The sequence below is a fragment of the Pseudomonas sp. WS 5051 genome (assembly GCF_012985715.1).
Lineage (GTDB): Bacteria > Pseudomonadota > Gammaproteobacteria > Pseudomonadales > Pseudomonadaceae > Aquipseudomonas > Aquipseudomonas bubulae.
In genome coordinates this window covers 1-56,238 of the sequence record NZ_JAAQWV010000005.1, presented here as the reverse complement: position 1 = coordinate 56,238, position 56,238 = coordinate 1, and the positions used below count along the sequence as shown (strand labels likewise).

General features: G+C 60.2%; 53 protein-coding genes and 1 pseudogene (1 of these 54 only partly in view). 14 read left to right on the top strand and 40 right to left on the bottom strand.

Translation table 11 applies throughout. The features are described 5' to 3' along the window. From fnr to ccoN (HBN79_RS09605), 17 genes are all read right to left on the bottom strand, one after another. Positions 1 to 639, bottom strand: partial view of a fumarate/nitrate reduction transcriptional regulator Fnr gene (gene fnr / locus HBN79_RS09685; protein ID WP_029611340.1) — the 5' portion only. 96 nt of this gene lie to the left of the window's left edge; the window shows 639 of its 735 coding nt (coding positions 1–639); it begins with the start codon at positions 637 to 639; its stop codon lies beyond the left edge, outside the window. Between the two features lie 120 nt (positions 640 to 759). After that, complete coding sequence (gene hemN / locus HBN79_RS09680; RefSeq protein WP_095002763.1) at positions 760 to 2,142, bottom strand: oxygen-independent coproporphyrinogen III oxidase; 1,383 nt, start codon at positions 2,140 to 2,142, stop codon at positions 760 to 762. 196 nt (positions 2,143 to 2,338) lie between these two features. Further along, entirely contained in the window at positions 2,339 to 3,022 is a 684-nt protein-coding gene (locus HBN79_RS09675) for a sulfite exporter TauE/SafE family protein (RefSeq protein ID WP_095002762.1), read from the bottom strand. Continuing rightward, positions 3,015 to 3,245, bottom strand: coding sequence for a cbb3-type cytochrome oxidase assembly protein CcoS (gene ccoS / locus HBN79_RS09670; protein ID WP_095002761.1), 231 nt, complete (start codon positions 3,243 to 3,245; stop codon positions 3,015 to 3,017). Before ccoS ends, HBN79_RS09675 begins: the two co-directional genes overlap by 8 nt. Before the next feature lie 20 nt (positions 3,246 to 3,265). Next, the gene (locus HBN79_RS09665; protein WP_169916654.1) at positions 3,266 to 5,716 is read right to left on the bottom strand and encodes a heavy metal translocating P-type ATPase; all 2,451 of its coding nucleotides are present in this window, start codon (positions 5,714 to 5,716) and stop codon (positions 3,266 to 3,268) included. A gap of 106 nt (positions 5,717 to 5,822) precedes the next feature. Then, positions 5,823 to 6,365, bottom strand: a complete 543-nt coding sequence (locus HBN79_RS09660) for a FixH family protein (RefSeq protein WP_169916653.1) — start codon at positions 6,363 to 6,365, stop codon at positions 5,823 to 5,825. Positions 6,366 to 6,376: 11 nt separating this feature from the next. Further along, complete coding sequence (ccoG, locus tag HBN79_RS09655; RefSeq protein ID WP_095002758.1) at positions 6,377 to 7,792, bottom strand: cytochrome c oxidase accessory protein CcoG; 1,416 nt, start codon at positions 7,790 to 7,792, stop codon at positions 6,377 to 6,379. A gap of 215 nt (positions 7,793 to 8,007) precedes the next feature. Beyond that, a complete protein-coding gene (locus tag HBN79_RS09650; RefSeq protein ID WP_095024090.1) occupies positions 8,008 to 8,418 on the bottom strand; it encodes a type II toxin-antitoxin system VapC family toxin in 411 nt (136 codons plus the stop codon). Beyond that, entirely contained in the window at positions 8,418 to 8,669 is a 252-nt protein-coding gene (locus HBN79_RS09645; protein WP_095002756.1) for a type II toxin-antitoxin system Phd/YefM family antitoxin, read from the bottom strand. The genes HBN79_RS09650 and HBN79_RS09645 overlap by 1 nt, the downstream gene beginning before the upstream one ends. A gap of 143 nt (positions 8,670 to 8,812) precedes the next feature. Next, positions 8,813 to 9,790 (bottom strand): cytochrome-c oxidase, cbb3-type subunit III, encoded by a 978-nt coding sequence (gene ccoP, locus HBN79_RS09640; RefSeq protein WP_095002755.1) that lies wholly within the window; start codon positions 9,788 to 9,790, stop codon positions 8,813 to 8,815. Beyond that, positions 9,787 to 9,978: a CcoQ/FixQ family Cbb3-type cytochrome c oxidase assembly chaperone gene (locus tag HBN79_RS09635; protein WP_003447209.1), complete on the bottom strand. Its 192-nt coding sequence runs from the start codon at positions 9,976 to 9,978 to the stop codon at positions 9,787 to 9,789. The genes ccoP (HBN79_RS09640) and HBN79_RS09635 overlap by 4 nt, the downstream gene beginning before the upstream one ends. Positions 9,979 to 9,983: 5 nt before the next feature. Continuing rightward, positions 9,984 to 10,595 carry a cytochrome-c oxidase, cbb3-type subunit II gene (gene ccoO, locus HBN79_RS09630; RefSeq protein WP_016780305.1) on the bottom strand — a complete coding sequence of 204 codons (612 nt, stop codon included), beginning with the start codon at positions 10,593 to 10,595 and terminating at the stop codon, positions 9,984 to 9,986. Continuing rightward, positions 10,595 to 12,037, bottom strand: coding sequence for a cytochrome-c oxidase, cbb3-type subunit I (ccoN, locus tag HBN79_RS09625; protein WP_095002754.1), 1,443 nt, complete (start codon positions 12,035 to 12,037; stop codon positions 10,595 to 10,597). Before ccoN (HBN79_RS09625) ends, ccoO (HBN79_RS09630) begins: the two co-directional genes overlap by 1 nt. A gap of 468 nt (positions 12,038 to 12,505) precedes the next feature. Beyond that, on the bottom strand, positions 12,506 to 13,444 hold the full coding sequence (gene ccoP / locus HBN79_RS09620; RefSeq protein ID WP_095018988.1) for a cytochrome-c oxidase, cbb3-type subunit III: 939 nt from the start codon (positions 13,442 to 13,444) through the stop codon (positions 12,506 to 12,508). Next, positions 13,441 to 13,632, bottom strand: coding sequence for a cbb3-type cytochrome c oxidase subunit 3 (locus tag HBN79_RS09615; protein WP_095002822.1), 192 nt, complete (start codon positions 13,630 to 13,632; stop codon positions 13,441 to 13,443). The genes ccoP (HBN79_RS09620) and HBN79_RS09615 overlap by 4 nt, the downstream gene beginning before the upstream one ends. A gap of 15 nt (positions 13,633 to 13,647) precedes the next feature. Continuing rightward, complete coding sequence (ccoO, locus tag HBN79_RS09610; protein WP_095002752.1) at positions 13,648 to 14,256, bottom strand: cytochrome-c oxidase, cbb3-type subunit II; 609 nt, start codon at positions 14,254 to 14,256, stop codon at positions 13,648 to 13,650. A gap of 10 nt (positions 14,257 to 14,266) precedes the next feature. Continuing rightward, positions 14,267 to 15,691: a cytochrome-c oxidase, cbb3-type subunit I gene (gene ccoN / locus HBN79_RS09605; RefSeq protein WP_019826669.1), complete on the bottom strand. Its 1,425-nt coding sequence runs from the start codon at positions 15,689 to 15,691 to the stop codon at positions 14,267 to 14,269. A 72-nt stretch (positions 15,692 to 15,763) separates the two neighbouring features. Between ccoN (HBN79_RS09605) and HBN79_RS09600 the strand changes: the two genes are divergently transcribed. Beyond that, positions 15,764 to 16,447, top strand: coding sequence for an alpha/beta fold hydrolase (locus HBN79_RS09600; RefSeq protein ID WP_095024089.1), 684 nt, complete (start codon positions 15,764 to 15,766; stop codon positions 16,445 to 16,447). 49 nt (positions 16,448 to 16,496) lie between these two features. On the opposite strand, the gene HBN79_RS09595 is transcribed toward HBN79_RS09600, so the two are convergent. From HBN79_RS09595 to acnA, 3 genes are all read right to left on the bottom strand, one after another. After that, positions 16,497 to 18,062 (bottom strand): PAS domain-containing methyl-accepting chemotaxis protein, encoded by a 1,566-nt coding sequence (locus tag HBN79_RS09595; RefSeq protein WP_095002750.1) that lies wholly within the window; start codon positions 18,060 to 18,062, stop codon positions 16,497 to 16,499. An 80-nt stretch (positions 18,063 to 18,142) separates the two neighbouring features. Next, positions 18,143 to 18,934 (bottom strand): CPBP family intramembrane glutamic endopeptidase, encoded by a 792-nt coding sequence (locus HBN79_RS09590; RefSeq protein ID WP_095018986.1) that lies wholly within the window; start codon positions 18,932 to 18,934, stop codon positions 18,143 to 18,145. Between the two features lie 173 nt (positions 18,935 to 19,107). Further along, positions 19,108 to 21,852: an aconitate hydratase AcnA gene (gene acnA, locus HBN79_RS09585; RefSeq protein WP_095020214.1), complete on the bottom strand. Its 2,745-nt coding sequence runs from the start codon at positions 21,850 to 21,852 to the stop codon at positions 19,108 to 19,110. 204 nt (positions 21,853 to 22,056) lie between these two features. Between acnA and rlmM the strand changes: the two genes are divergently transcribed. Then, the gene (gene rlmM / locus HBN79_RS09580; RefSeq protein ID WP_095018984.1) at positions 22,057 to 23,136 is read left to right on the top strand and encodes a 23S rRNA (cytidine(2498)-2'-O)-methyltransferase RlmM; all 1,080 of its coding nucleotides are present in this window, start codon (positions 22,057 to 22,059) and stop codon (positions 23,134 to 23,136) included. A gap of 14 nt (positions 23,137 to 23,150) precedes the next feature. Further along, positions 23,151 to 23,399: a sulfurtransferase TusA gene (gene tusA, locus HBN79_RS09575; RefSeq protein ID WP_095002746.1), complete on the top strand. Its 249-nt coding sequence runs from the start codon at positions 23,151 to 23,153 to the stop codon at positions 23,397 to 23,399. Between the two features lie 118 nt (positions 23,400 to 23,517). Here tusA and HBN79_RS09570 read toward each other — a convergent pair. After that, positions 23,518 to 24,917: pseudogene (locus HBN79_RS09570) on the bottom strand (MATE family efflux transporter). Between the two features lie 174 nt (positions 24,918 to 25,091). Between HBN79_RS09570 and pdxB the strand changes: the two are divergent. After that, the gene (pdxB, locus tag HBN79_RS09565; protein WP_095002744.1) at positions 25,092 to 26,234 is read left to right on the top strand and encodes a 4-phosphoerythronate dehydrogenase PdxB; all 1,143 of its coding nucleotides are present in this window, start codon (positions 25,092 to 25,094) and stop codon (positions 26,232 to 26,234) included. A 92-nt stretch (positions 26,235 to 26,326) separates the two neighbouring features. Here pdxB and HBN79_RS09560 read toward each other — a convergent pair whose 3' ends face one another. Continuing rightward, entirely contained in the window at positions 26,327 to 26,503 is a 177-nt protein-coding gene (locus HBN79_RS09560) for a PA1571 family protein (protein ID WP_165446486.1), read from the bottom strand. 252 nt (positions 26,504 to 26,755) lie between these two features. Here HBN79_RS09560 and HBN79_RS09555 point away from each other — a divergent pair, with 252 nt between their 5' ends. Then, positions 26,756 to 28,513, top strand: coding sequence for an ABC transporter transmembrane domain-containing protein (locus tag HBN79_RS09555; protein WP_169916652.1), 1,758 nt, complete (start codon positions 26,756 to 26,758; stop codon positions 28,511 to 28,513). 123 nt (positions 28,514 to 28,636) lie between these two features. On the opposite strand, the gene HBN79_RS09550 is transcribed toward HBN79_RS09555, so the two are convergent. Continuing rightward, on the bottom strand, positions 28,637 to 28,918 hold the full coding sequence (locus tag HBN79_RS09550; RefSeq protein WP_016780320.1) for a pyrimidine/purine nucleoside phosphorylase: 282 nt from the start codon (positions 28,916 to 28,918) through the stop codon (positions 28,637 to 28,639). Positions 28,919 to 28,997: 79 nt separating this feature from the next. After that, positions 28,998 to 29,540, bottom strand: a complete 543-nt coding sequence (locus HBN79_RS09545) for an exonuclease domain-containing protein (protein WP_169916651.1) — start codon at positions 29,538 to 29,540, stop codon at positions 28,998 to 29,000. A 189-nt stretch (positions 29,541 to 29,729) separates the two neighbouring features. Here HBN79_RS09545 and HBN79_RS09540 point away from each other — a divergent pair, with 189 nt between their 5' ends. Continuing rightward, positions 29,730 to 30,521, top strand: coding sequence for an ABC transporter substrate-binding protein (locus HBN79_RS09540; protein ID WP_095018980.1), 792 nt, complete (start codon positions 29,730 to 29,732; stop codon positions 30,519 to 30,521). Positions 30,522 to 30,542: 21 nt separating this feature from the next. Here HBN79_RS09540 and HBN79_RS09535 read toward each other — a convergent pair whose 3' ends face one another. The 5 genes from HBN79_RS09535 to HBN79_RS09515 form a co-directional block, all read right to left on the bottom strand. Next, positions 30,543 to 31,091, bottom strand: a complete 549-nt coding sequence (locus tag HBN79_RS09535) for an RNA polymerase factor sigma-70 (RefSeq protein ID WP_095002740.1) — start codon at positions 31,089 to 31,091, stop codon at positions 30,543 to 30,545. A 204-nt stretch (positions 31,092 to 31,295) separates the two neighbouring features. Beyond that, the gene (dsbG, locus tag HBN79_RS09530) at positions 31,296 to 32,069 is read right to left on the bottom strand and encodes a thiol:disulfide interchange protein DsbG (protein ID WP_095002739.1); all 774 of its coding nucleotides are present in this window, start codon (positions 32,067 to 32,069) and stop codon (positions 31,296 to 31,298) included. Then, the gene (locus HBN79_RS09525; protein WP_169916650.1) at positions 32,048 to 32,920 is read right to left on the bottom strand and encodes a TlpA disulfide reductase family protein; all 873 of its coding nucleotides are present in this window, start codon (positions 32,918 to 32,920) and stop codon (positions 32,048 to 32,050) included. Before HBN79_RS09525 ends, dsbG begins: the two co-directional genes overlap by 22 nt. After that, positions 32,921 to 34,663, bottom strand: coding sequence for a protein-disulfide reductase DsbD (dsbD, locus tag HBN79_RS09520; RefSeq protein WP_095039345.1), 1,743 nt, complete (start codon positions 34,661 to 34,663; stop codon positions 32,921 to 32,923). It abuts the gene before it with no gap. A 93-nt stretch (positions 34,664 to 34,756) separates the two neighbouring features. Further along, positions 34,757 to 35,800, bottom strand: coding sequence for a hypothetical protein (locus tag HBN79_RS09515; RefSeq protein WP_169916649.1), 1,044 nt, complete (start codon positions 35,798 to 35,800; stop codon positions 34,757 to 34,759). A 182-nt stretch (positions 35,801 to 35,982) separates the two neighbouring features. Here HBN79_RS09515 and HBN79_RS09510 point away from each other — a divergent pair, with 182 nt between their 5' ends. The 7 genes from HBN79_RS09510 (at position 35,983) to lipA (ending at position 44,513) form a co-directional block, all read left to right on the top strand. Continuing rightward, the gene (locus tag HBN79_RS09510) at positions 35,983 to 36,666 is read left to right on the top strand and encodes a response regulator (protein ID WP_095002735.1); all 684 of its coding nucleotides are present in this window, start codon (positions 35,983 to 35,985) and stop codon (positions 36,664 to 36,666) included. Further along, a complete protein-coding gene (locus HBN79_RS09505) occupies positions 36,663 to 37,988 on the top strand; it encodes an ATP-binding protein (protein WP_095002734.1) in 1,326 nt (441 codons plus the stop codon). Before HBN79_RS09510 ends, HBN79_RS09505 begins: the two co-directional genes overlap by 4 nt. Positions 37,989 to 38,380: 392 nt before the next feature. Continuing rightward, positions 38,381 to 39,790 carry a D-serine/D-alanine/glycine transporter gene (cycA, locus tag HBN79_RS09500; RefSeq protein WP_095002733.1) on the top strand — a complete coding sequence of 470 codons (1,410 nt, stop codon included), beginning with the start codon at positions 38,381 to 38,383 and terminating at the stop codon, positions 39,788 to 39,790. 85 nt (positions 39,791 to 39,875) lie between these two features. Further along, on the top strand, positions 39,876 to 41,405 hold the full coding sequence (locus tag HBN79_RS09495; RefSeq protein WP_169916648.1) for a sigma-54-dependent transcriptional regulator: 1,530 nt from the start codon (positions 39,876 to 39,878) through the stop codon (positions 41,403 to 41,405). A 424-nt stretch (positions 41,406 to 41,829) separates the two neighbouring features. Beyond that, positions 41,830 to 42,207 (top strand): glycine cleavage system protein GcvH, encoded by a 378-nt coding sequence (gene gcvH / locus HBN79_RS09490; protein ID WP_095002731.1) that lies wholly within the window; start codon positions 41,830 to 41,832, stop codon positions 42,205 to 42,207. Between the two features lie 49 nt (positions 42,208 to 42,256). Then, entirely contained in the window at positions 42,257 to 43,510 is a 1,254-nt protein-coding gene (glyA, locus tag HBN79_RS09485; RefSeq protein ID WP_153326524.1) for a serine hydroxymethyltransferase, read from the top strand. Positions 43,511 to 43,535: 25 nt separating this feature from the next. Beyond that, positions 43,536 to 44,513: a lipoyl synthase gene (lipA, locus tag HBN79_RS09480; RefSeq protein ID WP_169916647.1), complete on the top strand. Its 978-nt coding sequence runs from the start codon at positions 43,536 to 43,538 to the stop codon at positions 44,511 to 44,513. A gap of 36 nt (positions 44,514 to 44,549) precedes the next feature. On the opposite strand, the gene HBN79_RS09475 is transcribed toward lipA, so the two are convergent. The 11 genes from HBN79_RS09475 to HBN79_RS09425 all read right to left on the bottom strand — a co-directional run bounded on the left by HBN79_RS09475 (position 44,550) and on the right by HBN79_RS09425 (position 54,287). Then, a complete protein-coding gene (locus tag HBN79_RS09475) occupies positions 44,550 to 45,437 on the bottom strand; it encodes a zinc ABC transporter substrate-binding protein (protein ID WP_169916646.1) in 888 nt (295 codons plus the stop codon). Then, on the bottom strand, positions 45,438 to 46,337 hold the full coding sequence (locus tag HBN79_RS09470; protein ID WP_095018972.1) for a metal ABC transporter permease: 900 nt from the start codon (positions 46,335 to 46,337) through the stop codon (positions 45,438 to 45,440). Next, positions 46,334 to 47,089: a metal ABC transporter ATP-binding protein gene (locus tag HBN79_RS09465; RefSeq protein WP_169916645.1), complete on the bottom strand. Its 756-nt coding sequence runs from the start codon at positions 47,087 to 47,089 to the stop codon at positions 46,334 to 46,336. The genes HBN79_RS09470 and HBN79_RS09465 overlap by 4 nt, the downstream gene beginning before the upstream one ends. Further along, positions 47,086 to 48,027, bottom strand: coding sequence for a metal ABC transporter substrate-binding protein (locus HBN79_RS09460; RefSeq protein ID WP_095025035.1), 942 nt, complete (start codon positions 48,025 to 48,027; stop codon positions 47,086 to 47,088). The genes HBN79_RS09465 and HBN79_RS09460 overlap by 4 nt, the downstream gene beginning before the upstream one ends. A gap of 34 nt (positions 48,028 to 48,061) precedes the next feature. Beyond that, the gene (locus tag HBN79_RS09455) at positions 48,062 to 48,616 is read right to left on the bottom strand and encodes a DUF6162 family protein (protein ID WP_095002724.1); all 555 of its coding nucleotides are present in this window, start codon (positions 48,614 to 48,616) and stop codon (positions 48,062 to 48,064) included. Further along, the gene (locus tag HBN79_RS09450; RefSeq protein ID WP_095002723.1) at positions 48,613 to 48,948 is read right to left on the bottom strand and encodes a hypothetical protein; all 336 of its coding nucleotides are present in this window, start codon (positions 48,946 to 48,948) and stop codon (positions 48,613 to 48,615) included. Before HBN79_RS09450 ends, HBN79_RS09455 begins: the two co-directional genes overlap by 4 nt. Next, positions 48,948 to 49,487, bottom strand: a complete 540-nt coding sequence (locus tag HBN79_RS09445) for a thiamine pyrophosphate-binding protein (RefSeq protein WP_095002722.1) — start codon at positions 49,485 to 49,487, stop codon at positions 48,948 to 48,950. The genes HBN79_RS09450 and HBN79_RS09445 overlap by 1 nt, the downstream gene beginning before the upstream one ends. Continuing rightward, positions 49,484 to 50,683 (bottom strand): PepSY domain-containing protein, encoded by a 1,200-nt coding sequence (locus HBN79_RS09440; protein ID WP_095002721.1) that lies wholly within the window; start codon positions 50,681 to 50,683, stop codon positions 49,484 to 49,486. Before HBN79_RS09440 ends, HBN79_RS09445 begins: the two co-directional genes overlap by 4 nt. Before the next feature lie 292 nt (positions 50,684 to 50,975). Further along, on the bottom strand, positions 50,976 to 51,926 hold the full coding sequence (locus HBN79_RS09435; RefSeq protein WP_169916644.1) for a siderophore-interacting protein: 951 nt from the start codon (positions 51,924 to 51,926) through the stop codon (positions 50,976 to 50,978). Between the two features lie 70 nt (positions 51,927 to 51,996). After that, a complete protein-coding gene (locus HBN79_RS09430) occupies positions 51,997 to 53,322 on the bottom strand; it encodes an Nramp family divalent metal transporter (protein ID WP_169916643.1) in 1,326 nt (441 codons plus the stop codon). 14 nt (positions 53,323 to 53,336) lie between these two features. After that, complete coding sequence (locus tag HBN79_RS09425; RefSeq protein WP_169916642.1) at positions 53,337 to 54,287, bottom strand: 2-hydroxyacid dehydrogenase; 951 nt, start codon at positions 54,285 to 54,287, stop codon at positions 53,337 to 53,339. 202 nt (positions 54,288 to 54,489) lie between these two features. On the opposite strand from HBN79_RS09425, the gene gltX reads away from it, so the two are divergent. Continuing rightward, complete coding sequence (gene gltX / locus HBN79_RS09420; protein ID WP_130871711.1) at positions 54,490 to 55,971, top strand: glutamate--tRNA ligase; 1,482 nt, start codon at positions 54,490 to 54,492, stop codon at positions 55,969 to 55,971. Positions 55,972 to 56,238 lie beyond the last annotated feature (267 nt).

Genomic DNA, 56,238 nt, shown 5'->3' with positions numbered 1-56,238 from the left:
CAGGCGGGTAAACACGCGGGACACGGTTTCAACGGCCAGGCCCAGGTAATTGCCGATTTCGTTGCGCGACATGCTCAGGCGGAACTGATTGGCCGAGAAGCCGCGAGCACGAAAACGCGCTGACAGGTTGACCAGGAACGTGGCGATACGTTCGTCGGCGGTTTTTTTCGACAGCAGCAACATCATTTGCTGATCGTCGCGGATTTCGCGGCTCATCACACGCATCAGCTGGCGACGCAGTTGCGGCAGTTGCACGGAGAGTTCGTCGAGACGTTCGAAAGGGATTTCGCATACCGGTGTAGTCTCTAGCGCCTGGGCCGATACCGGGTAGGTTTCAGTGTCCATACCCGACAGGCCGACCAGTTCGCTGGGCAGGTGGAAGCCGGTAATTTGCTCTTCACCGTTGTCGCTCAGGCTAAAGGTTTTCAGTGCGCCGGAACGTACCGCGTAAACCGAGCCAAACGTGTCGCCCTGGCGGAACAGGAACTCGCCTTTTTTCAGTGGGCGGCCGCGCTTGACGATTTCTTCCAGCGCATCCATGTCTTCCAGGTTCAACGAAAGTGGCAAACAGAGTGGGGCCAGGCTGCAATCCTTGCACTGTGCCTGAGTGTGAGCGCGCACTTTTACTGGCTCGGACATTTCTTAAATCCTTGTAGGAAAACACACATAAGATGCAAGGGTAACCCAGCGTGGGGGGGCTAGACCAGCCGCACCATGCCAGGGCACTCATCTCATGCTGTAGAGGTCGTGTTTGCGACCTTAGATCACCCGCGAATAGCGCTGACGGGTTTGTTGCTCAAGGTAAGCGTCGAACACCATGCACACCGAGCGCACCAGCAGCCTGCCAGCAGGCAGCACAGTCAGTTGCTGGTCGTCCAGGGCGATCAGGCCGTCGGCGGCCATGGTCTTGAGCGTCGGCCACTGAGGGGCAAAATAGCCGCGAAAGTCGATATTGAACGCCTGCTCCACGGTCGCGAACGGCAGGTGCAAATTGCAGATGATCTGCTGGATGACCTCGCGACGGATACGGTCATCCTGATTGCATACCAGGCCACGGCTGGTGGCGAGCTGGCCGCTGGCCAGGGTGTGCTGGTATTTGGCCAGGTCGCTGTCATTTTGGCAGTACAGGTCGCCGATCTGGCTGATGGCGGAGACACCAAGCCCGATCAGGTCGCAATGGCCGTGGGTGGTATAACCCTGGAAGTTGCGTTGCAGGGTTGATTCTTCCTGGGCGATGGCCAGTTCATCGTCTGGCAGGGCGAAATGATCCATGCCGATATAGCGGTAGCCGGCGCCGGTCAGTTGCTCGATGGTGCGCTCCAGCATCTGTAGCTTGGCGGCAGGCGAGGGCAGGTCGCTGGTGTTGATGCGTCGTTGGGGCATGAAGCGTTCAGGCAAGTGCGCGTAGTTGAACACCGACAGGCGATCGGGCTGCAGGCTGATCACTTCTTCAACGGTGCGGGCAAAGGCTTCCGGGGTCTGCTTGGGCAGGCCGTAGATCAGGTCGATATTGATCGAGCGAAATTGCAGCGTGCGTGCAGCGTCGATCACTGCCCGGGTCTCTTCAAGGCTTTGCAGGCGATTGACCGCCCTTTGCACGTCCGGGTCGAGGTCTTGTAGGCCGATGCTGACACGGTTGAAGCCCAGTTCACGCAACAGGCCCATGGTCGACCAGTCGGCTTCGCGGGGGTCGATTTCGATGCCGTAGTCGCCGGAGTCGTCGTCCAGCAGATTGAATTGCTGACGCAGCTTGGCCATCAGTTGGCGCAATTCGTCGTGGCTAAGAAAAGTCGGGGTGCCGCCGCCAAAGTGCAGTTGCTCGACCTTCTGCCTGGGGTCGAGGTGGCAGGCGATCATCTGGATTTCCTGCTCGAGTTTCTGCAGGTAGGGCTGGGCCCGGCCACGGTCTTTGGTAATGACCTTGTTGCAGGCGCAGTAATAGCAAATATTGGCGCAAAACGGCACGTGCACATACAACGACAGCGGGCGCAGAGCCTTGCGGCTTTCGCGCAGGGCGTGCAGCAGGTCGAACGGGCTGACCTGGCTGTTGAACTGCATGGCTGTCGGGTATGAGGTGTAGCGCGGTCCGGCAAGATCGTAGCGGCGGATCAATTCTGGGTCCCAACGAATGGCGTCGAGCATGCGGGCATTCCCCTGGGATGGCTGGCAATGCTGCGGATTCTAGGGGGTGGGTCGTTGTAGCATCTTGATTTGCATCAACAGCTGTGATTGGCAAGTTCACCTGTGGGAGCGAGCTTGCTCGCGATACCGGCGACGCAATCTGTCAGGCAAATCGCGGTGATGCCATCGCGAGCAAGCTCGCTCCCACGGGTTCTGTCTAGTGCCCCATCAACCAGTGCTGATGCGGGCCGGGCAGGGTCCAGATACCGAACAGGATCACCAGTAATCCTCCAGCCATGCGCACGCTGCGTTTGCGCAGCACTGCGGTAACACGTTCTGCGGCAAGGCCGGTGGCCAGCAGTACGGGCCAGGTGCCCAGCCCGAACCCCAGCATCAGTAATGCACTGTCGACTGCGCTGCCCTGGCTGGCGGACCAGATCAGCGTGCTGTACACCAGCCCGCAGGGCAGCCAGCCCCACAGTGCCCCCAGCAGCAAGGCGCGCGGCAGGCTGGTGACCGGCAACAAGCGGCTGGCCACCGGCTGGATATGCCGCCACAGGCCGCGGCCCAGGCTTTCAATGCGGGTCAGGCCGCTCCACCAGCCGGCGAGGTACAGGCCCATGCAAATCAGCAGCAAACCGGCGAGGATGCGCATAAACATGGCCGCCGGGCTGTTGGCTACTGCCCAGCCTGCCAGCCCCAGCAGTAGTCCTGCTGTGGCATAGCTGAGAATTCGGCCAAGGTTGTAGGCCAGCAGCAGCCTGAAGCGTCGGCTGCGTTGCTCTTTGGGGATGGCCAGCGTCAGCGCGCCCATCAGACCGCCGCACATGCCCAGGCAGTGTCCGCCCCCGAGCAGGCCCAGGATAACGGCCGATACCAGCAGCGGGGCCAGCTCAAGCATGGGGCGGGGCTTTTTTGTCGGTGTCGCTGGCCGACTCCGGGTGCAGGTTTTTGGCTTCTTCGACGGCAGCGGTATGCTGCGGATCCTGGTCATCGAACAGGATGCTGTGGGCTGGGCTGTCCAGGTCATCATACTGGCCGCTGTCGACTGCCCAGAAGAAGATAAAGATGCAGATGGCGACAATCAGCAGGGCCGCCGGAATCATGATGTAAAGCGCTGGCATAAGGGCTCCAGGGGACCGGGTCAAGCCGGTAGCGGGCGAGAGTGTGGCATGGCTGGAGTATGCGCCTGGGCGGGCATGCGCGTCAGGCGCAAGGCGTTGAGCACCACGGTCAGTGAGCTGATCGACATGCCGATGGCGGCCCAGATCGGAGTAATCCAGCCCAGTGCGGCGAATGGCAGCATCAGGCCATTATAGAGTCCGGCCCACAACAAGTTTTCGATGATCACCCGTCGGGTCCTTCGCGCCAGGCTGAACGCTTGCACCAGCGCGTCCAGGCGGTTGGACAGCAGCACCGCATCGGCGCTGGTTTTCGCCAGGTCGGTCGCCGAGCCCATGGCCACGCTGATATCGGCAGCGGCGAGCACAGGTACATCGTTGACACCATCCCCCAGCATCAGCACCTTGCGGCCTTGGGCGTGCAGTTTTTGCAAGACCTGCAATTTGTCATCCGGGCGCAAGCCGCCCTGAGCTTCATCGATCCCCAGTTCGGCGGCCACGCTGGCGACCATCGGCGAACTGTCCCCCGACAGCAGCAGCGTGTGCCAGCCGCGGGCCTTGCACGCTGCCAGCAATGCCGGGGCATCGTCCCGCAGGCGGTCGTCCAGAACAAACCAGGCCAGCACGCCTTGGGTGTCGCCCAGCAGCAGCCATTGGCCGGGTTCATCCGGCATGTCCGGGATCGGGCACTGGCTTAGCCCACAGGCAAATCCTGGCTGGCCTATGCGCAAGCGCTGCTCGCCGACCAGCCCTTCAAGGCCCAGTCCAGGCACGCTGCGTACTTCTTCAGCGGCTTGCGCAGCGCGGCCAAACGCACGGGCAATCGGGTGCTCGGAGCGGTTTTCCAGAGCGGCCGCAAGGGCCAGGCAGTGGTCGCTGTCCAGCTCGCGCAAAGGGCGAATGGCCCGCAGCGCCAGGCGTCCTTCAGTCAGGGTGCCGGTCTTGTCGAAAATCACTGTGTCGATCTGGTTCAGGCCTTCGATCACATGGCCACGGGTCAGTAGCAGGCCCAGCTTGTGCAGGGTGCCGGTAGCGGCGGTGAGTGCGGTCGGCGTCGCCAGCGACAAAGCGCAAGGGCAGGTGGCGACCAGCATCGCCAGGACAATCCAGAAGGCCCGTGATGCATCAAGTTGCCACCACCACAGGCCGATACCCGCAGCAGCGATCAATGAGAACAGCAGGAACCCCTGCGCGGCCTTGTCGGCAATCTCCGCAAGGCGAGGTTTTTCGCTTTGAGCGCGATCAAGCAGGCGCACGATGGCGGACAGGCGCGTGTCCTGGCCCAGCGCCATGACTTCAACGGTCAGCGCGCCTTCCACATTGAGGGTGCCGGCCGTGACGGCGTCGCCAATCTGCCGTGGTTGTGGCAGGTATTCGCCAGTCAGCAGGGATTCGTCGATGCTGGACTGACCATCCAGGATCTTGCCGTCAGCCGGCATGATTGAGCCGGGGTGCACCAGCACCCGGTCGCCGACCTTGAGTTCAGTCAGCAGAATGCGTTCGCTTTGCCCGTCAGCGCTCAGGCGCAGGCATGAGGCTGGCAGCAGGTTGACCAATTGCGCAGTGGCGGCGGCGGTGCGCTCGCGGGCGCGGCGCTCCAGATAGCGGCCGGCCAGCAAAAACAGGGCAAACATGCCCACAGCATCGAAATACAGCTCGCCGACGCCGGTGATGGCCGTCCAGATCCCGGCGATATAAGCACCGCCGATGGCCAGGGAGACTGACACATCCATGGTCAGGTGGCGGGTGCGCAGGTCGCGCATGGCGCCTTTGAAAAAGGGGGCGCAACTGTAGAACACGATAGGTGTTGTCAGAAACAACGCTACCCAGCGCAGGATGGTGTGCATCTCGGGGCTGAGGTCGATATTGAACTCTGGCCAGGTGGCCATGGTAGCCATCATGGCCTGAAACCACAGCAGCCCGGCGACACCGAGCTGGCGCAAGGCCAGGCGGTTTTCGCTGGCCAATTGTTCGGTGGCACGGTCGGCCTGGTACGGGTGCGCGGCATAGCCGATATGGCGCAGTTCGCTGAGGACTTCACTCAATGGCAATTGGCTATCGTCCCAGCGTACCTGCAGGCGATGGTTGGACAAGTTGAGTCGCGCTTCACTGACGGCTGGCAGATGGCGCAGGTGCTTTTCGATCAGCCAGCCACAGGCGGCGCAGCTGATGCCTTCGATCAGCAGGGTGGTTTCGGCTTGCTCGCCCTCATGTCGGACAAAGGGTTTTTGCACGTCGGGGCGGTCATACAGCGCCAACTCTTCAACCAGTTGCACGGGCAGGGCTTGAGGGTTGGCGGATGCTTCACTGCGGTGCTGGTAATAGCTTTCGAGACCGCCAGCGACGATAGCCTCGGCCACTGCCTGGCAGCCGGGGCAGCAGAACTCGCGAACTTCGCCCAGAACAACGGCGGTAAACCGGCTGCCGGGGGGGACGGGCAGGGCGCAGTGATAGCAGGGAGCGGGAGTGGTCATGGTGCTCTATCGCGATATTGTGTCACCAGAAAATACGTCATCGCGGACAAGACCGCTCCCACAGGGTTCGCGCATCCCTGTGGGAGCGGGCTTGCCCGCGATGGGGTTATTTCGACTTGTGGTCTTCAGCGCCTTGAATGGGCTCGTCGCCCAGCAGCAGGTCCTTGTCGTGGCCGACCAGTTCTTCTTCGAACAGGCGCCAGGTCTTGCCATCTTCAACACCCAGCAGCTCAACAAAGCGGCGACCTTCAATCTTGTCATCCAGTTGGCCGATATAGCGACCCGGTTCCGTTGCGCTCTGGCTCAGGCTGACCTTGCGGTCTTTTTCCGGCTGGGTCGGTGAAATCAGGTTCAGTTCCAGCACTTGCGGCTTGCTGTTGCCCTCAAGCACCAGCACGACTTCGCCGGTCATTTCATCCAGGCGCAACTTGGCTTTGAGTTGCAGGGTCTGGCCCAGCAGCTCACGGTCCAGTGCCCGATTGATGCCTTTGCCCGCCTCGTAGTAATTATCGTTGACCAGGTTGTCCGGGTTGTTCACGGCAATGGTGACCATCGACAGGGTCAGGGTTACCGAGCAGGCCAGGATGGCAATGATGATCCATGGCCAGATGTGCTTGTACCAGGGGCTGGAAGCATTTGCTGCGGGCATGTCGAGTTCTCTTATCTGATTTGTGGGCCGATGAATCGGCTCTTGGCTTTAACGTTGACGTCGTTGTTGTCGGCGTCCTTGAGGATAAAGAACACCTCGTTGGTACTCGACGGCAGCTTCTCGGGGGCAATTGACAGCTCGACCGGCAGGCTGACGATATCGCCGGCCGCGACCTTGATTTCGCGTTTGCCCTGCAGCTTGAGATCCGGCAGGCCGGTGGCCTCCAGCACGTAGGTGTGGTCGTGCTGGTCCTTGTTCATGATCTTCAGGCTGTAGACGTTTTCGATCCGCCCTTCGGCGTTCTCGCGATACAGAACGCGGTCTTTGCTCACGTCGAAGCCTACCAGCGTGCGGGTAAAGAACGCAGCGGCCAGCAGACCCATCATGGTCAGCAATACCAGGGCATAGCCGATCAGGCGCGGACGCAGCTTATGGGTTTTCTGGCCTGAGAGGTTGTGCTCGGTGGTGTAGCTGATCAAGCCGCGGGGGTAGTTCATCTTGTCCATGATGCTGTCGCAGGCATCGATACAGGCCGCGCAGCCGATGCACTCGATCTGCAGGCCATCGCGGATATCAATCCCGGTCGGGCATACCTGCACGCACATGGTGCAGTCGATGCAGTCGCCCAGGCCCATGGCCTTGTAGTCGGCGTCCTTTTTGCGCGGGCCACGGACTTCACCACGGCGCGGGTCGTAGGAAACGATCAGGGTGTCTTTATCAAACATCACGCTCTGGAAGCGCGCATACGGGCACATATAGATGCACACCTGCTCGCGCAGCCAGCCGGCGTTGCCATAGGTGGCGAGGGTGAAGAAGCCGACCCAGAAATACGCCCAGCCATCAGCCTGACCAGTGAAGAAGTCGATCACCAGTTCGCGGATGGGTGAGAAGTAGCCGACAAAGGTCATGCCGGTGACAAAGCCGATCAATAGCCAGAGTGTGTGCTTGCTGAACTTGCGCACAAACTTGTTGGCGCTCATCGGTGCCTTGTCGAGCTTGATGCGCTGGTTGCGGTCGCCTTCAGTGACCTTCTCGCACCACATGAACACCCACGTCCAAACGCTTTGCGGGCAGGTGTAGCCGCACCACACGCGCCCGGCGTAAACCGTAATAAAGAACAGGCCAAAGGCCGCGACGATCAGCAGCCCCGAGAGCAGGATGAAATCCTGTGGCCAGAAGGTGGCGCCAAAAATAAAGAATTTGCGTTCGGGCAGGTTCCACCACACCGCCTGGTGACCGCCCCAGTTGAGCCATACCGTACCGAAATACAGCAGGAACAACAGCGCTCCGCCGCCAATGCGCAGATTGCGGAAAAGCCCGGTAAAGGCGCGGGTGTAGATTTTCTCCCTGGCCGCGTACAGGTCAGTGCTTTCAGCGGGTTTTTTGGCAGGTGGAGTGACGTTGTGTACAGGAATCTGATTGCTCATTAGTGCGTCCCACGGCAGTGGAAAATGCCTCGGTCAGTACGTGCCGACCGCGGTCAGAAGGTGTTGCGATAGCGTAATGATACCCCTGTGACTCTAGCTCAAGGGTGCGACCTTTGGTCGCGTTCCGGAAAATGGCAAGTTGGTATAGGAGTTGTAACAACTCATGACATGGATCAATTGACTTACACCTGCAGGTGAGTTGCGTTCTGGCCGAGTCAAAGCTCCCAAGGGTTGAGTACAGGGGCGCCGCTAAAGGCAAAGTCCCGGGTATTGCGGGTAACCACGGTCATGTCATGCACCAGTGCGGTGGCCGCGATCAGGGCGTCGCATTCATTGCTGCGGTCAGGCACATGCAGGCGGGCGCAGCGTCTGGCAACGGCGCCATCGACTGACAGCACGCGCCCGGCAAAAGCAGACATAACATGTACTTCAAGCCAGTTGCGCAAGGGGGCGGCCTGACCCGGGTCGCGGCGCTCCAGGCGCAAGATGCCAGTTTCGATTTCCAGCAGGGTAATGGCCGAGATATACAGTTTGTAAGCCGGGACGCTGCGGGCCCAGGCCACCACTGCAGGGTCGGCCTGGGTTTTGCGCAGTTCAGAAACTACGTTGGTATCGAGCAGGAACATTAGAAATCCACTGGGCGCGGCGTGATGACTGCGCGTTCGGGTTCGAATTCAACCGGCGTTGTTTCGGGCATCACCAGCAGGTCGACAATGCTGGTGTCCAGGCCGGTTAGCCGTTGGTACTCCTCCATGCATAGCAGTACATGGGCGGGGCGGCCACGGTCCGTGATGTAAACAGGCCCTTGTTGCGATGCTTTTTTGGCACCGCTTGTGTCCTGGTTGAATTCGCGGCTTGAAATGGTGGTGATGGTCATGGGCTGATCCTCCCCAAAAATACAATGTAGAAACGTTACTACCTTGTGGGTGCGTACGGCAATAGCTGCTGCAGCCCTGAAACAAAATGGCCCCGCCAACTGTCGTTGGCGGGGCCATTTTTTGCAGCGTTCAAACTAACGCGTTACTCGTCTGTCTTGGCTTCATCACCATGGGACAGGCTGTACACGTAGGCAGCCAGCAAGTGAACCTTGTCGTTCCCCTGCAGGTCAGCCTGGGCAGGCATCTGGCCCTGACGGCCGTAGCGGATGGTCTGCTGCAGTTGAGCAAAGCTCGAACCGTAGATAAACGCCCCCGGGTGAGTCAGGTTGGGTGCGCCCATCAGCGGGTTGCCCTTGCCCTCCGGCCCGTGGCAAACCGCACAGTTGGTCGCGTAGATTTCCTTGCCTTTGGCAGGGTCGGCTTTCGCACCTTCCGGCAGCTTGCGCCCGTCGAGACTGGTCAGCACGTAGGCGGCCACGTCGCTGACGCCTTGCTCACCGATCACTTCGGACCAGCCCGGCATGACCGCGTGACGGCCGGCCATAATGGTGGTCTTGATGTCGGCAGGCGTCCCGCCCCAGCGCCAGTCGGCGTCGGTCAGGTTGGGGAAGCCATAGGCGCCTTTGGCGTCGGAGCCGTGGCACACCGAACAGTTGGAGGCGAACAGGCGGCCACCCATTTTCAGTGCTTGCGGGTCCTTGGCCACTTCTTCAATGGGCATGGCGGCGAATTTGGCGAAGATCGGCCCAAACTTGGCGTCCGATTTGGCCATTTCCTTTTCCCACTCGTGTACACCGGTCCAGCCGGTCTGACCATTGGCAAACGGCGTCTGCTCTTTGGTGTCCAGGTACTGGTAGCCCGGCAGCAGGCCTTTCCAGTTACCCAGGCCCGGGTACAGCACGAGGTAGCCGAGGGCGAAAATGACGGTGCCCACAAACAGCATGAACCACCATTTCGGCATTGGGTTGTCGTACTCTTCGATGCCGTCGAACGCGTGGCCGACTTTCTCGTCGGTCTGCTCGCTGCGCTGGCCCTTGCGGGTGGCCAGCAACAACCAGGTCAGGGCGAAGATGGTACCCAGAGTGAGGACTGTAACGTACAGACTCCAGAACGTAGTCATTCTTTGTTACTCCTAGAAGCTTGCTCTTGCTCGACGTGCTTGATGGCTTCGGGATCATCCTTGAACGGCAACAGGGTCGCGTCGTCAAATTCTGACTTGCGTCGCGGGCTGAAGACCCACAATGCCAAACCGATAAAAGCCACCATCACGACGACAGTGCCCAGGCCACGAATCATCCCGATATCCATTCAGATCACCGTTTGCTTTTGATGATGGTGCCCAAGCCCTGGAGGTAAGCCACCAGTGCGTCCATTTCGGTTTTGCCCTTCACTGCATCCTTGGCCCCGGCGATGTCTTCGTCGGTGTAAGGGACGCCAAGCGTGCGCAAGACTTCCATTTTTTTCGCGGTGTCCTTGCCGTCCAGCTTGCGCTCAACGAGGAACGGGTAAGCCGGCATGATCGATTCGGGCACGACGTTGCGCGGGTTATACAAGTGCGCGCGCTGCCAGTCATCGGAGTAACGCCCGCCCACTCGGGCCAGGTCCGGGCCGGTGCGTTTGGAGCCCCACAGGAACGGGTGGTCCCACACGCTTTCACCGGCAACCGAATAGTGGCCATAGCGTTCGGTTTCGGCACGGAACGGACGGATCATCTGCGAGTGGCAGCCGACACAGCCGTTGGCGATATAAATGTCACGGCCTTCCAGTTCCAGCGCGCTACGCGGCTTCATGCCCTCGACCGGGGTGTTGGTCACGTCCTGGAAGAACAGCGGAACGATTTGGGTAAGGCCGCCGATGCTCACGGCGATAACCATGAAGAAGGCCATCAGGCCGATGTTCTTCTCGATTGTTTCGTGCTTGATCATCAGTGCGCTCCAACTACAGCGATCTTGGTCGCCGCTTCAGCTTCTACCGGGTTCGAGGCACGCACGGTGCGGAACACGTTGTAGGCCATGAACAGCATACCGCTGGCGAAAATGGCACCGCCAAGGGCGCGAACAATAAAGCCCGGGTGGCTGGCTTGCAGTGCTTCGACAAACGAGTAGGTCAGAGTGCCGTCGTCGTTGATCGCACGCCACATCAGGCCCTGGGTGATGCCGTTGACCCACATCGAGGCGATGTAGAGCACGGTACCGATAGTCGCCAGCCAGAAGTGAACGTTGATCAGGCCGGTGCTGTACATCTGCTTCTGGCCATAGACTTTGGGGATCATGTGGTACATGGCACCGATCGAAATCATCGCCACCCAGCCCAGAGCGCCGGCGTGTACGTGGCCGATGGTCCAGTCGGTGTAGTGCGACAGCGCGTTGACGGTCTTGATCGCCATCATCGGGCCTTCGAAGGTCGACATGCCGTAGAAGGCCAGGGATACCACGAGGAAGCGCAGGATCGGGTCGGTGCGCAGCTTATGCCAGGCGCCCGAGAGGGTCATCATGCCGTTGATCATGCCGCCCCAGCTGGGTGCCAGCAGGATGATCGACATCGCCATGCCCAGAGACTGGGCCCAGTCCGGCAGTGCGGTGTAGTGCAAGTGGTGCGGACCGGCCCAGATATACAGGGTGATCAGCGCCCAGAAGTGCACGATGGACAGGCGATAGGAGTAGATCGGACGTTCGGCCTGCTTGGGCACGAAGTAGTACATCATCCCCAAAAAGCCGGTAGTCAGGAAGAAACCTACCGCGTTATGGCCGTACCACCACTGAATCATGGCGTCAGTCGCACCGGCGTAAGCCGAGTAGGACTTGAAGAAGCTCACCGGCAGGGACGCGTGGTTGACGATATGCAGCATTGCCGTCACGACAATGAATGCACCGTAGAACCAGTTACCGACATAGATATGCTTGGTTTTACGCTTGGTGATGGTGCCGAAGAACACAATGCCGTAGGTCACCCAGACAATGGCCAGCAAAATAGCCAAAGGCCATTCCAGCTCGGCGTATTCTTTGGTGGTGGTGTAACCCAGTGGCAGGGTGATGATCGCGCCGACGATAACCGCTTGCCAACCCCAGAAGGTAAACGAGGCCAGCGAATCGGAGATCAGTCGTGTCTGGCAGGTTCGCTGCACGACGTAGTAGGAGGTGCCAAACAATGCACAGCCACCAAAGGCAAAGATCACAAGGTTGGTATGCAGGGGACGCAGACGGCCGAAGGTCGTCCACTCGAGGCCAAGGTTCAATTCAGGCCACACAAGCTGTGACGCGATGAAAACCCCGAGCCCCATGCCAAGGATCCCCCAGACCACCGTCATGATGGCGAACTGGCGGACTACCTTATAGTTATAAGCAGTCGGGCTGATTGCTGTGCTCATTCTAAGGTTCCACGGTTTAGGTATTTTATTAGGATAAAAATCGGTCGCAAGTATGTATAAAGCGTAGGGCTATTGCAACGAACCATGACCCCGGTCAATGCTTTCCAAGGCTTGTTCTGCGGCCTTTCCATGCGCGGAGTAAGGTCAAAGTGACCTCGCCAAAAACGCCGCATGCAGGGCAAAAGTGGAGGGGTCGAGGCGGGCGGGTTGAGGTGGGGGCAAGGCGCGGCAAACATCGTAATGCACGATAGCCGGTGCAAACCCACCATTGTGGCCCGTAACGCTGCCCTTCAACTTACCGGTTAGTTTCACTTGACGTGGCGCTGCACAGATCCGGCTCACACAAGCGTTGAGCTTAGTCCTGAATGGCGGGAGAGCAATGGCGGGGCTGAAAGAGGTGCGACACTTGGTCGCGCTTTGAGGCGGGAACTGCCGCACCAAAATGATGCGGCAGGAAATGTCCGGTAATTATTCGGCTGTTTTTTCCTCTTGATTACCGTGTGACAAGCTGAACACGTAGGCCGCCAGCAGCTGTACCTTGTCGTTGCCCAACAAATCGTTTTGCGCAGGCATGTGGCCCTGACGGCCGTGGCGAATGGTTTGTTGCAATTGCGCCAGGCTGGTGCCGTAGATAAAACCCGCTGGTTGGGTCAGGTCTGGCGCGCCCATCAGCGGCATGCCTTTACCGTTTGCCCCGTGGCAGGCCACGCAAGTGGTTTCGTAGGCTTGCTTGCCAGCCGTCAGATCGACAGTGGCGCCTTCAGGGAGGGGCAGGCCCGCCAGGTCGTGGCGTACATAGGCGGCGACGTTTTTGACTCCGTTTTCACCCAGTACTTCACCCCAGGCCGGCATTGCCGCGATGCGACCGCCCATGATGGTGGCCTTGATCGTGTCGGCGTCGCCGCCCCAGCGCCAGGTGTTGTCGGCCAGGTTAGGGAAGCCGAAAGCGCCCTTGGCATCCGAGCCGTGGCACACCGAGCAGTTGGAAGCAAACAGGCGCCCGCCCATTTTCAGTGCTGCCGGATCCTGAGCGACTTGTTCAACGGGCATGGAGGCATATTTGGCGTAGATGGGCCCAAATTTGGCGTCCGCCTTGTCCATTTCCTTTTCCCACTCATGTACACCGGTCCAGCCATTCTCATAGCCGGGCAGCAGGCCTTTCCAGTTGCCCAGGCCCGGGTACAGGATCAGGTAGCCCACGGCAAATACCAGCGTGCCGACGAACAACATGAACCACCATTGTGGCAGCGGGTTGTCGTACTCCTCGATGCCGTCAAAGCTGTGGCCCATGGTTTCGACCGTATCGCTTTTAGTCTCGCCCTTGCGCGTGCTGACCAGCAGCCAGGTCAGGCCGATCAGCGTGCCGATAGTCAGCACGCATATGTACAGACTCCAGAAGGTGGTCATGCTTTTTTACTCCTAGACGCTTGTTCTTTCTCGACGTGTTGAATCGCCTCTGGATCGTCCTTGAATGGCAGTAAGGTCGCGTCTTCAAACTCCGATTTGCGTCGCGGGCTGAACACCCACAGCGCCAGGCCTATAAACGCCACGGCCACCACCACGGTGCCCAGGCCGCGAATCATTCCACTACTCATCTCCAAGACCATGGCTCACCTCTTGCTCTTGATGGCAGTGCCCAGCACTTGCAGGTAGGCGACCAGAGCGTCCATCTCGGTCTTGCCCTGCACGGACTGCTTGGCGTTGGCGATGTCTTCGTCGGTGTAAGGCACGCCCAGGGTGCGCATCACTTCGAGTTTTTTCTCGGTATGGCTGCTGTCTACCGGCGAGGCCACCAGCCATGGGTAAGCTGGCATTTTTGATTCGGGCACGACGTTGCGCGGGTTGTACAAGTGCGCGCGGTGCCAGTCATCCGAATATCGGCCACCGACGCGGGCCAAGTCCGGCCCGGTGCGCTTGGAACCCCACAGGAAGGGGTGATCCCACACGCTCTCACCGGCTACCGAGTAGTGACCATAACGCTCGGTCTCGGCACGGAACGGACGGATCATCTGCGAGTGGCACTGCACGCAGCCTTCACGGATGTAGATGTCGCGACCTTCCAGTTGCAGTGCGGTGTAAGGCTTCATGCCCTCCACCGGGGTGTTGGTCACGTCTTCAAAGAACAGCGGGACGATTTGCGTCAGGCCGCCCACGCTTACGCACAGGATCATCAGCAACAGCATCAGGCCGATATTTTTTTCAACGACTTCGTGTTTCATTGCCAACTCCTCAGGCCATCTGCGCGGCGGCTACGACTTCAGCGGGCTCGGCGTTACGCACGGTGCGCCAAGTGTTGTAAGCCATCAGCAACATGCCGCTGAAGAAGATTGCACCACCGACCAGTCGCACGACATAACCTGGATGGCTGGCCACCAGAGTTTCGACGAAGGAGTAAGTCAGCGTGCCGTCTTCGTTGACTGCGCGCCACATCAGGCCCTGGGCAATGCCGTTGACCCACATCGAGGCGATGTAGAGCACGGTGCCGATGGTGGCCAGCCAGAAGTGCGCGTTGATCAGGCCCAGGCTGTACATCTGCGGGCGGCCGAAGATTTTCGGGATCATGTGGTACAGCGCGCCGATCGAAATCATCGCCACCCAGCCCAGGGCACCGGCGTGTACGTGGCCGATGGTCCAGTCGGTGTAGTGGGAGAGGGCGTTGACGGTCTTGATTGCCATCATCGGGCCTTCGAAGGTCGACATGCCGTAGAAGGCCAAGGACACCACGAGGAAGCGCAGGATCGGATCGCTGCGCAGCTTATGCCAGGCGCCCGAGAGGGTCATCATGCCGTTGATCATGCCGCCCCAGCTAGGTGCCAGCAGAATCAGCGACATCACCATGCCCAGCGACTGCGCCCAGTCCGGCAGCGCGGTGTAGTGCAGGTGGTGGGGGCCCGCCCAGATGTACAGGGTGATCAATGCCCAGAAGTGCACGATGGACAGGCGATAGGAGTAGATCGGACGTTCGGCCTGTTTAGGCACGAAGTAGTACATCATCCCCAAGAAGCCAGCTGTCAGGAAAAAGCCCACAGCGTTATGCCCGTACCACCACTGCACCATGGCGTCAGTGGCGCCACCGTAGAGCGAGTAGGACTTGGTGAAACTGACCGGAATTTCCAGGTTATTGACGATGTGCAAAATCGCCACGGTCACGATAAACGCGCCGAAGAACCAGTTGCCCACGTAAATATGCTTGGTCTTGCGCTTCATGATCGTGCCGAAGAACACGATGGCGTAGGCCACCCAGACAATGGTGATCAAAATGTCGATCGGCCATTCCAGCTCGGCGTATTCCTTGGAGCTGGTGTAACCCAGCGGCAGGCTGATGGCCGCCAGGACGATGACCAGCTGCCAGCCCCAGAAGGTAAACGCCGCGATTTTCGGCGAAAACAGGGTGGCCTGGCAGGTGCGTTGCACCGAGTAGAATGAGGCCGCGAACAGCGCGCAGCCGCCGAAGGCGAAAATCACCGCGTTGGTGTGCAATGGGCGCAGGCGCCCGAAACTGGTCCAAGGCAAATTGAAGTTAAGTTCTGGCCAAACCAACTGCGCGGCGAGAAAAACGCCGAGCCCCATACCGACGATGCCCCAAACCACCGTCATAATGGCAAATTGGCGGACCACCTTGTAGTTATAGGCGGTACTTGTAGAAGTGTTCATGGTTCCCCATCCACGGTTCAGGCGCGTCAAACGCACGCCTGGAGTTATAGGCAGACTAAAAGCGAGGCAAGCATGGTCGTAGCGGGCAAGGCCGGTATTGACGGGGATCAATGGGCGCAGTGCGTGCAGGACAGGGGCTGGCTGTGGAATGGCGCGTCAGCGGGTTCAACCGCGACCCTTATCCTGGCCCACGGCGCGGGTGCGCCGATGGACAGCAGCTGGATGAACGGCATGGCTGCACGCCTTGCTGCACGCGGGGTGAGCGTGTTGCGCTTCGAGTTCCCGTATATGGCGCAGCGCCGTCTCGATAATGGCAAAAGGCCTCCTAATCAGCAGGCGAAACTGCTCGAAAGCTGGCGTGAAGTTTTTACCGAGGTGCGACGGCATGTCGCTGGGCCATTAGCCATTGGCGGCAAGTCAATGGGTGGGCGTATGGCCAGTCTGCTGGCCGATGAGCTGCAAGTGGACGCGCTGGTGTGCCTGGGTTATCCGTTCTATGCCGCAGGCAAGCCGGAAAAACCCCGGGTGGCGCACCTGGCTGAATTGGCAACGCCGACGTTGATCGTACAAGGCGAGCGCGATGCCTTGGGCAACCGCGAAGCGGTAGAGGCCTACACGCTGGCGCCGGGCATTGAAGTGTCGTGGCTGCTATCGGGGGATCACGACCTTAAGCCGTTGAAGGCCTCCGGGTTTACCCATGAGCAGCATCTGGATGCGGCGGCGGACCGGATTGCGCGGTGGTTGCAGCAACCTTGAACAATTTGTGGGAGCGAGCCTGCTCGCGATTGGATCGCTCCCACAAGGCTTAGCGGTTAAACCGCTCTACCAGTGAATACTGGGTGTTGACGGTCTGGGTCAGTTCTTCGCTGAGCAGCGCCGAATGCTGCGCCTGCTCTGAGGTCTGGTCAGCCAGGTCGGCAATGGTGCTGATATTGCGGCTGATTTCTTCAGCCACGGCGCTTTGCTCTTCGGTCGCTGCCGCGATCTGGGTGGTCATGTCGGTGATATTGGCCACCGCTTCGCTGATGCCCACCAGTGCCTGATCTGCTTCCAGTACCCGCGCTACGCCTTCTTCCGCCTGACGATGGCCAGCGTCCATGGTTTGCACCGCGGTGGCTGCTGTCTGCTGCAGCTTGGCGATCAGGCTGTGAATCTGCCCGGTCGAAGCGCTGGTGCGTTGCGCCAGCTGGCGCACTTCGTCAGCCACCACGGCGAAGCCCCGGCCCATTTCTCCAGCCCGTGCCGCTTCGATGGCGGCGTTCAGGGCCAGCAGGTTGGTCTGGTCGGCAATGCCCTTGATCACATCGACCACGCCGCCGATCTCGTCACTGTCCTTGGCCAGTTGCGTTACCGTGGCCCCGGTTTCACCCACCACAACCGACAGGCGCTGGATCGCTTCGCGGGTTTCGCCGGCAATATCGCGACCGCGGCTGGTCAGACGGTTGGCTTCCTGGGTCGCGTCGGCAGTGCGCTGCACATGGCTGGCCACTTCCTGGGTGGTGGCAGCCATCTGGTTGACGGCGGTGGCCACTTGCTCGGTCTCGACGCGCTGGCGCTCCAGTCCGGTCGAGCTTTTGTGCGCCAGAATGTCGGACTGACGGGCCTGGCCGCTGAGGTGTTCGGCGGTATCCTGCAGGCGTGTCAGGCAGGTCTTCAGGCGCGCTTCCTGGCTCAGGATGGACATTTCCAGACGCGCTTGCGGGCCACGGCTGTCGGTGTACATCTGGGCAATCAACGGGTCGGAGGTGGTCTGCTCGGCCAGACGCAGCAGGCGTTTTACCCCGCGCTGTTGCCAGCTCAGGCCCAGCAGCCCCAACGGTATCGACAGCAGGGCTGCCAGGGCAAAACCCCAGCTCGAATTGAGCATGGCGCCAATCATGAAGCTCAATTGGCTGACCAGGATAAAGGGCAGCCAGTCCTGCAGCACCGGCAGCCACTTGTCGCGCTGAGGCACCGCGGATTTGCCGCGGTTGAGGCGTGTGTACAGGGCTTCGGCGCGGCGGATCTGTTCGGCCGTTGGCTTGACCCGCACCGACTCGTAACCCACGACCTGCTCATTCTCGAAAACCGGCGTTACATAGGCGTTAACCCAGTAATGGTCGCCGTTTTTGCAGCGGTTTTTGACGATGCCCATCCACGGCGAACCCTTTTTCAGGGTGCTCCACATATGCTCGAAGACTGCTGAGGGCACGTCCGGGTGGCGCACCAGATTGTGCGGCGCGCGTATCAGCTCCTCACGCGAAAACCCGCTGATTTCCCTGAACGCATCGTTGCAGTAGGTGATCACGCCTTTGGCATCGGTCGTGGAAATCAACCGTTGTTGCGCGGGGAATGTGCGTTCGCGTTGAGTGATGGGCTGGTTGTTACGCATGTCGTTTCAATCCGCAAGACTTTGACAGGCTGTCGGCATGCTCAAGGAATTGTTTAATTTATATTTCAGGCCCCTGGCCTTCAGGGGGCGAGCATCGGGTAGGTAAAAAACAGGAAATGCAGCACATTGAGGCCAAAGTGGGTGGCGATCGCCGCACCCAGCCCGCCAAAGCGGTAGGCCAGGCCGTAACCGACACCGGCCAGCCCGGCCAGTAGCATCCATTGCCAGCCGGCGGGTGCATGGGCCAGGCCAAACAGTATCGAGGCCAGCACCAGCGCAATGCTCTGCCCATGGGGCAGCAACTTGAACTTGCGGCTCAGTCCGCCCTGGATGTAACCGCGAAACAGCGCTTCTTCAACCAGGGTGACCAGCAGTAGATTATTCAGCAGCCAGAGGGTGCTCTGATGAGGCCATTTCGGTGCCCAGGCAATCATGCCCAACAGCATTGCTCCGCCCAGCGCTGCAATGGCGGCCAGGGCCAGACCCATTGCAGTGGCCCCCAGGGATACCCGCCAGGCAAAGCGCGGTGCTATCCAGGGGCATACCAGCAGCAGCCAGAAGCCAATCAGCGGTTTGTCCAGGTTGAAGTACATCGAGAAGGGCACGGCATCAGGGGTCAGTCGCGTGGGGGTGATGGCGCGACCGTTATGGAAACCTGGCAGCCAGTGCAAGGCCAGCGCCAGCGCCAGCAGCACAAACAAGGCATGCCCGGCATAGCGCAGCAAATGGCTTTTGTTCTGCACAACGGCAAATCCGCTGACAGTCAACAAGGCTAGCGCGATGAGGGTTTGAGCGCCTAATTGCCCGTAGCTGAGGGCAAGGCCGTAGCCCAGGGTCAGTAGTGCCAGATAAGGCCAGGGCAAAGCAATCATGTGAATCCTTGCAATCGTTAAAAAACACCCCGGATCCAGTCCGGGGTGCGCAAGTATAACGATTCGTGGCCCTGTGGGAGCGGGCTCGCTCGCGATGGCATCACCTCGGCCTGGCTGACAGACCGTGTAGTCCGAATCGCGAGCAAGCCCGCTCCCACAAGGTTGAGGTGCGTCTATGAAGCAATCAGCTGACGCAGCACATAGTGCAAAATCCCTCCGGCCTTGAAGTATTCCACCTCGTTAAGGGTATCGATCCTGCAGAGCACTTCGACTTTTTCCTGGCTGCCGTCCTCGCGGGTGATCACCAGGGTCAGGTTCATTCGCGGTTGCAGTTCGGTACCGGTCAACCCGAGGATATCCAGGGTTTCCTTGCCTGTAATGTTCAGGCTTTTGCGGTTCTGATCGAGCTTGAACTGCAAGGGCAGCACGCCCATGCCCACCAGGTTGGAGCGGTGGATGCGCTCGAAACTCTCGGCAATCACCGCCTTGACCCCCAACAGGTTGGTGCCCTTGGCCGCCCAGTCGCGGCTTGAGCCAGTACCGTATTCCTGGCCGGCTATCACCACCAGCGGAGTGCCTGAGGCCTGGTAACGCATGGCCGCGTCAAAGATCGGCAGTTTTTCACCGGTGGGGATGTAGATCGTATTGCCGCCTTCTTCGCCGCCGAGCATTTCGTTGCGAATGCGAATATTGGCGAAGGTACCGCGCATCATCACTTCATGGTTGCCACGCCGCGAGCCGTAAGAGTTGAAGTCCCGTGGTTCTACGCCCTTGTCGCGCAAGTAGCGCCCGGCGGGGCTGTCAGCCTTGATATTGCCGGCCGGGGAAATATGGTCGGTGGTGACCGAGTCGCCCAGCAACGCAAGGATGTTTGCGCCTTTGACGTCGGCAATCACCGGTAGTGGCCCGCTGATTTCGTCGAAGAACGGCGGATGCTGGATGTAGGTCGAGTCCTCTTGCCAGACATAAGTTGCGGCTTGCGGCACTTCGATGGCTTGCCACTGTTCGTCGCCGGCAAACACCTCGGCGTATTCCTTGTGGAACATGCCTGTGGTCACCTGGGCCACGGCGTCGGCGATTTCTTTCTGGCTGGGCCAGATATCGCGCAGGTACACCGGTTTGCCGTCTTTTCCGGTCCCTAGCGGTTCACGGCTGATATCAATGCGTACTGTGCCCGCAAGGGCATAGGCCACCACCAGGGGTGGTGAGGCCAGCCAGTTGGTTTTCACCAGCGGATGCACGCGCCCCTCAAAGTTGCGGTTGCCAGACAGCACTGAAGCCACGGTCAGGTCGGACTGGGTAATGGCCTTTTCTATGGGTTCGGGCAAGGGGCCAGAGTTGCCGATACAGGTGGTGCAGCCGTAGCCCACCAGGGCAAAGCCCAACTGGTCGAGGTACGGGGTCAGGCCGGCGGCCGCGTAATAATCGGTGACTACCTTGGAGCCCGGTGCCAGCGACGTCTTGACCCACGGTTGGCGTGTCAGGCCTTTTTCGACGGCTTTTTTGGCCACCAGGCCTGCGGCCATCATCACACTGGGGTTCGAGGTGTTGGTGCAGGAAGTAATGGCGGCAATCACCACAGCGCCGTTTTTCAGGCGATAGGTATGGCCTTCGTAACTGTAGTCCGCTTCACCGATCAAGTCGGCATTGCCCACGGCAACACCGCCGCCACCTTCGCTTTCAAGGCGGCCTTCTTCTTTTTTAGTGGCCGGCTTGAATTGCAGGCTGAGAAAGTCGTCGAAAGCTTGCCCGACATCGGGCAGTGCAACCCGGTCTTGCGGTCGTTTTGGCCCGGCCAGGCTGGCTTCGACGGTGCCCATGTCCAGGGCCAGGGTTTCGCTGAAAACCGGCTCCTGGCCTGCGACCCGCCATAGCCCTTGGGCCTTGCAGTAAGCCTCGACCAGTTTGACTGTGGCCTCTGGGCGGCCTGAAAGACGCAGGTAATCCAGGGTGATCTCATCCACCGGGAAAAACCCGCAGGTGGCGCCGTATTCCGGGGCCATATTGGCAAGCGTGGCACGGTCGGCCAGCGGCAGATCCGCCAGGCCATCGCCATAGAATTCTACGAACTTGCCGACCACACCCTTGCTGCGCAGCATTTGCGTCACGGTCAGCACCAGGTCGGTGGCGGTGATGCCTTCTTTGAGCTTGCCGCTGAGCTTGAAGCCCACGACTTCGGGGATCAGCATCGACACGGGCTGGCCCAGCATGGCCGCTTCGGCTTCAATGCCGCCCACGCCCCAGCCCAGCACACCCAGGCCATTGATCATGGTGGTATGGGAGTCGGTGCCTACCAGGGTGTCGGGGAAGGCGTAGGTGCGGCCGTCTTCATCCTTGGTCCAGACCGTGCGGCCCAGGTATTCCAGGTTCACCTGATGGCAAATCCCGGTACCGGGTGGGACCACGCTGAAATTGTCGAAGGCATTTTGACCCCAGCGTAAAAACGCATAGCGTTCGCCGTTGCGCTCCATCTCTATATCGACGTTTTGCTCGAAGGCGCTGGCGCTGGCAAACCGGTCGACCATCACCGAGTGGTCAATTACCAGGTCCACGGGGGACAGCGGGTTGATACGTTGCGGATCACCCCCGGCTTTGGCCATGGCGGCGCGCATGGCGGCCAGGTCGACCACTGCCGGTACGCCGGTGAAGTCCTGCATCAGCACCCGCGCAGGGCGGTACTGGATTTCCCGGTCGCTGCGCCGTGCCTTGAGCCAGGCGGCCAGAGCTTTGAGGTCGGGCTCGGTGACGGTTTTACCGTCTTCCCAGCGCAGCAGGTTTTCCAGCAGCACTTTGAGTGACATGGGTAGCCTGCTCAAATCGCCGAGTGATTTGGCGGCGAGGGCAAGGCTGAAATAGTGATAAGTCTTATCGTCGACTTTTAGTGTGGCTAGGGTGTTCAGGCTATCGAGGGAGGACATGAAATGACTCCTTTAGACGGATCACGTGGCACAAGCAGAGCTTCTAACCTAGCTCTGATTAGGGGCTGTGGCTAATAACTGGACTGTCTATGCGGGTTCAAGGTTCCGAACTCGGCTATCATGCCGACCTTTTCGTGACAGTCCTTGCGCCAAATCAAGGATGCGCAGCCGGGCAATTCCTGCCCGCTGCCCAGGAGTAATTCAATGAACACCGTTTTTATGCACTGCCGGCCCGGGTTTGAAGGCGAAGTCTGCTCGGAAATCGCCGAGCACGCCGCCCGCCTTAATGTGGCTGGCTACGCCAAGGCCAAGCCTGGCACTGCCTGTGCCGAGTTTGTGTGCACTGAAGAGGGCGGCGCTGAACGGCTGATGAACAGCTTGCGTTTTGCCGAACTGATTTTCCCGCGTCAATGGGCTCGTGGCGGCTTTGTCGAGCTGCCGGAGACCGACCGGATCAGCGTGATCCTCGAACACATGGCCGACTTCCCGGTGTGTGGCAGCCTGTGGCTGGAAATCGTCGACACCAATGACGGCAAGGAACTGTCCAACTTCTGCAAAAAGTTCGACGGTCATCTGCGCAAAGCGCTGATCAAGGCCGGCAAACTGACTGAAGAAGAGGACGGGAGCAAACCGCGCCTGCTGCTGACGTTTAAAAGTGGTCGTGAAGTGTTTCTTGGCCTGGCCCCGGCCAACAACTCGGCCATGTGGCCCATGGGCATCCCGCGCCTGAAATTCCCCCGCGAAGCGCCTAGCCGTTCAACCCTCAAGCTTGAAGAGGCCTGGCACCATTTTATCCCCCGCGACCAGTGGGACGAGCGCCTGCACAGCGACATGACCGGTGTTGACCTTGGCGCTGCGCCGGGTGGCTGGACCTGGCAACTGGTCAACCGTGGCATGATCGTGACTGCCATCGACAATGGCCCTATGGCTGAAAGCCTGATGGATACCGGTCTGGTGCAGCACTTGATGGCCGATGGCTTTACCTTCAAGCCCAAGCAGCCGGTGGACTGGATGGTCTGCGATATTGTGGAGAAACCGGCGCGCAATGCGGCCATGCTCGAAGAGTGGATTGGTGAAGGTCATTGCCGTGAAGCGGTAGTCAACTTGAAGCTGCCGATGAAACAGCGTTACGCCGAAGTACGCCGTTTGCTCGACCGTATTGCAGACGGTTTCAAGGCACGCGGCATTCAGGTTGAAATCGGCTGCAAGCAGCTGTACCACGACCGTGAAGAAGTGACCTGCCATTTGCGTCGACTGGACGTTAAAAAAACCAAATCTCGCTGATCGGGGAGTAAGTGATGAGTTTTACCGACCTGCCGGTTGACGGCACCCTGGACGCTACCGGCCTGAACTGCCCGGAGCCGGTGATGATGCTGCACCAATATATTCGCGACCTGGCGCCGGGTGGCTTGTTGAAAGTCATTGCGACGGATCCTTCGACCCGCCGCGACATTCCCAAGTTCTGCGTGTTTCTGGACCATGAGCTGGTGGGCCAGCAGGAAGAGGCGGGCACGTACCTGTACTGGATCCGCAAGAAGCAGGATTGACGGCGCCCATAGCAATTGCGCCGGTCTTGTGGGAGCGGGCTTGCTCGCGATGCAGGCGCCACGGTCTGTCAGGCAAACCACGCTGATGCCATCGCGGGCAAGCCCGCTGCCACCGCATTTATGTGCGGCGGCGGATATGTTTTTTCGCACTGCGCGCCAACCGCACACCCAGCATCAGTGCCGCGCAGGTCAGGCCAACGATCAAGCCCTGCCATAGCCCGCTCGGGCCATTGGCCGGGCCGAACCAGTCGGTCAGCCCCAGGGCGTAGCCCACCGGCAAACCAATCCCCCAGTAGGCAAACAGGGTCAGGATCATCGTCACTCGTGTGTCCTGATAACCGCGCAGGGCACCGGCAGCGGTGACCTGGATCACGTCCGAAAACTGATACAGCGCAGCAAACATCAACAGCATGGTCGCCACCTCGATCACCATGGGATCGGCGGTGTAGACGGTGGCAATCTGCTCACGCAACAACAGAATCAGACTGGCGGAAATCGCTGCCCAGACCAGTGCGGTGCCCATGCCCACGCCCGCTACAAAGCGTGCCTCGCGCGGTTGCTGGCGGCCCAGGGCCTGACCCACGCGCACGGTAATCGCCATACCCAGTGAGTATGGAATCATAAAGACCAGCGAACTGAAGTTCAGGGCGATTTGATGGCCCGCCACCACCGTGGCCCCAAACTGCCGATCAACAGCGCAATCACCGCAAAAATGCTTGATTCGGCAAAGACCGCGATGCCAATCGGCAAGCCCACACTGAGCAAACGCTTGAGGATCGCCCATTTTGGCCATTCAAAATGGCTGTAGACCTTACTCGACTGGTAGATGGCCCCTCTGAACGTCCAGACCACCATGCCCAGAGCCATAAACCACATCACAATGGCCGTGGCCCAGCCGCAGCCCACGCCGCCCATGGCCGGGACGCCAAAGTGGCCATAGATGAAGATGTAGTTGATCGGGATATTCAGTGCCAGGGCACTGAGCCCCAGGATCATGCTTGGCCGGGTTTTTCCCAGGCCATCGCTGAAATTACGCAACACGCAATACAGCCCCACGGCGGGCATGCCGCTGGCGATCCCGTGCAGGTAACCCATGCTGGGGGTGATCAGTTCAGGGTCGACCTTCATCAGATGCAATAGCGGCTCGGCCGCGATCAGGATCAACGCTGCGCACAGGCCGGTAATCAGTGCCAGCCACAGTGCCTGGCGTACGATGGGGCCGATTTCGCCGTGTGCATTGGCGCCAAACCGCTGGGCGACCTTGGGCGTGGTCGCCAGCAGAATGCCGGACATCAACAAAAACACCGGAACCCAGATCGAGTTGCCCAGTGCCACGGCGGCCAGATCCCGAGGGCCGACGCGCCCGGCCATCACGGCATCGACAAAACCCATGGCCGTGGTTGCGATCTGCGAAATGATGATGGGAAATGCCAGCGCCAACAGCGCGCGCACCTCGGTGCGTACCCGGGCCGGGCGGCTGACAGGGAGGGAAGAGGGGGGGTGAGTCACAGAGTTCACTGGCTTGTATCCACAGGGTTAAACGCGCAAAGCCGGGGATTGTACGCCTGACCATGTGGTCAGTTAATAGCGAGTTGTAGGCCCTTTGTAAGCGTGCCCGCAAGTACCTGCACACCCGGCTGGCCCATTGCGCGTAACAACGCCTACACTGCCACTCCGCGAAAGGAGCCTGCCATGTTGATTGTTGCTGATGAAAATATTCCGCTGATCGAAGAATTTTTTGCTGACTTCGGTGAAATACGCCGCTTGCCGGGGCGCCAGATCAACCGTGCAGACGTTCACGATGCCGATGTTTTGCTGGTGCGCTCGGTGACCAAAGTGGACCGCGAGCTGCTCGAAGGCAGTGCAGTGCGGTTTGTCGGAACCTGCACCATCGGCACTGATCACCTGGCGCTGGATTACTTCCAGCAGTCTGGTATCCACTGGTCCAGTGCTCCTGGCTGCAATGCCCGTGGCGTCGTGGACTACGTGCTCGGCAGCCTGCTGACGCTGGCTGAAATCGAAGGCGCCGACTTGACCCAGCGCACCTACGGCGTGATTGGTGCCGGTGAAGTGGGCGGTCGCCTGGTCAACGTCTTGCGTTCACTGGGTTTCAATGTGCTGGTTTGCGACCCGGTGCGGGCGGCGGCCGAGGGCGGTGACTATGTCAGCCTTGAGCACGTGATCGAGCAGTGCGATGTACTCAGCCTGCATACGCCGCTGGACAGGACCGGCGATTACCCGACCTGGCATCTGCTTGATCAGCAGCGGCTGGAACAGCTGAAACCGGGTACCTGGCTGATCAACGCCAGCCGCGGCCCGGTGGTGGATAATGCCGCGCTGCGTGAAGTTTTGACCCGCCGGGATGATCTGCAAGCGGTACTCGATGTATGGGAGGGTGAGCCGCAAGTAGACCGCGAACTGGCGGATCTGTGCGTGCTGGCCACCCCGCATATTGCCGGCTACAGCCTGGATGGCAAACAGCGGGGTACGGCACAGATTTATCAGGCATTGTGCGATTTTCTGGGGCATAGCCCTGAAGTCAAACTGGCCGACCTGCTGCCGTCCCCCTGGCTGGCCAAGGTTGAACTGAGTGCTGACAGCGACCCGGCATGGGCCCTGGCCATGCTCTGTCGCGGTGTGTACGACCCGCGCCGTGACGATGCCGACTTTCGCCGCAGTTTGAGTGGAACCGTCCAGGAGCAAAAGCTGGCATTCGACGGACTGCGCAAAAACTACCCGATTCGCCGCGAAATTGAAGGCTTGCCGGTGCATATAGCGGGTGATTCAGTGGCCCTGAAGCAACTGGTAAAAGCCTTGGGCGCCGTGCCGGTCTGAATGTGCAGGCCTAAAAAAACCGGCCCTACGCAGTAAGGCCGGTCAGTGACGCGAATGCTGTTTAATCATGTACAGGGTCTTGTTGGCAAGGATCAGCCCTTGCGTGATGGCGTGACCAGGCGTTGCTCCAGCTCATGGCAGGCGTCCTGAATCATCGCCTCGGTGATCAGGATCTCCTGACCATTCTCGTCGATAAACGCGCACCCCAGAGATTGCTGTGGCTGGGTACGAATCACCGGTACGGCTTGAGCGTTCTGTTGCAAATCCATGGCCTGTCTCCTCATCAGGGTGTAGCGCTACTGTAGATCCGCTTAATGACCAAGCTGTTACAAACTTGGCGACTACCCCAGTCCAACAGAAATATCCTGAAACTTCCAGCCCGACTTTAGAACATTACTGTCTAGGGTTTGTGGTGACAGGTCATATTCAAAACGAGTGAGAAAGATTTACCGGTTTTAGGCGAACTTCGTTGTAGGCTGTGTAAGGCTTTTTACGCTGATCCTCACTGCGGATACCCTCCCATGCTTTCTTCCCGTCATCGCCGCGCCATTCGTCTGGCAGCGCATTTTATTGCACCCTATCGTTGGCAGGTTCTTGGCGCCCTGTTGGCGCTGATTGTTACGGCGGGTATTACCTTGTCGATGGGGCAGGGCATCCGTCTATTGGTAGACAAGGGTTTCATGACCCAGTCAGCGCATTTGCTAAACCAGTCCATCGGCTTTTTTCTGTTGCTGGTGCTGGGCTTGTCAGTGGGCACTTTCGTGCGCTTTTACCTGGTGTCATGGATCGGTGAGCGGGTGGTCGCCGATATTCGGCGCCAGGTGTTCAATCACCTGATCGGTCTGCACCCGGGGTTCTACGAGAACAACCGCAGCTCGGAAATCCAGTCGCGGCTGACCACGGATACGACCTTGCTGCAGTCGGTGATCGGTTCATCGCTGTCGTTGTTCCTGCGCAACAGCCTGATGGTGATCGGCGGCGTGGTGCTGTTGTTTGTCACCAACCCCAAGCTCACCAGTATCGTGGTGGTGGCCTTGCCACTGGTGCTGGTGCCCATCCTGTTTTTTGGTCGCCGGGTGCGCAGTCTGTCGCGCCAGAGCCAGGACCGTATCGCTGATGTCGGCAGTTATGTCGCCGAGGCCCTGGGCCAGATCAAGACGGTGCAGGCTTATAACCATCAACAGCAAGACCAGCAACGCTTTGCCAGTACCGTGGAGCAGGCGTTTGCCACTGCCCGCAAACGCATCCTGCAACGGGCGTGGTTGATCACGCTGGTGATCTTGCTGGTGCTGGGCGCCGTGGGGGTGATGCTGTGGGTCGGCGGCATGGACGTGATCGCCGGGCGCATCACCGGCGGCGAGCTGGCCGCCTTTGTGTTTTACAGCCTGGTGGTGGGCAGCGCATTCGGCACCCTGAGCGAAGTGATTGGCGAGTTGCAACAGGCGGCGGGCGCGGCCGAGCGAATTGCCGAGCTGTTGCAGGCGAAAAGCTTGATCCTGCCACCGAGCACGGATTTGCGCGTGTTACCCGCACGGGTGAAGGGCAATTTGCAGCTTGAAAACTTGCGCTTTTCTTACCCTTCACGGCCCGAAAGCCATGCGATCGATGGCCTGAGCCTGACGATCAATGCGGGAGAAACCCTGGCGCTGGTCGGCCCTTCCGGGGCGGGCAAGTCAACATTGTTCGACTTGTTGCTGCGCTTTTACGATCCGCAACAAGGGCAAATCCTGCTTGAAGGGCAGCCGATCACTCAGCTTGACCCGCAAGACCTGCGTCGTTGTTTTGCCCTGGTGGCGCAAACACCTGCGCTGTTTTTCGGCACCATTGAAGACAACATCCGGTATGGCAATGCTGCTGCCAGCGATGAGCAAGTCGAAGCGGCGGCGCGAATTGCCCACGCCCACGACTTTATCCTGCAAATGCCTGAGGGCTATAAAACTCACCTGGGTGATGGTGGCCTGGGCTTGTCGGGCGGTCAGCGCCAGCGTCTGGCGATTGCCCGGGCGTTGCTGGTGGATGCGCCGATCCTGTTGCTGGACGAGGCCACCAGTGCCCTGGATGCCCAAAGCGAGCATCTGATCCAGCAGGCTTTGCCGAGCCTGATGCAAGGCCGTACCACACTGGTGATTGCCCACCGTCTGGCCACCGTGCAAAACGCTGATCGTATCGCGGTAATGGATCAGGGCAAGCTGGTCGCCATCGGCACCCATGCCCAATTAATCGCCGCCAACCCGCTGTATGCACGCTTGGCGGCGTTGCAGTTCAACGTAGGGGTGTAGCTGTGGGAGCGGGCTTGCTCGCGATGGCATCAACGCGATTCAACAGACAGACCGGGTCGTCTGTATCGCGAGCAAGCCCGCTCCCACATGGCAGCATCAAGACAGTTGCTGCCAGAGGGAGATTTAGCGGTACTCACACAGGTAGGCGGTATCCACTGCGACCTTGAGCTGAAACTTGCTGTTGGCCGGCACGTTGAACTGGCTGCCGGTCTTGAAGGTTTCATATTCGCTGCTGCCCGGCAACTTGACGCTCAGCTCGCCCGAGACCACGTGCATGATTTCACGCTCGGCGGTGCCGAACTCGTATTCACCTGCAGCCATGACGCCAATGGTGGCCTTGCCTTCGGTTTGGGCGAAGGCAATCGACTTGACGGTGCCGTCGAAGTATTCGTTGACTTTAAACATGGCGATTCCTCGGAATGGGCTAAAAAGGGCTGGCCAGTATGCAGAAGCGGTTTTATCCCGTCACGCCCTTTTATGGCCGTCACCCCTTGAGCACCAGCGGCAATAAACGCGCAGTATTACGGGCATCTTCCAGGGCCCGGTGCTGTTGACCATTGAATTGCATTCCGGCCAGTTGCAACGCGCTGTTCAGGCCCAGCGGCTGCTTTAACTGGCGGGCCCTGGCAAATTGCTGCTTGAGGTTCATATGCGGCAATTGCTGCAGGGCGCTGTGCAGTTGTTTGTGCTGCCATTCCTGTTCCAGTTGTTTTCGGTCGTACTCGCCCCAGCTGGCCCAGCCTTCAAGCTTGGGCAAGTGCTGGCCGAGCCAGCGTTCAAATTGCTCCCAAACCAAAGGCATCGATGCAGCGGCATCAATCTTGGCCTGGGTGATACGGGTCAGTTGCCGACAGAAAGGGGTCAACAGCGGACGACGTTGCGGGCGAATAAATCGCTGAAAATGATCCACCTCACGACCTGCGCGGGTGACCACGCTGGCGCCGATTTCGATCACTTCCATTTCCTCCAGGGGCCAGCCGCCATCATCGGTAGTGGCTTCCAGGTCAATTACCAGGCAGTGAGGCATGTGCAGCTTCCTTTAACAGCATCGGCGTTGAAGTTGGAGCGTAGCTAAAACACTGAGCACGGTGCTTATTTTGTAGTGGGCCAGTCGACCCCTTGCTTGCTAGTCTATATGCGCTTTAATGGTGTGCGTGCCCGATCTCAGGTCGTGTGTCGATCAATAAGTTCCAGCCATGAACGGCGTCAGGTGTGTATGGTTTTGAAGTGTTCGCCAATTCAATTGGCCCACAGCCTGTTGCTGACCCTGGGAATGGGCTGGCTGGCACCGGTGTGGGCGATTCAGGAAATCAGGGTTGGAGCTGCGCACTTTCCGCCTTATATCGTACGTCCCGAGCGCGGCACCGACACGGGCCTGTTGTCGCAACTGCTTGCAGCCCTCAACCAGTTGCAAGGCGACTACCGCTTTGTCCTTGTGCCCAGTTCCATTGCCCGGCGTGTGCGTGACTTCGAGCGTGGGCGGGTGGACATGCTGATGTTCGAGAACCCGGCCTGGGGCTGGCAGGCGTTCTCCTATGCTGCAGTTGATATGGGCCTGGAAGACGCTGAAGTGTTTGTTGCCCGGCAGCATCCTGACCGTGAACAAGGCTATTTTGATGACCTCAAGGGCAAGCGCCTCGCCCTGTACAGCGGCTATCACTATGCTTTTGCCGGGTTCAACGCCTCGCCGAAATTTCTCACCGAGACCTTCGGCGCAACCCTGACCTATTCCCACGAAAGCAATTTATTGATGGTCTTGAGGGGGCGGGCGGATATTGCCTTGATGACACGTTCCAACCTGATCGACATGCTGGGCTGCGACCCGCAGGCCAAGGCGCAGGTGATGGTGTCAGAGCGTATCGATCAGACTTATCGTCACTTCGCCCTGCTGCGGCCACAGGCACCGATCCAGAGTCAGCAGTTTGCACAAATGCTGCAAAAGCTGCGCGACAACGGCCAGTTGAAGGCGATTTTTGCGCCTTACAAAATTGCCGTGGTTGAGATGTAGGAAGGTGCAAGCCCGGTTGTATCAACGCCGCGCGTAGGTATCTGCGTGGGTGCCCGACACTGCGCGGCAATGGATCAGGGCATCGCGGATCATGAAGTTGACCAGGGTGGGAGATACGCCCAGTTCCTTGGCAATATCTTTTTGCTGTACGCCATGCAGGCGATACATCTCGAAGGCATAACGGGTACGGCTTGGCAGCTCGGTGAGTGCCACCGCGATATGTTCCAGAGTCGAGAAATTGATCAGCGAGGTTTCCGGGGAGGCGCCGTGGATCACCACGTTCATGCCTTCTTCTTCGGTGCCGGAGTATTTTTGCTCCAGCGCCTGCTTGCGGTAGTGGTCAATTGCCAGGTTACGCACGATCTGGAACAGGTAGCTCAGTTGTGCCTTGAACGATGAAGTGATCTGCGGCGCGGACTGCAAACGGAAGAAGGCATCCTGAACCACATCTTCAGCCCGGTATCGGCAGCCCGTTATGCGGGCTGCGATTTTGACCAGGACCAGTCGGTTATCAACAAAGGCTTGAAGTAGGGGTGAGTCGCACTTGCCTGTGGACATTGGTTCCGTCATGGAGATCACCTGCTGCGAATGAGTGAGTGAGGACCTCTTCGTGGGAGGCGTCCTACACAGCTGTTCACAAGCTAGGCTTAATGATAATGATTGTCAATTGAGAAATAGAATTAATAGCGCTGCAGGTGATGAACTGAGACATGCCTCACGCCAGCATCGGCGTGGGCTGCGAACGCTTTGTAGCGCGATCGCAGCCCTCGGGTTTTACTTGGGCCCCAGGATCTGGACCAGTTTCTCCGGCGATGGCGCGCCTTGCTGCTGTTGCAGGTTGCCTTGTGCGTCCTGGTAGAAAATGGCCGGGGTGGCGGCCACGTCCAGCTCTTCCATCAACTTGGCATTGGCATCGAGCTTGGCTTGAATGTCAGCCGGGATTTTGGCCAGGGGCTTGAGGCTACTGGCCTTGCCGGCTTTTTCGTGTTCGTGCAGGGCTTGCTGCGGGTCCTTGGCGGCCAGCAGGGCGGCAGATTTGGCCGGGCTGTCTTCGCGGATGATGCCCACCATGATATGGCGCAATTGCACTTTGCCCGAGTCAACCCAAGGGCGGGCCTGCTCCCAGAACATGTTGCAGTACGGGCAGTTGGGGTCGCTGAACAAGTACACGATGCGCGGTGCATCCGCTTTGCCGTCGGCAATCCAGTTGCTCTTCTCCATTTCGCCCCAGACCTGCTTGGCCATTGGCTCGTACACCAGCTTCTGCAGGGGCGCCAGGCTCAGGTCTTTGCCGTCGGCATCATATAGATTACCCACCAGAACGTTACCGTCCTGGGTCAGGTACAGCGCCATGCCACGGTTCTGGTACTGGGCGGCATAGCCACGCAAGCCGCCGGGAGCATCGAAGCTGCCAATGATTTTTGCACCCTTGGCTTCAATCTTCTTGATCGCCGGCGGCAGCTCTTCTGCCTGCAATACAGGCGATTGCAGGAGCGCAGCTCCCAGCAGGGAGGCCATGCCCAGGGTTAGCAGTTTGCGGTTAAACATTTTTGCTCATTCCTTGCAGGGTCGACCTGTTGGGCCGACATTGAATGGTTCAGATTGAAAGGCTCCATGGCCCGGGCCAGACTGGCTTTTGACAGCTCGCCCAAATGACTGCCCAGCAGTCGACCATCAGCGCTGTAGAACAGCGTAGTCGGCAGGGCCATCGAACCGACTTTTTGTGCCAACTGGCCGCCGCTGTCGAACAGCACGTTGCTGAGGTTCAGACCCTGGGTTTCAAGGAAGGTGCTGACGCTCTGCATGCTCTCGCCCTGATTGACGAACAGGAAGGTCACGTTTTGATGTTGATGCTGGGCGTTTTGCAGCACCGGCATTTCGCGCCGGCACGGCGGGCACCAGGTGGCCCACAGATTGATCACCAGCGGGCCGCCCTGATAGCTGCTCAACTGCACCGACTCGCCATTGGCATTGCGCAATACCATTTCCGGCAGGCGCGTGCCTTTTTCGTAAAGGCTGGACGACAGGCTGGCCAGCAGCCAGAACGCCAGCCCGCTGGCCAGCCCCCAACCTAGCGGGCGACGCAAACCGACGCGGTGCCAGCCCCAGATAAGCCCACCCAGCAGTACCGCCACCAACCCCGGCCACAGTAAAAAACCGCCATCGCGCAGGTCGAGAATTTGCAGCGGGTCGTCCTTGAAGTAGCGCCAGTAGCTGAGCACAAAGCCGATGCGTGCGCTCAGCAAACCCAGTAAGAACAGGCTGAACAGCACTGATTCGGGGTTTTCACCACCGCGTTTGGCCACACGCCACCCCACCAGTGTCGCCAGGGCAAGGGCCAGTATCAGCAGCAAGTGGTTGATGGCCAGCGCAAACGAACCGATGGTCAGGGTCAGCATTTAGAGGAGTTCCCGAGTGGCGTTCCAGTTATTCAAAAAGGTCTGGGCGTTGACTTCGCCAGTGATGCGTTGTCCGCGCCGCTCAACACCATTGGGGCCGATCCAGACAAAACTGGGCGGGCCGGGTACTTGATAGCGGCTGAGCAGCTCGCGGCTGGCGACATTATCGGCGGTCACGTCAAGACGCAACAGGCGCACGCCTTGCAGGGCATCCATCACCTGGGGTTTGGCAAATACCTGCTTCTCCATGACCTTGCATGACACGCACCAGTCGGCGTAGTAGTCGAGCATCACCCATTGGCCTGCTGCCTTGGCATCTGCCAGCTCGCGGTCCAGGCTGGCCGGGTCCTTGAGGGTGATAAAGGCGTCATGGGCGGAGTTTGTCGTGCTGCCCGCCACGGTTGTGGCGGTATACACCTGCAGCGGTTGCCACAGCTCGGTCCCGCCCCCGGCCGCTCCCACCAGCAACAGGCTGCCCCACAGGCCGGCCAGCAGGCTGAGCGGGCGGAACAGCGGTTTGGCGCGAAGGAATGCCTGTGCCTGTTGCCACAGGCTGGACGCCAGAACGACCAGCAGCACGCCCCACAAACCGACCCACAAGGATTCATCGAGGACCGGGCGTACCAGCAACAGCGCAGTACCCAGGAACAAAAAGCCGAACAGGCCTTTCATCAGGTTCATCCACGCACCGGGCTTGGGCAGGAAACGGCTGCCCACGGTGACCAGCAGCAACAACGGCACGCCAATGCCCAGGCCCATCACAAACAGCACCAGGCCACCTTCAACGGCGTTGCCGCTTTGCGCGATATACAACAGGGCACCGGCCAGCGGTGCGGTCATGCAGGGGCCCACCAGCAGGCCAGAGAGGGCACCCAGAATACCCGCACCCAGCAAGCTGCCGCCCTTGCGGCCACGCCCGGCGCTTTCCAGGCGGTCACGCAGGCCGGCAGGCAGTTGCAGTTCAAAAAAACCGAACATTGGCAGTGCCAGCACTACGAACAGGGCAGCAAAACTACCCAGCAACCAGGGTTGTTGCAGCAACGCCTGCAAGTTGGCGCCGAGCAGGGCCGCCAGCACGCCCAGCCCGGCATACACCAGCGCCATGCTGATCACATAACTGCCGGCCACGGCAAAACCGCGCCCGGCCGTGGCGCCACTGCCCACCACCAGCCCGGCCAGAATCGGCAGCATGGGCAGCGAGCAAGGCGTAAAGGCCAGCAGCAGGCCCAGGCCGAAGAACAGCAGCAGGCTCCAGCCCAGGGAGCGCTGCTGCAAGGTGGCCGCCAGCGACTGGTCCTGGGCCTGACCCTGCGCTGCGGCAGACTGCATGCCGCCCAAATCGATGGTCCGGCTTTGTGGCGGATAGCACAGGCCGGCATCGGCGCAGCCTTGCCAGCTGACCTTGACCTGACCGCTGGCACCTGCCGGAATCACTAGCGCAACGTTGTCGCGATACACCTCTGTGGCGCCAAAAAACTCATCGCTGTGTTCCAGCCCTTTAGGCAACTCGGGTGTGTGTGCGGCATCCAGCCCGTCAAACTTGAAGCGCTTTTTATACAGATAGTACTTGTCGGCTATTTTCCACTGCAGGCGGGTTTCACCAGAGGGCAGATCTTCGCTGCTGAACACAAACGCCTTGGCGACCGGAAGGAAGTCCGGCTTTTGTGCAAACGGATCTTCACTGGCATGCGCCTGGCTAAAACCGGCGACCAGCAGCAGGAGAAAGAAAAACAAACGAGACATGCGCCCAACCTTGGAGTGTACGGATACGCCACACCTTGGCGGGCGTTGATTAACCGAGTGTTAATACGCGAGAGGTTCAAGCCGGTTGAGGGCTTAGAGCAAGCAGGCGCGCAGGCGGAATTCGGACAGCAGCGGGTAGTGCTCACGCCACTCATGGGCAATCTCTTTGGCAGTAATGACTTGGGCCGGGCCCAGCTCCGACTCAAGATGATGGAGTTTGTCCTGGATATTATAGGGATTGCTCCCCCGGCCCTTTACCTGGTTGACCAGCCATAACAGGGCATACCCCCCTGTGTAATCGGCTTCGAAACCGCTGACGATATCGTTATGGGTGCCATCGCTGTTCATGCCGGTCAGGGCCAGGCCATATTGCTGGACAGCATTGATGCTGCCGGCCTGGGCTTCCTTGAGTATCCAGTGTTGAATAAGCGCAAAGTTCCGGCGGTTTTCAATGCGGTTCGCAAACCAGTTCATGGCAGGAGGATATCCACCATAGGCTGAGCTGCTGATCAGTTCATAGATGACTTCTTGGGGATCCTCGGCGCTGGCCAGCATTGTTGGGTTTTTATCGTAGAGGGTTGCCAGCAAGTATTGAGCGATGGCATGTCCTGATGCCGCCGAATGCTTTAGCCAATTCAGATCCCTGGTCAAGGCATACATGTCCAGCAGTGCTTCGGGGGTATGGACTCGCAAGCCGCTTTCGAGCTGTGCGCGCACTTTTACGTTCCACGCATCGCCGCCCAGACGCAGCATCGCGTCAATATTGCCGTGCTCCGCGGCAGCCTCGTAGAGGGGCATATACTGCGCCTTGAGGGTGATCTGCAGTCTTTCGATCATCTGTGAGGCCTGTGTTACCAGGTGCCAGTGATGCTCTTTCTGGAGACTGATTTGCGTTATCCCTGCAATTTGTCGCCTGAGCGTGGTGATCTGGGACGAGATTTCAGTAGGGCTATGCTCGATGATGCTGGCCAGTGCAAACTGAGCCTCGGCATCGCCCACCGTCGCGGGTAATTGCAAAAACTGCCGGGCATGTTCAAAGGCGCCAAGGTCGTAAAGACGCATGCCTTTTTGATGAAGTGTGGTGTAGGTGGGGAGCCCTTCGAAGAGCCACGAAAACTCATCACTGGGTGCCAGCATGTGAAGTTCCTTCAGGTTGTTGGCGAGGCGATCTCCAGATTAGGGATGGATTGGAGTGCGAGTGCGTTACATAAATAGGCACTGTCCGCACCGCGCACAGTGCCACGAGCCACGGTTTGCCAAGGCATAATCGGGCCTTAATCCCATGACCTTTTAATCGGCTTATTTACGCGGGTATCAGCATGCATGTACTGGTTTGCGAAGACGACGAACTGATTGCCAGCGGCATCAAGGCCGGGCTGACGGCACAGGGGCTGACGGTTGAGCATGTGAGTACCGCCGCCGCAGCACGGGCCATGCTCAAGGCTGCCGAGTTCGACGTCATGGTGCTCGACCTGGGCCTGCCCGATGAAGATGGCCTCAAGCTGCTGCAGCAGTTGCGCCAGCAGGGCCTTGAATTGCCGGTGCTGATCCTGACCGCCCGTGACTCGGTCACCGACCGTGTCGACGGCCTGCAGGCCGGTGCCGATGACTACCTGCTCAAGCCCTTCGACCTGCGTGAACTCGCTGCCCGCCTGCATACCTTGTTGCGCAGGGTGGCCGGGCGCAGCGTCAACCTGATCGAACATGGCAGCCTGACCTACGACCCCAGCAGCCGCGTGACCCTTCTGGGCGGCCAGCCGGTGGACTTGTCCCGTCGCGAGCAGGCGCTGCTGCAAGCCTTGCTGCACAACCGTGGACGGGTGCTGTCCAGCGAGCAACTCAAGGACAGCATCTACGGTTTTGGCGACGAGCTGGAAAGCAACGCCTTGAACGTGCATATCCATCATCTGCGACGCAAATTGGGTAACGGTATCGTTGAGACCGTGCGTGGCCTGGGCTATCGCCTGGGCCCGGCCGACAGCGCAGAGTCCGAAGCACGATGAGCTTGCGTCTGCGTCTGAGCCTGACCATCGGTTCGGCGTTTGTGCTGGTGTGGGCTCTGGCTGCGGCCTGGATGCTCAGCGACCTGCGTCAGCAGATGATGTTCTCCCTCGACCAGCGCCTGGTGGCCTCGGCTCGCATGGTCGCCGGGTTGCTGGAGCAGCTACCGCAATTGCCGGTCAAGGGCGAGGGCACCCATTTCAGTGCCGAGCAACTGACCATCCCCGGCGGCATGGCCTGCCAGGTCAGTTCGCTGCGCGGCGAGGTTCTGGCTCGCAGCCACAACAACCCTGACCAGCCGATGCAATCCCAGGCGGCGGGTTTTCATGATCAGGTCATCGATGGCGCGACCTGGCGCACTTTCACCCTGGACCGTGGCGATGTGCGTATCACCACGGCCGATCGTCAGGTCGAGCGCGAGGCCTTGAACCTGTCGGTGCTGCTGGCGGCCTCGGTGCCGGTGGGCATGGCATTGATCGTCTGCTTGCTGCTGCTGTGGCTGGGGATCGGCCAGGGGCTGGCGCCACTCAATCGCATGCGCGATGCCCTGATGCGCCGTGATGCCGATTCGTTGCAGCCGTTGCACATTTCACCGTTGCCCGGCGAACTGAAACCGCTGCTCGATTCACAGAACCAGCTGTTTGCCCGTATCGCCAAGACCATCGAGCGTGAACGCCGCCTGACCGGCGATGCGGCCCACGAGCTGCGCAGCCCGCTGACCGCGATCAAGACCCACCTGCAAGTGGCGCGCATGACCGACGGCGAGGCCCGCGAACAGTCACTGGCCCATGCCGAGGCCGGTGCCGACCGCCTGCACCGCACTCTGGAGCAATTGCTGTTGCTGGCGCGGGTCGAGGGCAGCCTGTCGTTTGACGACGGGGTCAATTGTTCGGCCGCACAGGTGGCGCATTTCGCGGTGCACGATGCGGCGGCTGGCGATGGTGAGCGTATCTGCCTGCAGCTGCCGCCCGATCTCCCGGACACGGCGCTTGAAGTGCCTTCGGTACTGGCCATCGCTGCGCTGCGCAACTTGCTGGACAACGCCTTGCGTCATACCCCGGCGGGCACCCGGGTGGAGTTGACCGTGGCCGTTGAAGGTTCACAGGTTAAATACCAGGTCCGTGACCACGGCCCCGGTATCCCTGCCGAAACCCTGCAACACATGACCCAGCGCTTCTGGCGCAATGGCAACAGCAACGGCTGCGGCCTGGGCCTGGCGATTGTTCAGGCGATTGTCGAGCGTTGCCGCTGTGAACTGAGATTCGACAGCCAGCCCGATGGTTTGCGGGTTGAATTGCGCATGCCGTTGAAAAGGAGCGCTTGAGGCGCATCCTCTGTGGGAGCGGGCTTGCTCGCGATACAGGCAACGGGGTCTTGCAGGTCGTTTGAGGTGATGCCATCGCGAGTAAGCCCGCTCCCACAATAAGAGCGACTTTCGGCCGCCCACGGTACGAATACGCTCCAATGTACTGATTTCGTTACAACTTCAGTCGGACCATGGTTTACAGTACCCGCGCTCCAATGAACCACCCGCAAACGCTTATTTGTGGAGTGATTCCATTACACACAAACAGACTCCACGGCGCATAAACGGCCCGCTTGACCTCTTGTACGGTGCTGGCACAGAACGTGCTCATGTCCCTTTGTCCGCTCTGTGTAAACATGATGTTTATCTGGTCCAGGGACCCCGTACAAGAACAATAAAGAGGATGATTCATGCAAAATCACCGACCTGATACCCAGGAACCGGAGCTGCAACGCAGCCTGTCCAATCGCCATATCCAGCTGATCGCCATTGGCGGTGCCATCGGTACCGGTCTGTTCATGGGCTCGGGCAAGACCATCAGCCTCGCCGGTCCCTCGATCATCTTCGTCTACATGATCATCGGCTTTATGTTGTTTTTCGTGATGCGTGCCATGGGCGAGCTGTTGCTGTCCAACCTCAAGTACAAATCCTTTATCGACTTCTCCGCAGACCTGCTGGGCCCCATGGCCGGATACTTCACCGGCTGGACCTACTGGTTCTGCTGGATTGTGACCGGCATTGCCGATGTGATCGCGATCTCCGGCTATACCCATTTCTGGTTCCCCGATATCCCGTTATGGCTGCCTGCCATCGGCTGCGTCGCGTTGCTGCTGTCACTGAACCTGATCACGGTGAAGATGTTCGGCGAACTGGAGTTCTGGTTTGCCATGATCAAGATCGTGGCCATTTGCGCACTGGTCTGCACCGGGCTGTATATGGTGACCACGGCGTTTCAGTCACCCACCGGCAATTCGGCATCGCTGGCCAACCTGTGGAATGACGGCGGCATGTTCCCCCATGGGCTGATGGGCTTTTTCGCCGGTTTCCAGATTGCCGTGTTTGCCTTTGTCGGCATCGAGCTGGTGGGCACCACTGCGGCGGAGACCAAAAACCCGGAGCGCAACCTGCCGCGGGCGATCAACTCGATTCCGCTGCGTATCATCATGTTCTACGTGTTTGCGCTGATTGCGATCCTGGCGGTCACCCCGTGGCGTGATGTGGTGGCTGACAAAAGCCCGTTCGTTGAACTGTTCATGCTCGCCGGTTTGCCCGCAGCCGCAGGCATCATCAATTTTGTGGTGTTGACCTCGGCAGCGTCTTCGGCCAACAGCGGTGTGTTCTCCACCAGCCGCATGCTGTTCGGTCTGGCAATGGATGGCGACGCGCCGAGCAAGTTCAAGAACCTGTCGAGCCGTGCGGTACCGTCCAATGGCCTGATCTTCTCCTGCATCTGTCTGCTGGCGGGCGCGCTGGTGATTTATGTGGTGCCCAACCTGATGGAGGCCTTCACCCTGATCACCACGGTATCGGCCACCTTGTTCATGTTTGTGTGGACCATGATCCTGCTGTCCTACCTGGCCTATCGTAAAAAGCGCGATCACCTGCACCGTGCCTCGAAGTACAAAATGCCGGGTGGCAAGTTCATGGTCTGGGTGTGCCTGACCTTCTTCGTGTTTATCCTGACTTTGCTGGCGCTGGAAGATGACACTCGCCAGGCGCTGTACATGGTGCCGGTGTGGTTTGTGGTGCTGGGCCTGGGCTATCGCACGGTGCTGCGCAACAAGCAGGAGGCTGCGGACCTGGCTTGCCAGACCGACTGATGGCCGCTTCACGACATTGATTCTGCCCGGGGGGCGGCACAGGGCGTGCCGCCCCTCGTTGTTTGCTGTCAGGGAGTGCCAGGCCATGCGAATTCACGTTACCTTCAAAGACCGCGTCGGCATCACCCAGGAAATCCTGATGCTGCTGGGCGCGCGCAATCTCAACCTGGACGCGGTGGAGATGAGCCCGCCGAATGTCTATATCGATGCACCCACTCTGTCGCAAAAAGTGCTGGAGGAACTCCACCACGCCTTGCTGGGGGTAGCAGGGGTGCAGGCTGTGGACCTGGTGGACATCCTCCCGGGCCAGCGCCGCCGCCTGCAACTGGAGGCCTTGCTGGCCGCGATGAGCGACCCGGTGATGGCGGTGGATCCCGACGGCTGCGTGCTGCTGGCCAACCCCGGGCTGACGGATCTTTATGGCAGCGACCCCACCGGAGAGCCGTTGTCGAATCTGTTCGCGGCCCCTGACCTGGCCCGTACCCTGATCGATAAAGGCTTTCGCCTGCCCATGTGCGAAGTGAATTTCAAGGGTCGCGACCTGCTGCTCGATGCCACGCCCATCAGCGGCGGCAGGGATGTTCTGGTGGGCGGGCTGTTGACCCTGTATCCGCCGAGCCGTATCGGCGAGCGGCTGGCGTCCTTGTTGCGCGACCCGGCTGAAGGGCTGGAGGCATTGCTCGGCAAGTCGCTCGTGCTAGAAGAACTCAAGACGCGGCTGCACAAAGTGGCGAGCCTGGATGCGCCGCTGCTGATCCAGGGCGAAACCGGCACCGGCAAGGAACTGGTGGCCCACGCCTGTCATGCCATGAGCGCCCGCCGCGATGCGTCGTTCCTGGCCTTGAACTGTGCAGCGCTGCCCGAGAGCCTGGCCGAAAGCGAGTTGTTCGGCTATGCCGCCGGGGCCTTTACCGGTGCCCAGCGTGGCGGCAAACCGGGGCTGCTGGAGTTGGCAGACCGTGGCACGGTGTTTCTCGATGAGGTGGGGGAGATGTCTCCGTACCTGCAAGCCAAGCTGCTGCGGTTTCTCAGCGACGGCTGCTTTCGACGTATCGGCGGCGAGCGCGAAGTGCGGGTCAATGTGCGGGTGCTCTGCGCGACCCACCGCGACCTGGAGCGCATGGTGAGGGAGGGGACTTTCCGTGAGGATCTGTATTACCGTCTTAACGTCCTCAATTTGCTGGTGCCACCGTTGCGCGACCGTGGCATGGACATTCTGCTGTTGGCCGAACACTTTCTGCGCCAGGCCTGCGAACAGATTCACCGCTCGCCCTGTCAACTGGCTGTGGCGACCCATCCGCTGTTGCTGGGCAATCGCTGGGCGGGCAATGTTCGGCAACTGCAAAACGTCATCTTCCGCGCGGCAGCCACCAGCGAGGGCGATGTGATTGATTGTGGGGATCTGGAACTGGCGGGTACCGAGCTGACCGGCCAAAGGGCGGCCAGCGAAGAAGTGACCAGCCTGGAAGCGGCGGTGCAAGGCTTTGAAAAAACCTTGCTGGAGCGTTACTACGTGGCCTATCCATCGACCCGGCAGTTGGCCTCCAGGCTGCAGACGTCGCATACCGCCATTGGCCAGCGGTTGCGTAAATACGGCATAACCTCGCGTTCGTAACCCGCACCGCTGAACTGTAGATACTCTGTTGGAGATCAAGCCCTATTGTGGGAGCGAGCCTGCTCGCGAACGACCTTCGCGAGCAGGCTCGCTCCCACAGTTGCAGTTTTTCCTGTAGCCGCTGAGCTCCTCAGCGGCTGCATTCAGTGCGCGCAGCGTACGTTGGTTCGAGTGGTGTGATTCTGCTCCAGTGGAATGATTTCGCTCCGTACCCATCCTGACCCCGCCCTTGCGGGATCAACCCGCCAGACCCTCTCCAGAGCTGGAGCAGTTTCACTCCACTGCTTTCGTCACAATGCGTTCATTTTTATTTAAGTTATTGATTTTAAAGGTTTTTTAAAACTTGGCATCGCCTTTGCTCTTGTCCTGTCAGTTGCGCCTGTTCGTCCTGCACCAGGACACATTGATAACAAGAGAAAAGTCCATGAGCACTCTGCGTTTTACTCCTGAACACGAATGGCTGCGCCTGGAAGCATCGGGCCATTTGACCGTTGGCATTACCGACTTTGCCCAGCAGGCACTGGGTGATGTGGTGTTTGTGCAGGTACCCGAGCTGGGGGCGTTCGAGGCAGGTCACGAAGTGGCCGTGCTGGAGTCGGTCAAGGCAGCCAGCACTATCACCATGCCGCTCACCGGAGAGGTGGTGGCCGTTAACCAGGCTCTGGCCGATGACCCGGCACTGGTCAATGCCTCACCCATGGGCGAAGGCTGGTTCTTTCGTATTTGCATCGAAGACATGTCGGCTTTCAACGATCTGCTCGACCAGCAGGCCTATGACGCCTTTGTTGCCGAAAACGGCTGATATCGCCGCGCAGGCATTGCTTGAATCTCTAATAAAAAGGAAATCCCTCATGTTCCATAAAAGCCTGACCCTGTCCGATTTCGACCCCGCCCTGTTCGACGCCATTACCCGCGAGGCGCAACGTCAGGAAGAGCATATCGAGCTGATCGCCTCGGAGAACTACACCAGCCCGCAAGTAATGCAGGCCCAGGGCACCGAGCTGACCAACAAATACGCCGAAGGCTACCCGGGCAAGCGTTATTACGGCGGCTGTGAGCACGTGGATGTGGTCGAACAACTGGCCATCGATCGCGCCAAACAACTATTCGGCGCAGGCTATGCCAACGTCCAGCCGCACTCCGGCTCACAAGCCAACGCGGCGGTGTACCTGGCGTTGCTGCAAGCAGGCGACACTCTTCTGGGCATGAGCCTGGCTCACGGCGGCCACCTGACTCATGGAGCCAAAGTCAGTTCATCGGGCAAACTGTACAACGCGGTGCAATACGGCACCGACGCCAATGGCCTGATCGACTATGACGAGGTCGAACGCCTGGCCCTGGAGCATCGGCCCAAAATGATCGTGGCCGGGTTCTCGGCCTACTCCAAGACCCTGGATTTCCCGCGTTTTCGTGCCATTGCCGACAAGGTCGGGGCGTATCTGTTTGTGGACATGGCCCATGTCGCCGGGCTGGTGGCGGTCGGTTTGTACCCCAACCCGCTGCCTTACGCCGATGTGGTCACCACCACCACCCACAAGACCCTGCGCGGGCCGCGGGGCGGGCTGATTCTGGCCAGGGCTGATGCCGATCTGGAGAAAAAACTCAACTCGGCAGTATTCCCCGGCGGGCAGGGCGGCCCTCTGATGCATGTAATCGCTGCCAAGGCGGTGTGCTTCAAGGAGGCGCTGCAACCAGGCTTCAGGGACTACCAGTTCCAGGTGATCAAGAATGCCCAGGCCATGGCTGAAGTGTTCAAGCAGCGCGGCTATGACGTGGTTTCCGGCGGCACCGACAACCACCTGTTTCTGGTCAGCCTGATCCGCCAGGGCATTACCGGCAAGGATGCCGACGCAGCACTGGGCCGTGCCCATATCACTGTCAACAAAAACGCTGTGCCCAACGATCCGCAGTCACCGTTCGTGACCTCGGGCCTGCGTATCGGCACCCCGGCGGTGACCACCCGTGGCTTGCAGATACCCGAGTGCCGTGCGCTGGCCACCTGGATCTGCGACATCCTCGACCATCCGGGCGATGCGGCGATCGAGGCCCGGGTTGCCCGTCAGGTCGGCGAGCTGTGCGCACTGTTTCCAGTGTATTCGGCCTGAATGCATACCCGTGTGGAGCCAAGTCATGAATGCACCATTGCCTGTTGCCAGCCGCCCGCAGCCCTTGCAGACCGGGGTAAAACTGCGGGGAGCCGAGAAGGTGGCGCGTATCCCGGTGAAGATCCTGCCCACCGAAGAAATCCCGCGCAAGCCAGAGTGGATCCGCGTGCCCATTGCCACCTCGCCCGAGGTGGCACGGGTCAAGGCGCTGCTGCGTAAGCACAAGCTGCACAGTGTGTGCGAAGAAGCGGCCTGTCCAAACCTGGGCGAGTGTTTTTCGGGCGGTACAGCGACCTTTATGATCATGGGTGATATCTGCACCCGGCGCTGCCCGTTCTGCGACGTGGGGCACGGCCGGCCCAAGCCTCTGGACAGGGACGAGCCGAAAAACCTGGCGATTGCCATTGCCGACCTGGGCCTCAAGTATGTGGTGATCACTTCGGTGGACCGTGATGACTTGCGCGACGGCGGCGCGCAGCACTTTGTCGATTGCCTGCGTGAAATCCGCAAGCTGTCGCCCGGTGTGCAACTGGAAACCCTGGTGCCCGACTATCGCGGGCGCATGGATGTGGCGCTGGCGATCACTGCGCAGGAGCCCCCCGATGTGTTCAACCACAACCTGGAAACCGTACCGCGACTGTATAAAGCCGCACGCCCGGGGTCGGATTTCGGGTGGTCACTGGATTTGCTGCAGAACTTCAAACACCGGGTGCCCCATGTGCCGACGAAGTCGGGGCTGATGCTGGGGCTGGGCGAGACGGACGAAGAGGTGATCGAAGTGATGCGGTGCATGCGCGAGCATGAGGTCGACATGCTGACCCTGGGCCAGTACCTGCAACCTTCGCGCAGCCACCTGGCGGTACAGAGGTTTGTGCACCCTGACACCTTCGCCTGGTTTGCCGAAGAAGGGTTGCGCATGGGCTTCAAAAACGTCGCCTCGGGGCCGTTGGTGCGCTCGTCCTATCATGCGGATAAACAGGTGCAGGGAGGCACATCGGCTTAGCCGGGTGCCACAAGCCCGCTCCCACAAGTACAGGGTTTACTTCTGAACAAGAGCCTTGATGATCGCTTCAATGTTGCCCTGCAACTCAGTCACGGGATCGGTGCCATCGGCACCGATTACCACCAGCTTGCTGCCACCCTCGGCAATGGCTTTTTGTACCTCGGCTGAAGGCTGGCGATGGTCCAGCACCAACGCCACTTCATTGTTTTTCAGGGTTTGGGTCAACCCTTGCAGTGATTCCGGTGTCCAGGTTTCATCACCCTTGTGATTGACCTCGACCCGCTCCAGATTCAACCCGCCAATCAGGTAATCCAATCGGTCGGACAGGCTCACCACACTCAAGTTGTCCGCCTGGGCCAACTGCGCTTCGCTGTCGGCGCTGAGCTTGAGCAGGCGCTGCTTGAGGCTCGCCAGATTGGCTTCGATCTGCGGCTTGGCATCCGGTGCCAAGCGCACCAGATCGGCAGCGATCACATCCGCCATGCGCCCCATATTGTTGCTGGTCAGCCACGGTTGGCTATTGAGACCATCGACATGAACACCTGGTTGCACGGCAATGCCCGGCAGGCTGCCGTCCACCGGCCGCGCTGCGTCCACTTCAACAATGCGGATATTGCTGCGCCGCGCCATCGGGTACAGCGGATCGTCGCTCCACACGGAGCGCAGGCCGATCACCGCATCGGCTTCTGTGGCCAGCGAGTGCAGGGCCTGGGCACCACGGCTGCTGAAATAGGCACTCTGGCGGCTGCCCGGCAGGTTGGCCGGTGCTGCCCGTTGCAGTTTCACGCCGCTGTCCTTGAGCAGCAGTTCGCTCAACCCAAAGGTAATCGGCAGGCTGGCCAGTACGGTGGTTTCGGCCAGCACCGGGGTGCTCAACAGGCCGGTGAGGGCCAGGGCGAGGGTCAGTTTGCGCAGAGTGAACATTTATCCAATATTCCCTTTCAGGCTGGGCACCACGCCACGGGCGATGGCGGCGAGGGCGAAGGCGATGCCGGCCATCAGAATGATCGCGGCACCGGACGGGATCGGCAGGTCAAACACGATGGGCAGCAGAATGCCGCACAGGGTGCTGACGGTGGCGATCAGCACCGAGATCCAGAAAAACCCCTTCAGCGACTGGCTGAGCAATCGTGCCGCCGCCGCAGGAATCACCAGCAGGGCGCCGACCAGAATCGCGCCGATAACTTTAACGGCGGCGACGGTGATCAGCGTCACCAGAATCACGAACAGGTAGTCCAGCGCCTTCACGGCCACCCCGCGTACAGCGGCCAGTTGCGGGTTGAAGCTGGCCAGCATGATGCGGTTGTACAGCGGCAAGCTGAGGCCCAGCACCAGCGCGCCGACCACGGCCAGTACCAGCAGGTCGTTACCGTTGACCGTCAATACCGAACCGAACAGCACGTTTTCGAGGATATGCACGTTGATCTTGCCGGCCAGAATCAGCAGCAGGCTCGCGCCCAGGGCCAGCGACACCGAGAGGAACACTCCGATCAGCGTATCCGGTGCCAGCCCGGTGCGGTTGCGCAGGTAGTTGAGCGAAATCCCGAACAGCAGGCAGTAGCCGAACAGGCTGCCATAGGGGCCGGTGTAGGGTTCGCCGAGCAGGATGCCGATGGCCACGCCGGTCAGTGCGGCATGGCCCACGGCCTCGGAAAAAAACGCAAAACGCTTGACCACTACCAGGGTGCCCAGGCCACCCAGCACGGGGCCGATCAGCAAGCCTGCGAGCAGGGCGTTGACCACAAAGCCATACGCCAGTACTTCTGGCAGATAACCGGCAGACGCCCAGCCCTGGACTAGCAAGCGGAAGGCTTCGTAACTCATGAAAGGGCGCTCCCGTGAGCCTTGGGATGGGTCGAAAACAGCGTGAGCAAACGTTCCGGGCTCAGGGTTTGTTCCGGCGCCCCGTCGAACAGCACCTGGCGGTTGAGCCCGGTGACACGCTCGGCCAGGCGCTTGACGGCGGCCAGGTCGTGTTCGATCCACACCACCGTGACCCCGGCCTGGCGCCAGTCCGTCAGCAGTCGCTCAAACACCTGGGCACCGGCTTCGTCCAGGGCCGACATGGGTTCATCCAGCACCAGCAATTGCGGTGCCGGGATCAGCCCCTGGGCCAGCAGCACCCGCTGGCGTTCACCACCGGACAGCGCGCCCATGCGCCGCTTGCGTTTGTCTTGCATGCCCACCCGTTCCAGCGCTTCGCCGATGGCCGGGGCGACCTTGCGCGACAACCCCATAAAGGCCGGGCGACGCTGGCACATGGCGGCCATAAAGTCATCGACGGTCATCGGCAGGCCACGGTCGAATTCCAGTGCCTGGGGCACATAACCGATCAGCCCCGGCTCACCGGGCCAGTTCAGGCACAGGCGACCCTGATGGGGCATTTGCCCCAATAGCGTCTTGATCAGCGAACTTTTACCGCCGCCGTTGGGCCCTACCAGGGCATGCACACTGCCAGGGCGGATGCTGAAGCTGACATGATCGAGAATGGGCGTGCGCCCCAGGGTCAGCGACACTTGGTCAAACTCCACCCCCGGCCCGCAGGCCGTGACGCAGAGGCGTTCGGAGGCGGTCATGCGCCGGCCTCCTGGATTGCCCGGACCACGGTATTGAGGTTGCCGGTCATTTCTTTTTCGTACTTGTCGGCGCTGTAGTCACCGTAGGAAATGTGCGACAGCGGGTACAGCCTGACCCCTGACTCGCGCTGAATGGTGTCGACGTAAGTGGACGGGAAATCCATCTCGGAGAAGATCACCTTCACATCCAGTTCGCGCAATTGGTCGATGGTTTTCTTCAGCTGGCTGGGGCTGGGCTCGATACCGTGGGCAGGTTCGACCACAGCGGTGACTTCCAGGCCGAATTCCCGTAGCAGGTAGTCATAGGCCGCGTGCACCGTGGCCACGCGCAGGTCGGCATTGGGTGCCTGGGTCAGCTTGGCCAGGGCATCTGCGCGCATCTGGCGCAGGCGTTTGCCGTAGGCGCGGGCATTGGCGGTGTAAGCCTTGGCGTTGGCCGGGTCGAGCTTGCCCAGTTCACGGGCAATGTTGTTGACCTGAGCGATCGAGGCGCTGATGGACAGAAAGGTATGCGGGTTGACCACCTTGCCTGCACCCCGTGCCGCGTTACCCGTGGCGGCCAGCAGCGGTACGTTCTGGTTGGCCTCGATCACCGGGATCTGCGGTTTTTCGCTGGCCTCGATCATGCGGTCGGCGAAGTCATCATGGCCCACACCATTGAGCACGATGACATCCAGGGTGCCGATGCGCTTGATGTCTTCAGCGCGGGGCTCGTAGGCGTGCGGGTTGAACCCGGCCGGAATCAGCGGCACCACTTCAGCCCTGTCACCGACGATGTTTTTCACATAGCTGTAGTAAGGGTGCAGGGTGATGCCGATACGCAGCGGCTTGGCCAGGGGCGCGGGCGCGGTGTCGGCGCTGACCAGGGGAGACAGGCAAAGGGCGAACAGGCTGGCCAGCAACAGGGTGCGGCGGCGCAATACAGATGAAATCGACATGGCGAGCAGTCTTCTCTCAGGGCAAGCGGTGGGTTCAGTGGCGGTGCTGACGGGTAACCCCGGCATCGAATTGCGCGATCACTTGTTGCCAGCCACTCTGGTTGAGGGCGGCATCGTCAAGGTCGGCAGGGACACTGGCGCCGGGATTGCGGTTAAGCCACACGTCCGGTTGGTCGCCAATGCGCAGCAGAAACGAGCCTGCCACTTCAGGGCTGGGGCTCAGGCCCAGGTACGCCTGCTCGCCGAGCAACTGCCAGGCGTGGTTGCCACGGCTCACCGAACTGGCGTCTTGGGCAAAGGGCGCGAAGCCTTCTTCGGCCAGTTGCGCGGGTTGGGGCAGGGCGGCGGACTCTTCGCGCAGCAGCAGGATTTCGTCCAGGGTGACCCGCAGATCGGCATAGATCCCTTGTTCGGCGGCATTCAGGTCGCGGCGCGCATCCAGCTGATGGGCCGCCACCGACGTCACCTCGCTGGATTCATGACGCCAGGCCACCACCGAGCCGGCCACGGTCACAATCAGCAGGCACAACAGCAGCACATACAGGGTTTCATGCCCCGCCCCGGCCGGGCGTACGACTTGAGTACTCATGGGGCCTCGATATCGGCTTGGTCGATTTCAACGATATGCCCAGGGCCGGCGTCGAAGAGCACATAAAACTCGGCATCCGGACGTTTGAAGGTCAGGGTCGAATCGGCCCCCAGCTTGCCGGGTACCAGGATGGTTTCGTCGTAGCCGATCACGTCCAGGGTCACCCCCGGTGCGCCGCTGCCATCAGAAAACCCGCCGGTGCAGCGGATTTGTCCGTCTTCAATGGCCTTGCATTCGCACATCGGGTTGTGGGCCTGTGCCTGGCTGCAAACGCCGATCAAGGCGATCAGGGCCGTTGCCAGGGCAGGTGTTTTAAACAGGCGCGCATGCATTATTTCGCTCCTCGTTGGGCCAGCCAGGCGAGGGTTGCCGGTGAGGCCTGGCTCAGGGGAATGGCGGCCTGGTGCATGGAGCCGTCCCACCCTTCGAGGGTGATCCACAGCTCGGCATCGGCCTTGGTGCGTTCCGGGATGGGCAGGGTGGCGCCCATGCGATAAGGCGTGCCGAAGAAAATCACCCCGGCGGCGCGCAGGCTGCGCGGTTTGCCGATACGCAGGTAGGCGGCCTTGACCTGATCGATGCAGGTGTCACACAGGGCCGCGTTAAAACTTTTCATATAACCTGCCGGGCCATCGGGGCGCGGGGCCTCGTTGCGCAACTCGGCCAGTTGCAGGCTCCAGGGGCCGACCTGCACGGTGCCGATGTCGCGCTCGCCCAGGCCGCTGTCGCCGCGAAACAGGGAAGCGTCGGCAAAGTACTTGGGCATAAAGCCCAGCGGCACCAGTAACAGCAGGACATTGATGTGAAAGCGCCATTTGTGCCACAGCCGGCTCAGGGTGGACGCAGGCTGTGCAGCCGCTGCCTTGCTCATACATTGGCCTCTTCGTGCTGTGGTTTATGCGCCGAGACGGCGGCTGCCCTCCGGGGTTTTTCGCTGCGTTTGAGGGCATTGGCGGTGGCCAGGGCCGTACGTTTGGTCCAGATCAACAGGCCGCTCAACACCATCATGCTGAGAATCAGGCCGAAGAAGAACCAGATCAGCTTGACCCACAACCCGCCAAAATCGCCGGTGTGCAGCGGGCGCATGGACTCGGTCACCAGCTCCAGTCCGGAGCGGTCGGCAATCATCCGTGAGCCTTCGATTGCGCCGTTGTACGGGTTGATGTCGGCAGTCTGGAACAGCAGCGGGTACCAGCCCGGGCCGCCCACCTCGATATGCCCGTAGGCATTGCTCGGCAGGCTGACAAAGCTGGCTTCCAGCCCCGGGATGTTGTCGGCGGCAATCTTGACCGCCTGATCGAGGCTGATCTGCGGTGCTGGCTTGCCGTCCGGCATAAGCGGCACATCCTGGCGGGCCACAACCGGCGGGTTGCCTGCGGTCGAGATGGAGATCTGGTTATCGAACATGAAAGCCTGGATCAGGAACCACAGACCGGTGATGGAAATCACCGCAATAAACCAGATCGACCAGATGCCGCACAGGCGATGAAAATCCCCCCAAAAAATCCGCGCCCCGTGTTTGAAACGCAGGTTGGGCTTGAAAAAGCCTTTCCAGAACTTCTTGTAGACCACCAGCCCGGTGATCAGCGATGCCAGCAGCGGCAGGCCGAGGAATGACACCAGGTACCAGCCCCAGCTATAGCCGTTGGTAAAGGGCACCAGCCACCAGCCGTGGAGGGCGCGGGTAAAGGCCTTGAAGTCAAAGCTGGGGCTTTCGCCCTGGATCACCCCGGTATAGGGACTGATATACAACGATGGCGAGCGGCCGTCCGGGTACACCACGCTGGCCACCAGGGCAAAGTGCGACTCGTCCGGGCGGCTGATCGACTGTACGGCCAACGTCGGTTCGGCCTTGTGAATGGCGCTCAGTACCTGCTCGTAAGTCAGCAGGGGTGCATCATCGGCCGGTTGTGTGGCACGGGCCTCGGGGGTGGCCAGCCAGACGATCTCCTGGCTGACCACAGCCAGCGTGCCGGTCACGCAGACAATCAGCACAAAGAACCAGATGGGCAGGGTCATCCAGCTGTGAACCAGGAACCAGAGTTTTGAACGGGATTTTTTGGACATGGGAAACGGCAAACTCGCGGCGGGGCGGGTGTGTAATCGCCATTGAGAAGCGACTGCTTATCCATGTAGGACGGATGAGAAGAGCAAAACCCGAAGCTAGATATGTAAAAAATTGTTTCTTGTTCTCATTCGCCTGTAGCAGCTGACGAGCGGAGCGAGGCTGCGTTCGGCGGCGCAGCCGTCGTGAAGTCAAGCGCTTCGGTGTGTCAGGTGGATTGAGTGTTCAGGTTTTACGACGGCTGCGCCGCCGAACGCAGCCTCGTTCCTTCGGCAGCTGCTACAAGGGCCAGTATCACCCTAGCGACCGCCCCAGCTTCCAGTACCCCATCAAGGTCAGCCCCTTGCGGTCCATGCCGCACTCATGGACGAAAAACCGCCTGATCGCCATCACCGCCATCGATTCCCCGGCTACCCAGGCATAAAACTCATTGTGTTTGGCGCTGGCCCGCTCCCATAGGCGCTGGTTATCCAGATCCAGCTCTTGCAGTTCAGCGCACGCCCGGGCCAGCATGCGTCTGGGCGGCAGGCTGGCCAGTTCGCGGGCGGCCAGGAGCATGCCATCGCCATGCTGTTTGCCCAGGCTGGCACGCGGCAACCAGTGCACCTTGGTGTTCGGGCCACAGAGCAAGGGCTGGCAGTCGGCTTCTTGAGGAACTTCAATAAAGGCCTGGACCTGGGGGGTATCGGGGTGCAGGGCAAGTTCTTCAAGGATGCCGGCAATGGCTGGCAGCGCAGTTTCGTCGCCGATCAGCAACAGTTTGCGCATGCCTTGCGGTGGCTGCCATTCATAGCCACCGGGGTCGTCGGTGCAGGCTGCATTGGGCGCTGCGATCTGCAGGCGATCCCCCGCTCTGGCCTGGCTAGCCCAGCGTGTGGCGGGGCCGGTGACGCCGTGGAGGACGAAGTCGATATCCAGTTCGCCGGCCTCAGCGCGCAGGTTGCGAAGGGTGTAGGAGCGCATGGGTGGCACTGACTCGGGGCTCATATCCCGCAGGGGCGCTCGCCAGTCGCTCTGTTTGGGCAGGTTGGCGGTGGCGCCGTTGGCGCTGGGAAACAGTAGCTTGACCCGTTGGTCGGGTGCCAGGGTGCGCATCAGCGCCACATCGCTACCGCTGAACACAAAGCGCGTCAGTGACGGGCTCAAGGTGATGCGGTGCTTGAGCTGGATATCGAACAGACGATATCCCGCAGGCTTGCTCAGACGATTGCGCAGGTTTTGCACCAGGGTGGCAGCGGTGGACATAACAGCACCTCAATAGCAGGAGTCGTCTTGTATAACGAGCCATTGCGCGCCGAATTTAAGGGGCTGGGGGTTAGGCGCCGAACCCGATCTGTGCAATCAGCCACAGGTTGGCGCAACTGATGACTGCAAACAGAAACCACGCCAGCAGCCGCGTCGGCAGTCGGTTGGCGAACGGGCCCATAAGGCGTCTGTCGCTGGTCATGCGGATCAGCGGGTACAGGGCAAAGGGCAGTTGCAGGCTGAGTACCACCTGGCTGAGGATCAGCAGCTTGCCCACCGCATCGTCGCCCATCAGCCACACGCCCAGGAATGCAGGCACCAGCGCCAGCCCGCGGGTGATCAGGCGCCGTTGCCAGCAGGGAATCTTCAGGTTCAGATAGCCCTCCATGATCACTTGCCCGGCAATGGTGCCGGTGAATGTCGAGCTTTGCCCCGAGGCCAGCAATGCCACGCCGAACAGGATGCTGGCCATGGCCCCGCCCACCAGCGGGTCGAGCATGCGGTAGGCGTCCTGGATCTCGACCACGTCGGTATTGCCGGTCTGGTGGAAAGCGGCCGCAGCGAGGATCAGGATGGCGGCATTGACCAGCAGCGCCAGGGCCAGGGAACCGATGGTGTCGATGCGTGAAAGGCGTACGGCATCCAGTTTGCTGGCGTAGTCGCTGCCGGTCAGGCGTGTCTGGACGATGGAGCTGTGCAGGTACAGGTTGTGCGGCATCACGGTGGCGCCAATGATGCCGATGGCGATGTACAGCGGTGCTGCGTCGCTGATGGCCGACAGTGACGGTTTGAAGCCCTCGAACACGTCGGGCCAGTAAGGTTTGATCAGTACCAGTTCGACAAAAAAACAACCGACGATAGTCATCACCAGCGCCAGCATGATCGCTTCAAGTCGGCGAAATCCCCGGCCTTGCAAGGCCAGCACCAGCAAGGTGTCGAAGGCAGTGAGGGCGATGCCGGTGGTCAGCGAGCAGCCCAGCAGCAGATGGAACGCCAGCGCGCAGCCGAGTACTTCGGCCAGGTCGGTGGCGATGATCGAGATTTCCGCCAGCATCCATTGCACCCGCGCCGAGCGCTTGCTGTAGCGCTCACGGCACAGCTGCGCCAGATCGCGGCCGGTGGCGATGCCAAGGCGCGAACACAGGCATTGCACGGCCATGCCCGCGAGGCTGGCGAGCAGTACCACAAACAGCAGGTGATAGCCGTAACGTGAGCCGGCTTCGATGGCGGTGGCCCAGTTGCCGGGGTCCATATAGCCGATGCTGATCAGCAGGCCGGGCCCGGCAAAGCGCAGCACGCGCCTGAAAAACGGCGCGCTGGCGTCGACGGGCACGCTGCCACTGACTTCGGAGGGGCAGAAGGGCGCAGTGGCGGTTGTTGGCAGGCGGAATTTCAAGCGCAGGCTCCGGGTCAGGCAGGGTGGGGCAATGGCACCGGGGTGAGAACGGGTTTGCCGGCAAAAAACGCCCGCAGGTTATCGACCACCAATTGCACCGTGGCTTCGACCGCATCGGGTGACTGGCCCGCTACATGCGGGGTCATGACCACATTGCCGAGGGTTTTCAGCGGGTCGGGTACCAGGGGTTCGTCTTCAAACACATCCAGCCCGGCCCCGGCGATTTTGCCGGCGGTCAGGGCGCTGATCAGCGCCTGGGTATCGACCACACTGCCGCGGGCAATATTGATCAGGTAGCCCTCGCTGCCCAGGGCGTCCAGCACACGGGCGTTGACCAGGTGATGGGTGGCGCTGCCACCGGGGGTGGCGATCATCAGGAAATCCACCGCAGCGGCCAGTTCCAGCACGCTGGCACAGTAGGTGTAGGGCGAGTCGGGGTGCGGCTGGCGGCTGTGGTAGCGGATGCTCATGTCAAAGCCGTGGGCCGCACGTTTGGCGATGGCAGCGCCGATGGCGCCGAGGCCGATAATGCCCATGCGTTTGCCCGACAGTGACGGCTGGCGCACCTTGACCCATTCATTGCGGCGGATGCTGGCGTCGGCCTGGGGGATGCCGCGCACCACGGACAACAGCAGCGCCATGGCGTGGTCGGCAACCGATGAAGCATTGGCCCCGGCGCCAAAGGTCACGGTAATGCCCTGGTTGCTGGCGGCCTGCAAATCGACCTGTTCGAAGCCGGCGCCGATCACGCAGATGATTCGGAGCTGGGGCAGGGCGGCCATTTCATCGGCTTGCAAGCCCAGCGGGCCGCGAGTCAGCACGGCGTCGATGCGGGCGCCGTGTCGGGCTATGGCTTCGGCGCGGCTGGCGGGGGTGGGCGCAAGGATCAGCTCGTAGCCCTGGTTCTCCAGCATATGCAGGTAATCGTTAACGCTCTCTACCAGCACCAGCACAACGTGGGGCATAGGTCTCTCCAGCCAGGGGATGTCGGGAATAAGCCGAGATTAACACCGGTATAGGCTGTTTTTCCCCGTATCAATTCGATACAAACGCTCTATTACAGCTTTTTTCAACCGTGTGGCGGCCGGGCTGAGTCCTGTACTGGAGCCGGGCCGGGTCGGCCTGTTACCATTCGCCCTTTGTTTTATCTTCACTTCGAGACCGCCCATGACCACCGTTCGCACGCGCATTGCGCCATCGCCTACCGGCGACCCCCACGTCGGCACCGCTTACATTGCTTTGTTCAACTACTGCTTTGCCAAGCAGCATGGCGGCGAATTCATCCTGCGGATCGAAGATACCGACCAACTGCGCTCGACCCGCGAGTCCGAGCAGCAGATCTACGATGCCCTGCGCTGGCTGGGTATCACCTGGAGTGAAGGCCCGGACGTCGGCGGCCCGCACGGCCCGTACCGTCAGAGCGAACGTAGCGACATTTACAAGAAATACACCCAGCAACTGGTGGATATGGGCCATGCGTTCCCGTGCTTCTGCACCAGCGAAGAACTGGACCAGATGCGCGCCGAGCAAATGGCCAAGGGCGAGACCCCGCGCTACGACGGTCGTGCGCTGCTGTTGTCCAAGGAAGAAGTGGCTGAACGCCTGGCCGCTGGCGAACCTCACGTAATCCGCATGAAAGTGCCGACCGAGGGCGTCTGCGTGGTGCCGGACCTGCTGCGCGGTGACGTTGAAATCCCGTGGGACCGCATGGACATGCAAGTCCTGATGAAAACCGATGGCCTGCCGACCTACTTCCTGGCTAACGTGGTCGACGATCACTTGATGGGCATCACCCACGTACTGCGTGGCGAAGAGTGGCTGCCATCGGCACCCAAACTGATCCTGCTGTATGAATACTTCGGCTGGGAACAACCGCAGCTGTGCTACATGCCGCTGCTGCGCAACCCGGACAAGAGCAAGCTGTCCAAGCGCAAGAACCCGACTTCGGTGACGTTCTACGAGCGCATGGGCTTTATGCCTGAAGCGATGCTCAACTACCTGGGTCGCATGGGCTGGTCGATGCCGGACGAGCGCGAGAAGTTCTCGTTGCAGGAAATGGTCGACAACTTCGACTTGAGCCGTGTATCGCTGGGCGGGCCGATTTTCGACGTTGAAAAGCTGTCCTGGCTCAATGGCCAATGGCTGCGTGATTTGCCGCTGGACGAGTTCGCCAGCCGCGTACAGCAATGGGCGCTGAACCCCGAGTACATGATGAAAATCGCGCCGCTGGTACAGGGCCGTGTCGAGACGTTCAGCCAGATTGCACCGCTGGCCGGGTTCTTCTTCTCGGGCGGCCTGCAGCTGGATGCCAAACTGTTTGAGCACAAGAAGCTGTCCAACGAGCAAGTGCGTCAATTGATGCAGTTGATCCTGTGGAAGCTGGAAAGCCTGCGTCAGTGGGAAAAGGACGCCATCACCGGCAGCATCCAGGCCGTGGTTGAAAGCTTGGAGTTGAAGCTGCGTGATGCCATGCCGCTGATGTTTGCCTCGATCACGGGGCAGGCCAGCTCTGTGTCGGTGCTGGACGCCATGGAAATCCTGGGGCCGGACCTGACCCGTTTCCGTCTGCGTCAGGCGCTGGACCTGCTGGGTGGCGTGTCCAAGAAAGAAAACAAAGAGTGGGAAAAGCTGTTTAACACGATTGGTTAACAGGGCGTAAAAAACCGTAGCAGCTGCCGAAGGAACGAGGCTGTGTTCGATTGCGAAGCAATCGTAAAATCTAAATGCACGGTTTTTCAGTCAAATCGAGCATTCTGCATTTACGACGGCTATGCCGCCGGACGCAGCCTTCGGCAGCTGCTTGTATGTTTTCCCGGTGCCCAAGAAAATGCCGGGGCGTGTACAAAAAGCGTTTCGGGGAGGCCGATAGCTGCTTAAGGCAGGATTTGCTCCTGACCTTGTCTGTAGAGAGGCCCC

Coding starts and splice junctions, on each gene's coding strand:
- hemN (WP_095002763.1), bottom strand. CDS start 2,142: ATGCTCGACGCCATTCGTTGGGACCCAGAATTGATCCGCCGCTACGAT.
- HBN79_RS09675 (WP_095002762.1), bottom strand. CDS start 3,022: ATGCTTGAGCTGGCCCCGCTGCTGGTATCGGCCGTTATCCTGGGCCTG.
- ccoS (WP_095002761.1), bottom strand. CDS start 3,245: ATGCCAGCGCTTTACATCATGATTCCGGCGGCCCTGCTGATTGTCGCC.
- HBN79_RS09665 (WP_169916654.1), bottom strand. CDS start 5,716: ATGACCACTCCCGCTCCCTGCTATCACTGCGCCCTGCCCGTCCCCCCC.
- HBN79_RS09660 (WP_169916653.1), bottom strand. CDS start 6,365: ATGCCCGCAGCAAATGCTTCCAGCCCCTGGTACAAGCACATCTGGCCA.
- ccoG (WP_095002758.1), bottom strand. CDS start 7,792: ATGAGCAATCAGATTCCTGTACACAACGTCACTCCACCTGCCAAAAAA.
- HBN79_RS09650 (WP_095024090.1), bottom strand. CDS start 8,418: ATGTTCCTGCTCGATACCAACGTAGTTTCTGAACTGCGCAAAACCCAG.
- HBN79_RS09645 (WP_095002756.1), bottom strand. CDS start 8,669: ATGACCATCACCACCATTTCAAGCCGCGAATTCAACCAGGACACAAGC.
- ccoP (WP_095002755.1), bottom strand. CDS start 9,790: ATGACTACGTTCTGGAGTCTGTACGTTACAGTCCTCACTCTGGGTACC.
- HBN79_RS09635 (WP_003447209.1), bottom strand. CDS start 9,978: ATGGATATCGGGATGATTCGTGGCCTGGGCACTGTCGTCGTGATGGTG.
- ccoO (WP_016780305.1), bottom strand. CDS start 10,595: ATGATCAAGCACGAAACAATCGAGAAGAACATCGGCCTGATGGCCTTC.
- ccoN (WP_095002754.1), bottom strand. CDS start 12,037: ATGAGCACAGCAATCAGCCCGACTGCTTATAACTATAAGGTAGTCCGC.
- ccoP (WP_095018988.1), bottom strand. CDS start 13,444: ATGACCACCTTCTGGAGTCTGTACATATGCGTGCTGACTATCGGCACG.
- HBN79_RS09615 (WP_095002822.1), bottom strand. CDS start 13,632: ATGAGTAGTGGAATGATTCGCGGCCTGGGCACCGTGGTGGTGGCCGTG.
- ccoO (WP_095002752.1), bottom strand. CDS start 14,256: ATGAAACACGAAGTCGTTGAAAAAAATATCGGCCTGATGCTGTTGCTG.
- ccoN (WP_019826669.1), bottom strand. CDS start 15,691: ATGAACACTTCTACAAGTACCGCCTATAACTACAAGGTGGTCCGCCAA.
- HBN79_RS09600 (WP_095024089.1), top strand. CDS start 15,764: ATGGTCGTAGCGGGCAAGGCCGGTATTGACGGGGATCAATGGGCGCAG.
- HBN79_RS09595 (WP_095002750.1), bottom strand. CDS start 18,062: ATGCGTAACAACCAGCCCATCACTCAACGCGAACGCACATTCCCCGCG.
- HBN79_RS09590 (WP_095018986.1), bottom strand. CDS start 18,934: ATGATTGCTTTGCCCTGGCCTTATCTGGCACTACTGACCCTGGGCTAC.
- acnA (WP_095020214.1), bottom strand. CDS start 21,852: ATGTCCTCCCTCGATAGCCTGAACACCCTAGCCACACTAAAAGTCGAC.
- rlmM (WP_095018984.1), top strand. CDS start 22,057: ATGAACACCGTTTTTATGCACTGCCGGCCCGGGTTTGAAGGCGAAGTC.
- tusA (WP_095002746.1), top strand. CDS start 23,151: ATGAGTTTTACCGACCTGCCGGTTGACGGCACCCTGGACGCTACCGGC.
- pdxB (WP_095002744.1), top strand. CDS start 25,092: ATGTTGATTGTTGCTGATGAAAATATTCCGCTGATCGAAGAATTTTTT.
- HBN79_RS09560 (WP_165446486.1), bottom strand. CDS start 26,503: ATGGATTTGCAACAGAACGCTCAAGCCGTACCGGTGATTCGTACCCAG.
- HBN79_RS09555 (WP_169916652.1), top strand. CDS start 26,756: ATGCTTTCTTCCCGTCATCGCCGCGCCATTCGTCTGGCAGCGCATTTT.
- HBN79_RS09550 (WP_016780320.1), bottom strand. CDS start 28,918: ATGTTTAAAGTCAACGAATACTTCGACGGCACCGTCAAGTCGATTGCC.
- HBN79_RS09545 (WP_169916651.1), bottom strand. CDS start 29,540: ATGCCTCACTGCCTGGTAATTGACCTGGAAGCCACTACCGATGATGGC.
- HBN79_RS09540 (WP_095018980.1), top strand. CDS start 29,730: ATGGTTTTGAAGTGTTCGCCAATTCAATTGGCCCACAGCCTGTTGCTG.
- HBN79_RS09535 (WP_095002740.1), bottom strand. CDS start 31,091: ATGACGGAACCAATGTCCACAGGCAAGTGCGACTCACCCCTACTTCAA.
- dsbG (WP_095002739.1), bottom strand. CDS start 32,069: ATGTTTAACCGCAAACTGCTAACCCTGGGCATGGCCTCCCTGCTGGGA.
- HBN79_RS09525 (WP_169916650.1), bottom strand. CDS start 32,920: ATGCTGACCCTGACCATCGGTTCGTTTGCGCTGGCCATCAACCACTTG.
- dsbD (WP_095039345.1), bottom strand. CDS start 34,663: ATGTCTCGTTTGTTTTTCTTTCTCCTGCTGCTGGTCGCCGGTTTTAGC.
- HBN79_RS09515 (WP_169916649.1), bottom strand. CDS start 35,800: ATGCTGGCACCCAGTGATGAGTTTTCGTGGCTCTTCGAAGGGCTCCCC.
- HBN79_RS09510 (WP_095002735.1), top strand. CDS start 35,983: ATGCATGTACTGGTTTGCGAAGACGACGAACTGATTGCCAGCGGCATC.
- HBN79_RS09505 (WP_095002734.1), top strand. CDS start 36,663: ATGAGCTTGCGTCTGCGTCTGAGCCTGACCATCGGTTCGGCGTTTGTG.
- cycA (WP_095002733.1), top strand. CDS start 38,381: ATGCAAAATCACCGACCTGATACCCAGGAACCGGAGCTGCAACGCAGC.
- HBN79_RS09495 (WP_169916648.1), top strand. CDS start 39,876: ATGCGAATTCACGTTACCTTCAAAGACCGCGTCGGCATCACCCAGGAA.
- gcvH (WP_095002731.1), top strand. CDS start 41,830: ATGAGCACTCTGCGTTTTACTCCTGAACACGAATGGCTGCGCCTGGAA.
- glyA (WP_153326524.1), top strand. CDS start 42,257: ATGTTCCATAAAAGCCTGACCCTGTCCGATTTCGACCCCGCCCTGTTC.
- lipA (WP_169916647.1), top strand. CDS start 43,536: ATGAATGCACCATTGCCTGTTGCCAGCCGCCCGCAGCCCTTGCAGACC.
- HBN79_RS09475 (WP_169916646.1), bottom strand. CDS start 45,437: ATGTTCACTCTGCGCAAACTGACCCTCGCCCTGGCCCTCACCGGCCTG.
- HBN79_RS09470 (WP_095018972.1), bottom strand. CDS start 46,337: ATGAGTTACGAAGCCTTCCGCTTGCTAGTCCAGGGCTGGGCGTCTGCC.
- HBN79_RS09465 (WP_169916645.1), bottom strand. CDS start 47,089: ATGACCGCCTCCGAACGCCTCTGCGTCACGGCCTGCGGGCCGGGGGTG.
- HBN79_RS09460 (WP_095025035.1), bottom strand. CDS start 48,027: ATGTCGATTTCATCTGTATTGCGCCGCCGCACCCTGTTGCTGGCCAGC.
- HBN79_RS09455 (WP_095002724.1), bottom strand. CDS start 48,616: ATGAGTACTCAAGTCGTACGCCCGGCCGGGGCGGGGCATGAAACCCTG.
- HBN79_RS09450 (WP_095002723.1), bottom strand. CDS start 48,948: ATGCATGCGCGCCTGTTTAAAACACCTGCCCTGGCAACGGCCCTGATC.
- HBN79_RS09445 (WP_095002722.1), bottom strand. CDS start 49,487: ATGAGCAAGGCAGCGGCTGCACAGCCTGCGTCCACCCTGAGCCGGCTG.
- HBN79_RS09440 (WP_095002721.1), bottom strand. CDS start 50,683: ATGTCCAAAAAATCCCGTTCAAAACTCTGGTTCCTGGTTCACAGCTGG.
- HBN79_RS09435 (WP_169916644.1), bottom strand. CDS start 51,926: ATGTCCACCGCTGCCACCCTGGTGCAAAACCTGCGCAATCGTCTGAGC.
- HBN79_RS09425 (WP_169916642.1), bottom strand. CDS start 54,287: ATGCCCCACGTTGTGCTGGTGCTGGTAGAGAGCGTTAACGATTACCTG.
- gltX (WP_130871711.1), top strand. CDS start 54,490: ATGACCACCGTTCGCACGCGCATTGCGCCATCGCCTACCGGCGACCCC.